Here is a 56,043-nt window from a genome sequence, read left to right as displayed (position 1 = left end):
AGATCTGAGCGGGACGGGACGGGTGGCCCATGACCCTCTTCCAAGTTGTGGGAATCGGCGTGACCGTGGTCGTCCTGCTGGGCGTGCTCCGCCACCAGCAGAGCGCGGTGGCCACGCTCCTCAGCCTGGGCGCGGGGATCCTCCTGCTCCTGGTGGTGCTCCCCTACCTGGGCCAGGTGGTGGGCCTGATCAGCGAGCTGGCCGCCCGCTCTCAGGTGAACCTGGCCTTCGTCGGCGTCCTGCTCCGGGTGATCGCCATCGCCTACCTGGTCCAGCTGACGGCGGACGTGGCGCGCGACGCCGGCGAGTCGGCCGTCGCCTCGCGCATCGAGCTGGCCGGCCAGATCCTGGTGCTGGTGCTGGCGGTGCCCATCCTCCGCTCCGTGGTCCAGGCCGTCCTCGGCCTCCTCGCCAGGATCTGACCTCGGCCCGTACCGTGCCGGGAGGTGAGCCCTTGTTCCAGCGGCCCCGACCGCGCTCCGCCCGACCCGGAGGCGGGTTCCGCTCCCCGGCTCGGCGCCGGCTCCTTGCCGTGCCCCTGGCGCTGGCGGCCCTGCTCTGGCTCGGCGCGCCGCTGCGGGCCTCCGCCCCCGGCGTGCCGGCGCCGCCCGCGCCGGCAGGCTCCGACCCCGCCCGCCAGGAGATCGGACGGCTGGTCCAGGAGCAGCAGCAGGCGCTGGACCTGACGCGCGTGGAACGGCTCCTGGCGGAGGCGGAACGGAGGGCGGGGCCGTCGGCGCCCCGCCTGGACGGCTCCGCCCTCCGCCAGGTGCTGAGCGGCGGCGGCCTTCCCTGGCAGCCGGCCGACGTGGCCCGCTGGCTCCTGAGCTCGCTGGGCCGGGAGGTGGTGACCGCGACCGGCCTCCTCCTGCAGCTCCTCCTCCTGGGGGCGCTGGCCGCCGTCCTCCAGCAGCTCCGGGTGGGGGGAGGGGAGGAGGTGGCGGACCTGGCGCAGCTCGCCGTCCACCTGGTCCTCTTCCTGATCGCCGCCGCCCAGCTCACCCTGCTCATGCAGACGGTCCGCTCCATGGTCCAGGACGTCCACGACTGGCTGCTGGCGCTCCTGCCGGTGCTGATGGCGCTCCTGGTGGGGACGGCCAACGTGGCCACGGCGACGCTGGCCCATCCGGCCCTCCTCTTCGTGGTCACCCTGCTGGCGGACGTCCTGGACCGGCTGGTCCTGCCGCTCCTCTTCCTCTCCGCGGTGGTGGGCATGGTGGGGCGGATGGGCGAGCGCTTCCAGCTGACCGGCTTCGCCGGCTTCCTGCGCGAGCTTGCGGTGCTGGCGCTGGGGCTGATCTTCGCGCTCTTCCTGGGCGTGGTCAGCGTCCAGGGGATCGGCGGCGCGGTCGCCGACGGCGCCGCGCTGCGGGCGGCCAAGTTCTCGGCCAAGGCCTTCATCCCGGTGGTGGGCGGCATGTTCTCCGACGCCGTCGAGCTGGTGCTCACCTCGGCGCTCCTGCTGCGGAACGGCCTGGGCCTCGTGGGCATGGCCGGCGTCTTCCTGGTGGCGGCGCTCCCCATCCTCAAGCTGGTCGCGGTCAGCCTCGCCCTCCGCTTCGGCCAGGCGGTGATCGAGCCCTGGGGGGCGGGCGCGCTGCCCGGCATCCTGGGCCACCTGGCCACCAGCGCCGTCTGGTTCGCCGTCGCCGCCGGCACCGCCGCGCTGGCCGCCATCCTCGGGCTCGGCATCCTCCTGGGGTCGGCCAATCTTTCGCTCCTCTTCCGGTGAGGTGGACCGATGGACGGCCTGGTGCAAGCGCTGACTTCGTGGGTCCAGCAGGTGGTGATGGCGTCGCTCCTGGCGCTGGTGGTCGACCTGGCGCTGCCGCGCGGCCGCTTCCGCCGCTACGGTCGCCTGGTGCTGGGCCTTCTCCTGCTGGCCGTGCTGATGAAGCCGGTGCTGGCGCTGGCCGGCTCCGGCCCCCAGGGGCTCTCGCGACTCCTGCAGCAGGCGGCCGGCGAGGCCCTCACCGCCGCGAGCCATCCCGGCGCCCTTCCCTCCGGTCCCGCCGCCTCGGACCAGGCCCGGCGGCTGGTCCGCCTCACCGGCCAGGAAGTGCTCACCCTCTACCTGGGCCGCCTGGAGGAAGTGGCCGCCTCCGCGGCCCGCTCCGTCCCCGGCGTCGCCGACGCCCGCGTCCGCCTCCGCGCCGTCTCCGACCCCGCCTCCCCCTCCTTCGGCCAGCTGGAGTCCGCGCGGGTGGTGGTCTTGCCCGCGGGGCGGACGAGTAGAAGTGGACAGGGCGGGCCCCCCGCCGCGGCCGGGCGGTGGGGGGGCGGCGCGAGCGCCGTCCGGGTCCAGCCTGTCGCGCCGGTCCGCGTGCCGACCATCCGGGTCGGCTCCTCGCCGGCCCCGGCGCCCTCCCCCGGGGAGGGCACCCCCGCCGGGCCGGCGCGCCCGCCGTCCGGCGCGGCGGAGCAGCGGCTGGCCGCGGCGGTCCGGCAGGCGGTCGCCCGGGCGCTGGGACTTGCGCCGGAGCGGGTGGAGGTGGCGATGGCGGCCGGGAGGGAGGAAGCCGATGCGGCGCCGTGACGGCGAGCGGCAGGCTCGGCAGGGGCTCTGGGAGAGGTGGCAGGCGGCACTGCGGGAGCGGTTCGGGCTCGGCGGCGAGAGCTACCGCTGGCTCCAGGCCGCGATCCTGGTGGTGGGCCTGGGCTTGATCCTGCTCATCATCGGCAACGGCCTGGGCGCCGGACCGTCCGGGGCGCCGGCGACGGGGAGGCCCGCGGCCGGCACCCCGGACGGGGGGACCGGGAGCGGCGGGGGCGGGGGTGGGCCGCTTCCTGCCGATCCCGAAGCCGCCGCCCAGGTGCTGGCCGACCGGCTGGGTGCCACGCTGGAGACGGTCCGCGGCGCGGGGCGCGTCCGCGTCCAGGTGACGCTGGAGAGCGGCCCCCGGAACCTCTACGTGATGGAGGAGCACTCGCAGACGTCGACCACCCAGGAGACCGACTCCAGCGGGGGGCGACGGCAGGAGAGCCAGACCGACCGGCAGCTGACGCTGCCCGCCTCCGCCGCGGGCGGCAGCGCGCCCGTCCAGGCCGTCGACGAGCCCCGGGTGCGGGGCGTGCTGGTGGTGGCCAGCGGTGCCGGCGACCCCGTCGTGCGCGACGAGCTGGCGCGGGCGGTCCAGACGCTCCTGGGCGTCCCGCTCTACCGCGTGGCGGTGGTGGCGGGCGACCCGTGAGCGAGCCGGCCGGCGGGGCCCGGGACGAAGTCCGGCAGGAGGTGGCAGAGGTGCACGTGCGGACCATCGACCGCGGGGCGGCCCTGCGCATGGCCGTCTTCCTTCTGATCGTGGCGGGGATCCTGGCCTACATCCAGTGGCAGTGGAGCCAGCCTCGCCAGGTGGGGCGGCTCGTCCAGTCGACCGCCGGAGAGCGCGCCGGCGCCAGCGAGCCGGCTCTCTCGCCGCGGGCGGCGCTGCCTCCCGCCGCCCGCGGGGCGGGCGGGCAGGGCGGAGCGGCCTCCTCCGGGGGCTCGCGGAGCGGTTCGCCGGGGTCGCCCGCCTCCTCCGCCCAGGAAGCGTTCTGGTCGGACGCCCGCCTCAGCCGCGACCGCGACCGCTCGCGGCAGATCGACCTCCTCCAGACGCTGGCCGACGACCCCAACGCCAGCGCCCAGGGGCGCGACCAGGCCCGGCAGGAGCTGGTGGCGCTCAGCCAGGCGGCGACGGAGGAGTCGGAGGCGGAGGCGCTGGTCAAGGCCAGGGGCTTCCGGGACGCCCTGGTCTACGTCTTCCCCCGGGCGGCGGAGGTGATCGTCGCCTCCGAGCGGCCGCTCACCCGCGCCCAGGCCGCCGCCATCGGCGATGTGGTGGCGCAGGTGACGGGCCTCGGCTACGACCGGATCCGGATCCTGACCTACCCGGCCCCGGGAGCCGGCTCCTGAGCCTCGGGCGCCGGCTCCCGGCGGGGCCGGGCCAGGCCGGGCGCGCCGGCCGGGGCGGCGCCTGGGCGTGCGGTATAATCAGCCTACCGCCGGCCCGCCGGGCGGGCTCTCCGCCGGCAGGGGCGGGCCAGGACGCTGGGCGAGAGGGTGGCAGCATGGCGGAAGGCCGGGAGGTTTCCCGCGAGACCATCGGCGAAGGGATCCACATCTCGGACGAAGTGGTCGGCATCATCGCGGGCATCGCCGCCTCCGAGGTGCCGGGGCTGGCCGGCATGAGCGGCGGCCTGGCCAGCGGGCTGAGCGAGGCGCTGCGCGGCCGCAGCTTCGGCAAGGGCGTCCGCGTCACCCTGCGCGACCGGCGCTGCGTGATCGACCTCTACGTCATCGTCCGCTACGGCGCCCGCATCCCCGACGTGGCGATGGCCGTCCAGCAGGCGGTCAAGCGGGCGGTGGAGGCGATGACCGGCCTGGAGGTGGAGCGCGTCAACGTCCACGTCCAGGGGATCGACTTCGGCTCCGACCGCGGCCCGCGCGCCGAGGCGCGGGCGCCGGAGGAGAAGGAGCCGAAGTGAACCGCCACCAGGGGCGCGAGCTGGCCGTCCAGGTGCTCTACCAGCGCGACGTCACCGGCATCCGGCAGCCGAACCTGCTCGACTACCTGGCCGAGGAGGCGGGCGCCGACGCGGAGACGGTGGCGTTCGCCCGGGCCCGGGTGGCGGGCGTCACCGAGCACTTGCGCGACATCGACCGGCTGATCGGCAGCCGCGCCCGCGGCTGGTCGCTCGACCGGCTGGCCGCCGTCGACCGGGCCATCCTCCGCCTGGCGGTCTTCGAGCTCCGCTTCGCCGGCGACGTCCCCGAGCCGGTGGCCATCGACGAGGCGGTGGAGCTGGCCAAGAGCTTCGGCGCTGACGAGAACTCCCCCCGCTTCGTCAACGGCATCCTGGGAAGCCTCGTCCCGGAGGAAGCCGCCCCGTCACCCCCATCCCCCGGCGCTCCGGCCCCCGACCGCGCCGGCGCCGCCGCCCCCGCTCCGCCAGGTTCATCCGGTTCGCCCGGCTCGGCCGGCTCGGCCGGCGGGCAGGGGGGCGGCTCCCGGTGAGCGCGCAACCGCTCGAGGGGAAGGGGCCGGCGGAGGGGCTCCTGGACCGGCTCCGCCAGCGGGTCCAGGCGCTGGCCGAGCGGCGCGGGCGAGCCCCCCGCGCCGTCGCCCTGGAGGTGGCGCCGGATGCGAGCACGCTGGCCTACGTCCGCCAGCAGAGACGGGTCGCCGCCCGGGCCGGCCTCCTCTGGGAGGAGCGCGTGCTGCCCGAACCCGACCCGGAGGCGCTCCGCCGGGAGCTGGACCGCCTCTCGGGCGACCCGGCGGTGGACGCCGTCCTCCTGGGGTGGCCGCTGCCGCCCGGCATCGATCCGCTGGAAGCGACGCTGGCGCTCGATCCGGCCAAGGACGCCGACGGGCTCCATCCGCTCCACCTGGGCCTCCTGGCGGCGCGCCGCCCGCGGGTCGTCCCCGCCACGGCCCGGGCCGTCCTCCACCTGGTCCGCGACGCCACCCCGGTCGCGGGGCGCGAGGCGCTGGTGATCGGCCGCTCGCGGACGGTGGGACTGCCGGTGGCGCTCCTTCTCCAGCAGGCCGACGCCACCGTGCGCATGGCGCATTCGCAGACGCGCGACCTGGCCCGGGCCGTGGCCGAGGCGGAGATCCTGGTGGCGGCCGCCGGCCGGCCGGGGCTGGTCAAGGCCGACTGGGTCCGGCCCGGCGCCGTGGTCATCGACGTGGGCACCACCTACGTGGAAGGCCGGGTGCGCGGCGACGTCGAGCCCGCCGCGGCCGAGCGGGCCTCGGCCATGACGCCCGTCCCCGGCGGCGTCGGCCCGCTGACCACGGCCATGCTGATGGAGAACGTGGTCGCCCTGGCCGAGGCGGCGGCGGGGGGAGGAAGCGCGTGAGCCTCGAGCAGATGGCGCTCTTCGAGGCCGCCGACCGCGACCTGAGCGTCGGCGAGCTGGCCCGGCGGCTCCGGCTCTTCGTCGAGGCGGAGCCCGAGCTCCAGGACCTGCGCGTCCTCGGGGAGATCTCCAACTGGAAGGACCACTCCTCCGGCCACGCCTACTTCACCCTGAAGGACGCGACGGCGCAGATCCGCTGCGTGATGTTCCGCGACCGGAGGAACCGCCTCGCCTTCCAGCCCGCGGACGGGATGCTGGTCCGCGCGCGCGGCGACGTCGGCTTCTACGAGCGCGGGGGCGACCTCCAGCTCTACGTCCGCTCGCTGGAGGAGGCGGGCGGCCCGGGCGAGCTCTTCCGCCAGCTGGAGGCGCTCAAGCGCCGCCTGGAGGCGGAGGGGCTCTTCGACCCCGCCAGGAAGCGCCCGCTGCCCGTCCTGCCCCGCCGCATCGGCGTCGTCACCTCGCCCACGGGGGCGGCCATCCGCGACATCGTCCGCGTCAGCCGCCAGCGCTTCCCCGGCATGGCGCTCCTCCTCTTCCCGACGCCCGTCCAGGGCGAGGAAGCCCCGCCCGCCATCGTCCACGCGATCGAACTCGCCAACCGCGTGGCGTTGACCGACGTGCTCATCGTCGGCCGCGGCGGCGGTTCGGCGGAGGAGCTCTGGGCCTTCAACGACGAGCGCGTCGTCCGCGCCATCGCCGCCTCGCGCATCCCGGTGGTCTCCGCGATCGGCCACGAGGTGGACTTCACCCTGGCCGACGCGGCCGCCGACCTGCGCGCGGCCACGCCGTCGGCGGCGGCGGAGCAGGTGGTCCCCTCCCGCGCCCAGCTCGAGGCGCACCTCGAGCAGCTTTCGCAACGGCTGGTCCGCGGCCTCCGCCGCCGCCTGGACGAGCGGCGGAAACGCCTCGACTTCCTCGGCCGGAGCCGGGTGCTGCGGTCGCCCCGCTACCTGCTGGTCGACCGGGCGCAGCGCCTGGATGAGCTGGGGGAACGGCTGGACCGGGCGCTGGCCGGTCTCCTCCGGCACCGCCGGGAGCGGGTCGTCTCCGCCGGCGCGCGGCTGGAGGCGCTCAACCCCCTGGCGGTGCTGGCCCGCGGCTACGCCATCGTGCGGCGGGAGCGCGACGGCGCCGTCCTGCGCGCCGCGGCGGGCGTCGAGGCCGGCGAGGCGGTGGAGGCCGTCCTCCACCGGGGTCGGCTGCACGCCCGGGTGGAGCGGGTCGAAGTCGAAAAGGAGGCCGAACAGGTTGACTGACGAGAACCGCGAGACGCCCGTCGCCCCCCCGGCGCCGGCGGGGCCCGGGACCGCAGCGGCGGCGCCCGGCGCCGACCCGCTCGAGCAGCTCGGCTTCGAGGAGGCGCTGGAGCGGCTGGAGGCGACGGTCCGCCGGCTGGAGGAAGGCGACCTCCGCCTGGAGGAGGCGATGCGCCTCTACGAGGAAGGGGTGCGGCTCCGCAGCCTCTGCGACCGGCGTCTGCGCGAGGCGGAGGGACGGATCGAGCAGCTGATCGAGACCGCCGGCGGCTATCGCATCGAGCCGTTCACGGAGGGCGGAGCGGCCGGCGGGGCGACCGGCGTCCCGGCATGAGCCACCGCGGCCGGTTGGACGTCGGCGAGGCGCTGGAGCTCGACCGGGTCTGGGTGGACGCCGCGCTCCAGCGGCGCCTGGCCGGGCTGGAGGCGGAGGGGACGCCCGGGCGGCTGGCCGAGGCCATCCGCTATGCGGTGCTCGGCCCGGGCAAGCGGATCCGGCCGATCCTGGCCGTCTGGGTGCGCGACCTCCTGCTGGAGGGCGGGAGCCAGTCGCCCGCCCCCGCCGGCCCGGGCCGCGGTGCCGGCGCTCCAGGCCGCCGCGACGCGGGCGACCCCCTGCTGGGGCCGGCCTGCGCCCTGGAGCTGGTCCACGCCTACTCGCTCGTCCACGACGACCTGCCGGCCATGGACGACGACGACCTCCGCCGCGGCCGGCCGACGCTCCATCGCGCCTTCGACGAGGCGACCGCCATCCTCGCCGGTGACGCGCTCCAGCCGCTGGCCTTCGCCTGGCTGGCCGAGGCCGCGTTCCCGCCGGCCACCCGGGTGGAGATGATGCGGGCGCTCGCCCGGGCCGCGGGTCCGGCCGGGCTGGTGGGCGGCCAGCAGCTCGACCTGGAGCCCGCGGGCCCGGGTTCGCTGGAGGCGCTGCTGGAGCTGGAGTCGATGAAGACCGGCGCCCTCTTCCTGGCGTGCGTCCAGGTGGGGGCGCTGGCGGCCGGGAGCCGGGCGGAGGCCGGAAGCGCGCTGGGCCGCTTCGCGCGCCAGCTCGGCCTTCTCTTCCAGGTGACGGACGACCTGCTGGATGCGGCCAAGGGCGAGCCCTCCAGCGTCGTCACCCTGGCCGGTGCCGAAGAGGCCCGCCGGCTGGCCGACCGGCTGGCCGGCGAGGCGCTGGGCGCCCTCCAGGCGTACCGGGGCGAGGCGGCGGAGCGCCTGCGCCGCCTGGTGGAACTGGTGCGGAATCGCCAGGGCTGAGGCCGGCAGCGGCGGCCGTCTCATGGTATACTGGGCTTTGCAGCCGGCATACTTGCGGGTTTTGCAGGTGGCGCAGTATCCTAGTCGGCTTCCTGTCCTTGAAGGCGGGCCTAAAAATCCGCCGTCGGGCACATCGATGAAGTTCCTGGTGGCGGCTTTCGACGCCCAGTCGGGGGTCGTCACTGGGAGTAAGGAGTTGGGGCTGCCCGCAACGGCATGCGGACCAGACCCTAGCTCCGCGGAGGCCCGGTCGCCGGCACGGCGCCGGGTAGAACCTACAGGTGGCTGAACCGCCTGTAGCGTAGCCTGCCTTGCGTGGGTAGCGGTGGAAGGCGGTCACCGGCCGATCGCCCAGGGCCCGGGCGGCGGCGCGGCACGCCGTCCGAAACCATGCCTGCAAAAGAGGCTAAGGGGATGCGGAAGCCGCCGGGGAAAACCCCTAGGCTGTTCGCACGAGGTGCGCCGGGGATTAGGGTGCGTGCTCAGTGGCAATCCAGCCTCACCGCGGGCGACCCGGTGACGCCGTCTTAATGGGAAACCCCCTCGCCGGCGACGGCGGGGGGACGGCGGGGAAATCCTACTGGACCTAAGCCGCAAGGTTTACCCGGTGCGCCGCCACCTGCTTCTTGTTTTTCCGTGTGAGTCCCGACTCGGGGCGTCGCCTGGCGCGGCGCCCGCCCCACCCCTGACGGGAGGCGTGGCCAACCCCTTGGGTCGACCCGGTCGAAGTTTCGGCAGCGACCTCAAACGCGGTCTGACGATCGGCTCGGTCAGCTTCCTCATCGCCTGGTTCGTCACCCTCCCGTCGCAGGAAGCCATGCGCGGCCTCCCCCTCTTCCTCTCCTTCGGCATCCTGCTCCTGATCGTGGTGGTGGGCGTCCTGGCCGACGCCGTGGGCTTGGCCACGGCCACGGCGGCCGAGGCGCCCTTCCACGCCATGGCCAGCAAGCGGATCCCCGGCGCCCGCCAGGCCATCCAGCTGATCCGGAACGCGGACAAGGTGACCAGCATCGCCAACGACGTGATGGGCGACCTGGCCGGCACCATCTCGGGCTCGGCCGCGACGGCGATCGCGATCCGGCTCTTCACCAGCGAGAGCTCGCTGGAGGCGGGCCTCCTGGTGGCGCTGGCCGCCTCGCTCACCGTCGGGGGGAAGGCGGGGATGAAGGGGGTGGCGCTGGGCCACGCCAACGAGATCGTCTTCCTCCTGGCCCGGGCGCTGGCCTGGGTGGAGCGGGTCTTCCACGTGACGCTCCTTCCCGACCGGAAGGGGCGCTGAGCTCCCGGCGACGGGCGCTGCGCCGGGCGGGAGCGCGGTGGGAGGCCGGTACCGATCCTGCTACACTTACCCTTACAAAGCGCACCGAGGGCAGTGCGCAGCCTGGGAGAGCGGGGGCGAGGATCGAAGATGGAACGGCTTCTCGAGCAGATCCGGGGTCCGGAAGATCTGAAGCGGATGGACCTGGATCAGCTCCGTCGCCTGGCGCGGGAGATCCGTGCCGAGATCGTGGAGACGGTGGCGCGGAACGGCGGTCACCTGGCCGCCAACCTGGGGACCGTGGAGCTGGCGGTCGCCCTTCACGCCGTCTTCTCCAGCCCGCGCGACAAGATCCTCTGGGACGTGGGCCACCAGGCTTACCCGCACAAGCTCCTCACCGGGCGGCTCGGCCAGTTCGCCACCCTGCGCAAGCCCGGCGGCATGAGCGGCTTCCTCAAGCGCTCGGAGAGCGTCCACGACGTCTGGGAGGCCGGCCACGCGGGCACCGCCCTCTCGGGTGCGCTGGGCTACGCCACCGCCCGCGACCTGAGGCACCAGCAGCACAAGGTGGTGGCGGTGGTCGGCGACGGCGCGCTGACCGCGGGGCTGGCGCTGGAGGCGCTCAACAACGCGGGCCAGAGCCGGAGCGATCTGATCATCGTCCTCAACGACAACTCCATGTCCATCTCGCCCAACGTGGGCGCGCTCAGCCGCTACCTGGCCGCCATCCGGACAGCCCCCGCCTACTCGCGGCGGAAGGAGGAGCTGACCGAGCTGCTCGAGTCCATCCCGGCGCTGGGGCCGCAGATGGCGCGGGCGGCGGAGCGGCTCAAGATGGGCGTCAAGTCGCTGCTCCTGCCGGGCATCTGGTTCGAGGAGCTGGGCATCAAGTACCTGGGCCCCATCGACGGGCACGACCTGGGCGAGCTGATCGAGGTGCTGCGGGACGCGCGACGGACGCGCGGACCGGTGCTGGTCCACGCCGTCACGGAGAAGGGGCATGGCTACGCGCCCGCCGAGCGGAACCCCGAGGGCTTCCACGGGCCGGGTCCCTTCGACCCGCGGACCGGCCGCCCGATCCCGAAACCGGCAGCTCCGCCCAGCTACACCAGCGTCTTCAGCAGGACGCTCACCCGGCTGGCGAGCGAGCGGCCGGAGGTGGTGGCGATCACGGCGGCCATGCCGGAGGGGACCGGCCTCGCCCGCTTCGCCGAGTCCTTCCCCGATCGCTTCTTCGACGTGGGCATCGCCGAGCAGCACGCCGTCACCTTTGCGGCCGGCCTCGCCCTGGGCGGGCTCCACCCGGTGGTGGCCATCTACTCGACCTTCCTCCAGCGGGCGGTGGACTCCATCATCCACGACGTCTGCCACCAGAAGCTGCCCGTGGTCTTCGCCATCGACCGGGCGGGCCTGGTGGGGGCCGACGGCGACACGCACCAGGGCGCCTTCGACCTCACCTTCCTGCGCATGGTGCCGGAGATGGCGATCCTGGTGCCGCGGGACGAGAACGCCCTGCAGCACGCCGTGGCCACGGCGCTGGAGTACCGCGAAGGCCCCATCGCCATCCGCTACCCGCGCGGGGAGGGCGTCGGCGTGCCGCTCGACCCCGAGCCGGAGGCGCTTCCCGTCGGCCGGGCGGAGTGGCTCCGCGAGGGCAGGGACGTGGCGCTGGTGGCCGTCGGTCCCGCCGTCCACCAGGCGCTGGCGGCGGCCGACCTGCTGAAGGGCGCCGGGGTGGAGGCCAGCGTCGTGGACGCCCGCTGGGTGAAGCCTCTGGACGGCGAGATGCTGGAACGGGTGGCGACGAGCCATCGCGCCCTGGTGACGGTGGAGCAGGGGACGGCGCTGGGCGGATTCGGCTCCGCGGTGCTCGAGTGGCTGAGCGCCCATGGCCACTGGGACCTGCGCACGCGGGTCCTGGGCCTGCCCGACCGGTTCATCGAACACGGCGATCCCGTCTTGCAGTACCATCAGTTCGGCCTGGATGCGGCCGGCATCGCCCGGGCGGCGGGCGAGCTGCTCGGTTTGAGCCGGGAGCTCCGGCCGAGCGGGATCGAGGGGGAGGTGTAGGAGGGACGGCCCGGGGCGCGCGCCTGGACCAGCTCCTGGTGGAGAGGAAGCTGGTCCCCTCGCGCCAGGCGGCCCAGGTCGCCATCCTGGAAGGGCGCGTCCGCGTGGACGGGCGGACGGCCCGGAAGGCGGGAGAGCGCCTGCCGCCCGGCGCGGTGCTGGAGGTGCTGCCCGGCGAGCGCTGGGTCAGCCGCGGCGGGAAGAAGCTGGCCGGGGCGCTGGCCGACTTCGGCCTGGAGGTCGGGGGCACCGTCTGCGCCGACGTCGGCGCCTCCACCGGCGGTTTCACGGACGTCCTCCTCCAGGGCGGCGCCGCCAGGGTCTACGCCGTGGACGTGGGGCACGGCCAGCTGGCCTGGCGCCTGCGGAACGACCCGCGGGTGGTGGTCCGGGAGGGCGTCAACGCGCGCTATCTGGGCAGGGAGGAGATCCCGGAGCCGCTCGACCTGGCCGTGGTGGACGTCTCCTTCATCTCGCTGGCCAAGATCCTGCCCGCGCTGGTGCCTCTCCTCGGCACCGAGGGCTCGGTCGTGGCATTGGTGAAGCCGCAGTTCGAGGCGGGGCCCGACCAGGTGGGGAAGGGCGGCGTGGTGCGCGACCCGGCGGTCCACCGGCGGGTGCTCGCCCAGGTGGACGAGGCCGCTGCCGCGCTGGGGCTCGGGGCGGAGGGCCTGACCTTCTCGCCCGTCACCGGCCCCAGCGGCAACATCGAGTTCTTCGTCCTCTGGCGGCGCGGGGCCGCGGGACGGCTCGGCCCGGAGCGGATCGCCGGCGTGGTGGCGGAGGCGCACCGGCGCCTCGGTCGCCGCCGTGGGGGAGGCGACGCGGATGGAGCGGGGGACGCTTCCTCGCGGGATCTGGATCCCCGTGCTGACGCCGACTGAGGGCGGGGAACCGGCCTTCGACCTCCTGGAGGAGAACCTGGCCATGGCGGCGGGCGCGGAACCCGCCGGTTTTGTCGTGCTCGGCGCCTGGTCGGAACCGGAGGCCCTGGGCCCGGAGGGGCGGCGGGAGCTGTACCGGAGGACGCTGGCGGCCAGCGAGCGGCCGGTGGTCCTCGACCTCCGCACCGTCAGCCCCGGGGAGGCGCGGGAGCTGGTCCGCCTGGCGCGGCCGGCCGGCTTCCTGGCGGAGGGTCCGCCTCCCGAGGAACTCCTGGCGGTCGGGCTGCCCTGGGCGCGCGCGCTGCCGCCGGCGGGCACGAAGAACGGTGCCGGTCGGGCCGGCGCGGGCCCGGCGCGGGCGGACGGCCCCGGAGGCGCGGCGGGCGCCGTCCCGCTCTGGGCCGAGAGCCTCGAGTCGATCCGGCCTTCCCCGGGCGGCGGCGGGCGGCTGCCGGAGGGCCTCCTCACCCCCGTCGCCGCCGTCGCCCCCTGGCAGGCGGCCGACCTCTGGCGGGCCGTCCGGGCGGCGGCCGACGCGGGCGCCCCGCTGCCGGCGCACCTCTGGGAGCGCCTGGCGGCGCTGGAGCGACGGCTGGCGGGCCGGGTCGAGCGGGTGAAGCTCGCCATGGAGCTGGAGGGGTACTTCGGCGGGGCGCCGGTGGGTGCGCCGGGGGAGGCCGGCGCGGAGGAACGCGGGGCGATGTACGCCCTGCTCTTGGACCTGGGGATGCTTCGCGGCGGCTGAGCGCCGGCAGCGCACGGGAGGCGGGGTCGGGACCCGGGGCCGCGGGGCGGGGCAGACCCGAGCATCAAGAAGCCGACCGACCCGTCCGGGAAGGCCGGCACGGGAGGCAGAGTCGATGCCGCAAGAGTCGCAGGAGTCGCGGGAGGAGATCGTCCAGGTCGTCGACGGCAGGATGGTGGCGCCGGATCATCCGGTCATCCCCTTCATCGAGGGCGACGGGACGGGGCCCGACATCTGGCGGGCCGCGCGCCACGTCTTCGACGCGGCCGTGGCCAAGGCCTACGGCGGCAGGCGCGCCGTCCGCTGGCTGGAGGTGTACGCGGGCGAGAAGGCCTACCGGCTGACCGGCTCCTGGCTGCCGGAGGAGACGCTGGAGACCATCAAGCGCTATCGCGTCGCGATCAAGGGGCCCCTGACCACGCCGGTGGGCGGCGGGATCCGCAGCCTCAACGTCGCCCTGCGCCAGGATCTCGACCTCTACGCCTGCATCCGGCCGGTCCGCTGGTACCGCGGCGTGCCGAGCCCGGTCCGTCACCCCGAACTCGTCGACATGGTCATCTTCCGGGAGAACACCGAGGACGTCTACGCGGGCATCGAGTGGCCGGCCGGGAGCCCGGAGGCCGAGCGGATCCTCCAGTTCGCCCGCGACAGCGGCCACCCGGTCCATCCCGGCTCGGGGGTGGGCGTCAAACCCATCAGCGCCTTCGGGAGCAAGCGGCTGGTGCGCAGGGCGATCACCTGGGCGCTGGAGCACGGGCGGAAGTCGGTCACCCTGGTGCACAAGGGGAACATCATGAAGTACACCGAGGGCGCCTTCCGGGACTGGGGCTACGAGCTGGCCGAGGAGGAGTTCGGCGACCGGGTGGTCCGCGAGGACCAACTGGCTTCCGCCGCCGCGAGCGACGGCCGCCTGGTGATCAAGGACCGGATCGCGGACAACATGTTCCAGCAGGTGCTCCTCCGCCCGTCGGAGTACGACGTGGTGGCCACGCCCAACCTGAACGGCGACTACCTCTCGGACGCCGTCGCGGCGCAGGTGGGCGGCATCGGCATGGCGCCGGGGGCGAACGTGGGCGACGAATATGCCGTCTTCGAGGCGACCCACGGCACGGCCCCCAAGTATGCCAACCAGGACAAGGTCAACCCGGGGTCCGTCATCCTCTCGGGCTGCATGATGTTCGAGCAGATCGGCTGGCCCGAGGTGAGCCGCCTGATCCAGGAGGCGCTGGAGCGGACCATCTCCGAGGGCGTCGTCACCTACGACCTGGCCCGGAACCTGGAGCACGCGCGCGAGGTGCGCACCTCCGAGTTCGCGCAGGCCGTGGTCGACCGGCTCTAGGCCACGGGGGAGCGAGCGGATGCGGCTCGGCGTCATCCTCAACCCGGCCAAGCCCATGGCGCTGCAGGCGGCGGTGGCGCTGGCGGCGGCCGCCGCCCGGCGGGGCTGGCAGGTCGCCCAGATCAGCGCGGAGGCGCCGGAGCCGCTCTCCGGCTTCGACCGGCTGATCCTCCTGGGGGGTGACGGCACCGTCCTGCAGTGGGCGGAGCGGATGGCCCAGGCGGGGGTACCGGTCCTGCCCGTCAACCTGGGGCACCTGGGCTTCCTCGCCTCCGTCTCGCTCCATCAGGAAGAGGAGCCGGACTGGGACCGCTTCCTCGAGACGGAGGGCTGGGTGGAGGACCGGCGCCGCCTCCTGGAGGTGCGCGTGGGCGACGGGCAGGAAGCGCCGCCCCTCGTGCTGAACGACGCGTTGATCGCGCGGCAGCGTTCCGGGCGGACGCTGGAGGTGGAGCTGCGGGTCGAAGGCCGTCTCCTCTACCGCTACCGGGGCGACGGCCTGCTGGTGGCGACGCCCACCGGCTCCACCGCCTACGCCTACGCGGTGGGGGGACCGGTGGTGGACCCGGCGCTGCCCGCCCTCCTCGCCTGCCCCGTGGCGCCCCACGCGGCGCTTCCCCGGGCGGTGGTGTTGGCGCCGGGGCGGGAGGTGGAGGTCGCGGCGCCGCGCGCCGACGACGTGGTGGTGGTGCTGGACGGCCAGAGGCAGCGCGAGGTGCCTCCCGGCCGGCCGGTGCGTGTCCGGCTCTCCACCCGGGAGGTCCGCTTCCTGCGCCCGGCCAGCTACCACCCCGTCGACGCGCTGCGGGAGGGCCTGCGCCGCATGGAGGGCCTGGAACCGGCGGGGGAGAGGCCCCCCGATCGCTTCCGCGCTCCAGGGGAGGGGTCCGGTTGACCAGCAAGGCGGAGCGCCAGCGAAGGATCCTGGAGATGGTGCAGAGCCGCGTGATCGCCACCCAGGAAGAGTTGGCCGAACTGCTCGGCAAGGAAGGTTTCCCGGTCACGCAGGCGACCGTCTCCCGCGACATCCGCGAGCTCCAGCTGGTCAAGCTCGCCACGGGGGACGGCCGCTACCGTTACGCGCCGCCGCAGGAGGCACCCAGCCCGGCCCGCATCGACCAGTTGAAGCGGATCTGCCGGGAGTCCATCCTGGGATATGATTCCAGTTGCAACATGGTCGTGATCCAGACGCTACCGGCGACGGCGGCCAGCGTGGCCGAGGCCATCGACGTCCTGCACTTCGAAGAGGTGCTGGGAACGCTGGCCGGGGAGCGGACGGTCTTCGTGGTGGTCAAGCCGCCCGAGGCTGCAGACCGCTTCCTGGCCCGCCTGGCCGACCTGATCGCAGGCTCCTGAGCGCGGGGAGGCATCGAGGTGCTGCGCGCGTTGGAGATTCGCGACCTCGCCCTGATCGAGGCCGAGGAGCTGGAGTTCGACCGCGGCTTCCACGTGCTGACCGGGGAGACCGGCGCGGGGAAGTCCATGGTGGTCGACGCGCTCGGCCTGCTCCTGGGCGCCCGGGCCAGCCCCGACCTGGTCCGCCGCGGGGCCGAGCGCGCCCGCGTGGCCGCCTGGATCCGCCCGCAGCAGGCGGGCGAGGCGGAGGAAGATCGCCTGCTGGTCCGCGAGGTGAGCGCCGGCGGCCGCTCCACCGCCCGCGTCGACGACCGGCCCGTCACCCTGGCGACGCTCCGCGAGACCGCGTCGCGCTGGCTGGCGGTCCACGGCCAGCGGGAGACCTCCGACCTGCTCTCGGCCGCCCGCCAGCGCGAGCTGCTGGACCGGTTCGGCGGCCCCGCGCTCCTGGAGGCCCGGGACCGCTTTCGCGACCTGGCCGCCCGGCTCCAGGAAGTCCGCCGCCAGCTGGGCGAGGCGGAGAGCCTGGAGCGCGACCGCCTGACGCGCATGGACCTGCTCCGCTTCCAGGTCCAGGAGATCGAGGCGGCCCACCTGGAGCCCGGCGAGGAGAAGGAGCTGGAGCGGCGCCTCGAGCGTCTCCGTCACGCCGGGCGCCTGCACGAGGCGGCCGAGCGGTGGCTCCAGGCGCTGCGCGAGCAGGAGGAGCCCCCGGCCGCGCTCACCCAGCTGGGGGCGGCCTCCCGCGACCTCTCGGAAGCGGCCCGTTGGGACCCCGAGCTCCAGCCCGTCGCCTCCCTCCTGGACGAGGCGGCCGCCTTGGTGGGCGACGCCGCCACCCGGCTCCGCCACTATCTGGAAGGCCTGGAGTTCGAACCGGGCGCGCTGGAGGCGGTGGAGGAGCGGCTCCTGCTCCTGCACCAGCTGGAGCGGAAATACGGCCACGGCAGCTCCGCCATCCTGGAGCACGCCGAACGTGCGCGACAGGAGCTGGAGAAGCTGGAGCGGGCGAGCTTCGACGCCGAGCAGCTCCGCCGCCGGGCCGAGGAGCTGGAGCAGGAGGCGGCCCGGGTGGCGCTCCAACTCTCCCGGCTCCGCCAGGAAGCGGCCCGGCGCCTGGAGGAGCGGGTGCCGGACGAGCTGGCCGCGCTGGGCATGCCCTACGCCCGCTTCCAGGTGGCCTTCCGCCGCCGTGCCGACCCCGCCGGCCTGCCGCTGGAGGGGGAGCGCTGGGCCTTCCACCGCGACGGCATCGACGAGGTGGAGTTCGTCCTCGGCGTCAACCCGGGCGAGAAACCCGGGCCGCTGGCGGACGTGGCCTCCGGCGGCGAGCTCTCCCGCATCCTGCTGGCGCTGGAGACGGTGCTGGCCGAGGCGGACGACTGCGAGACGCTCGTCTTCGACGAGGTGGACGCCGGCGTCGGCGGCGAGGCCGGCCGGGCGGTGGGCGAGAGGCTGGCACGGTTGGGCCGGCACCGCCAGGTGATCTGCGTCACCCACCTGGCGACGGTGGCGATGCTGGCCGACGTTCATTTTCACGTCGAGAAACGCATCGAGGCGCAGGGCGACGGCGCCGCCGCGCCCGAGGAGGCCGACGAGGCGCTGCGCACGCGGACCCGGGTCCGCCGCCTCGAAGGCGAAGAGCGGGTGCGCGAGATCGCGCGGATGCTGGCCGGCGACCCCAGCCGCCCCACCTCGCTGGAACACGCCCGCACCCTCCTGGAGCAGGCCGAGCGCTGGAAGGGGCGGGCGGTCAGCGCCTGAATGGCGCTCGTTTCCATGGGTGGACACCGTCCGCCCAGACGAAGACTTCTACCGCGCGAAAGAACCGCCACATAAGCCCGTGACGCGGCCGGACAGTCTAACCCGCGACGGCGCGGCCGGTCTCTTCCGAGACGGTCGCCTCGTCAGCGGGGAGCGTGAGCGCCATGAGACGACCCGCGACGCGGGCGCTCTACGCCGTCTTCCTCGCCGCTCTGGTCCTGGGGGCGGGCGCCTTGTCGCCGCAGCTCTGGCGGTGGGCCCGTTTTCCCTCCGCCATCTGGACCGGCGAGGGCGGTCACCTCGCCCTCCTGACGCCGCTGGAAGGTCGCCTCGATGCCGGGGTGCCGGGGCGGTACACCGTGCGGCTGCCGCTTCTTCCCGGGCTGCAGGCGGCGAGCCGGCCGGTGACGGTTCACGTGATGCCGCCGGTGGAGGTGATCCCCGGCGGCGAGTCGGTGGGCGTCATGCTCCGGGCCAAGGGCGCCGTCGTCCAGTCGCTGGCCTCCTTCCCGGAGTCGCCGGCGCGGGCGGCCGGGATCCGGCCGGGCGACGTGATCCTGGCGGTGGACGGGCGGCGCCTCGACGGGATCGGCGACCTGATGCGGGCGGTGGAGGGGGCGGGCCGGGCGGGCCGGCCGCTCCGGCTCCAGATCCAGCGGGGCGCGGCCGTCCTCACCCTGGAGGCTCGCCCCAGGAAGATCGACGGCCAGTACCGCCTCGGCCTCTGGGTGCGGGACACGGCGGCCGGCGTGGGGACGGTCACCTTCTACGATGCGCAGAGCCGGACGGTGGTGGCCCTGGGTCACCGCGTCAGCGACGAGCAGGGCGACCCGTACCCGATGCGGGACGGGAAGTTCGTCACCGCGCTGGTCTCGGGGGTGAGGCCGAGCCGGCAGGGGGAGCCGGGGGAGAAGCTGGGCGTCTTCCTCCACGTCCAGCAGCCGCTGGCCACCATCCGGGCGAACACGGCCTACGGCCTCTTCGGCCGGCTGTCGGGCCGGCCCCCGGCGAAGCGGCCGGTGCCGGTCGCCTGGGAGGATCAGGTCCGCCCGGGGCCGGCGGAGATGGTGACGGTGGTCCAGGGGCTGCGGCCGGAGGCGTTCCGGGTGGAGATCGAGCGGGTGATCCACTCCGACCAGCCCAGCGCCCGCTCGTTCGTCCTGCGCGTCACCGACCCGAGGCTGCTGCAGGCGACGGGGGGGATCGTGCAGGGCATGAGCGGCTCGCCGGTCCTGCAGGACGGGCGGCTGGTGGGTGCGGTCACCCACGTCTTCGTCCACGACCCGACGCGGGGGTACGGCGTCTTCGCCCAGTGGATGCTGGAGCAGGGCGGCCTGCTGCACGGGAAGGAAGACGGGAAGGAGCTGTCCATGGTCTCCTGAGGAGGCGGGGCGGACCCCGGGACAGGGACCCACCGGTACGGGGTACCGCCCCCGCTTCCCCTTTTCTACCGCGATCCTGGCGAAGCTTGACGAGAATTGCGATCAATCCCCCCTCCGGGGAGGAAGGGCTCCGCGGAATGGACGCGCATTCCTTAGAGGAGCGCGCGGCGATTCCGATCGATGAGGGGGTACCGACGGGTGGCAGCACTCTCCCACCTTCCTTCTTCTGCGACCACGATCTGCATCGCGGACGACAACGCCGACTTCTGCGACCTGCTGGCGGAGTTCATCGAGTCGCAGCCGGATTTCCGCCTCTGCGGCGTGGCCAACAACGGCGAGGAGATCCTGGAGCTGATCGAGCGGGAGGAGCCGGACGTGGTCATCCTGGACGTGATCATGCCCCGGCTCGACGGGATCGGCGTCCTGGAGGCGCTCAACGCCCGGCCGGCGGGGAGCCGCCGGCCGAAGGTGGTCCTGCTCACCGCCTTCGGCCAGGAGAGCATCTCCCAGAGGGCGGTGGCGCTGGGCGCCGACTATCTCATCCTGAAGCCCTTCACGCTGGACATCCTGGCCAAGCGGGTCCGCCAGCTGGTCCGCGACGAGATCGCGCCGGCCTCGCCGGCGCCCAGCGACCGCCATCTCGACATCGAGGTCTCCAACCTCCTGCACGAGATGGGCATCCCCGCGCACATCAAGGGCTACCACTACCTGCGCGAAGCGATTCTGATGATCGTCGACCACGTGGAGATGCTGGGCGGCGTGACCAAGGAGCTCTACCCCGCCATCGCCAAGCGCTTCGACACCACGCCCAGCCGCGTGGAGCGAGCCATCCGGCACGCCATCGAGGTGGCCTGGACGCGGGGGAACATGGAGGCGGCCCAGCGGATCTTCGGGTACACCATCCGCTCCGAACGGGGCAAGCCCACCAACTCGGAGTTCATCGCCATGCTCGCAGACCGTCTCCGTCTGGAGAGCCGGGTCGGCTGAGCGACCCGGCAGCGCTCCCCCGGGCGGCCGAGCCGGCGTGGAAGGCGCGTCCACCCGCGGCGCGGGGCGCGCGGAAGTGTGCCCTTCTTCACGTAGCCTATAATGTGGACGGCGTGGAGCGGGGTGACAGGACCGACATGCGCGTCACGGGCAGGATCCGGGTCGACCGGAGGACGAAGAACCTGGCCCGCAGGCTCCGCAAGTCCGAGATCGCGGTCATCGACCACTGCGACCTGGACGAGGTCGCGGCCAGGAGCCTTCTGGAGCGGGGCGTCCGCGCCGTGCTCAACGCCAGCCCCTGCTTCTCGGGCGGCTACCCCGCCCGCGGCACCCCGCTGCTGGTGGAGCAGGGGGTCCCGGTGGTCGACTCGCTGGGTTCGGAGCTGATGGACCGGCTCCGCGAGGGCGACCGCGTCGAGGTGGTCGACGGCCGGGTCTATCTGGGCGGACAGGAGCTGGCCGAGGGACGGGTGGTCGACCAGGAGGTGGTCGCCCGGGAGCTGGAGCGCTCCTACCGGCACCTGCGGGACGAGTGGGACGCCTTCCTGGAGAACACGCTCAGCTACGCGCAGAGGGAGAAGGAGCTGATCCTGGAGCCCTTCCCGGTGCCTCCGCTGCGGACCCGCCTGCGGGGCCGGCCCGCGCTGGTGGTCACCCGCGGCCCCCACTACAAGGAAGACCTGGAGGCCTGCCTGGCCTACATCCGGCACGAGAAGCCCGTCCTGATCGGCGTCGACGGGGGCGCCGACGCCCTGCGGGAGTTCGGGTTGATGCCCGACCTGGTGGTGGGCGACATGGACAGCGTGGAGGACGAGACGCTCCGCCGGGTGCCGGAGAGGGTGGTCCACGCCTACCCGGACGGGTGCTCGCCGGGCCTGGAGCGCGTCCGTCGCATGGGGCTGGAGGCCCACGTGATCCCCGCGCACGGGACCAGCGAGGACGTGGCCCTGCTGATGACCTACGAGGCGGGAGCCTCGTTGATCGTGGCGGTGGGGACGCACACCGGCATGATCGACTTCCTGGAAAAGGGAAGGAGGGGGATGGCGAGCACCTTTCTCGCGCGCCTCAAGGCGGCGGACCGGCTGGTCGACGCCAAGGGGCTGAGCCAGGTCTACCGGCCGCCCAGGCAGTTCGCCGGCCTCTGGCAGCTGGTGCTGGCCGGGCTCCTCCCGCTCGCCATCATCTTCAGCATCTCTCCGCCGCTCCGGTCTCTCCTGACCCTGTGGTGGCTGAACCTGCGCGTGGCCGCAGGACTCTAGGCGCACGGATCTTGCCGCCGGCGCCGCTGGGGGCTCCGGTTTGATCGATCTCCGCACCCACATCGTCTCTCTGGTCGCCGTCTTCCTGGCCCTGGGCATCGGACTCCTCCTCGGCCTGGCGCTGGCCGACCACCAGCCGGTCTCCCGAACGCAGCAGGAGCTGGTCGCCCGCCTGGAGAGCCAGTACGAGCGGCTCCACAACGACAACGAGAAGCTGGCCAGCCGGGTGCAGCAGCTCAGCCGGACGGCGGCGCTCGCCCGTCGGGACAACGGCGACCTGATCGAGATGCTGGTGGGCACCCGCCTGAAGGGCATCCGCGTGGCCATCTTCGACCTCGGCGCGCCCGACCAGGAGGCGGCGATCCGCCCGGTCCTCCAGACGGCCGGCGCCGAGGTGACGCTGATCGCCACCTTCCCCGGCCCCTTCGAGCCGGCCGACAGCCAGGGCTGGCAGGCCTGGTCGCAGGCGCTGGGCGTGCCGGTCAGCGACCCCCAAGGCCTGAAGCAGGCGGCACTCCAGACCCTGGTCCAGCAGCTGGGAACCCCTGCCGCCGCCGGTCCGGCGGGGACCCGGATCGACGGCCCGCTCTTCTCCCGGCTGGCCCTCTCCCAGGGCCTGGTCCGGGTCAGCGTCCTCCGGCCGGGTCCCTACGACGCCGCGCTGATCCTGGTCGGCCCCGACGGCTTCAGCCCCCGCCAGGCCTCCGAGCTGGCCGGGGCCCTGGCGGACCTCCTCCACCAGAAGGGGGTCCGCGTGGTGGCGGCCGAGCCGTCGACGCTCCAACCCTCCGTGGTGACGGCGCTGGCGCAGGCCGGGGACCTCTCCACCGTCGACGACGTGGATCGGGTCCAGGGGCAGGTGAGCACCGTCTACCTGCTGGCCTCGCTGGCCTCGGGTTCCTACGGGATCAAGCCGGGAGCCCAGGCGGCCTTCCCGCCGGGCATCAGCACGCCGGCGCCGGCGCCGCAGAGCCGGTCGTCGGGGGTGAGCGGGGGGTGACCTCCCGCCTGACCGAGACCGCCGCCGTCATCATCCCCGCCTACCAGGAAGCCGACCGGATCGGCGAGACCCTCCGCGCCCTCCGGGCGGCCGGCTTCCGCGAGATCTGGGTGGTGGACGACGGCTCCACCGACGCCACCGCCCGCCGTGCCCGCGAGGCCGGGGCGAGGCTCCTGCGCTTCGCCCGCAACCGGGGCAAGGGCGCCGCGCTGACCGCCGGGCTCAACTCCAGCAGCGGCGACCCGATCCTCTTCCTGGATGCGGACCTGGGAGAGAGCGCGGCCGAGGCGGTCGCCCTGCTGGCGCCGCTGGAGGCGGACGAGGCGGACATGGCCGTCGCCGCCTTCCCCGGGCCGGCGCGCGGGGCGGGCCTCGGCTTCGTGGTCGGCCTGGCCCGCTGGGGAATCCGGCGGTTGACCGGCTGGAACCCGCGTTTTCCCGTCTCGGGCCAGCGGGCGCTTCGCCGTTCGCTGGCCCGAGCCATCGCCCCCTTCGCCCCCGGTTTCGGCGTGGAGGTGGCCATGACCGTGCGGGCACTCTGGCGCGGCGCCCGCATCCGGGAAGTGCCGGTGGCCTTCCGCCACCGCCGCACCGGCCGCGACCTGGCCGGCTGGCTCCACCGCGGGCGGCAGCTGCGGGACGTGGCGTGGACGCTCCTCGGGCTCGCGCTGGAACGGAAGCGGCCTGCGGCAGGGCGACCGCGCCGCCGGGAGGCCGGAAGCTGAATGGGCGGCGTGCTCGGAGCCTGGACGCTCCCGGGCGCGGTGCTCGGCGCGGCGGCGCTGGAGGCGCTTCTCGCCTGGGGCCTCGCGCGGGCCCTGGAGCGCCGGGGGCACGTGCGCGCCAACTACCGGGGGCGGGTGGTGCCCACCAGCGTGGGGGTCAGCTTCCTCGCGGCGACGGGGCTGGCGGCGCTCCTCCTGCGCGACCCGGCGGTGGAGCGGGCTTGGCTGGCGGCCTGCCTCATGGGGCTGGTGGGCTTCTACGACGACGTCCACTCGGCGGAGCAGGCGCGGGGGCTGGGGGGGCACCTGCGGGAGCTGCTGCGGGGCCACCCCACCAGCGGCCTGCTCAAGGCGGTGGCAGGTCTGGCCGCAGGGGGCTGGATCGCCGGGTCGGCGGGGGGCGGCTGGCTGGCGGTGGCCGGACGGGCGCTGGAGGTGGCGCTGGCGGCCAACGTGGTCAACGTCCTCGACCTGCGGCCGGGGCGCGCGGCCAAGGCGCTGCTGGTGGTGCTCGCGCTCCTGCCCTGGGTGGGGGTGACGCCGGCGGTGGCGGCGGCCGCCTGGATCACGCTCGGCGCGGTGGCCGCCTGGCTCGGCTTCGACCTCCGGGAGCGGGCCATGCTGGGCGACGCGGGGGCCAACGCCCTGGGCATCTGGGCGGGCAGCCTGCTGGCGCTGGGCGGCGGCCCGGAGGCCGTCTGGATCGGGCTCGCGCTGGTGGTGGCGCTCCAGGTCGCGGCGGAGCTGACCTCGCTCTCCTCCTGGATCGAGCGGAGCCGCTTCCTCGACTTTCTCGATCGGCTGGGCAGGCGAATGTGAAATCCTGGCGAAAATGGGCGCCGAGTGGTGGCTCTGGCTTCTAAAGGGGGAGACGGGATGGAAAAGGAGCGCGCCCCGGTCAGTGCAGAGGAGATCACCGCCCTGGTCAAGCAGCTTCCTTCCGTCATCGGCGCGCGTGTGGTGGTCAACGAGTGGGGTGGCATCGAAGAGATCCACGTCCTGGCCACCGACGAGCGCTCCCCCAAGGCGCTGGTCCGCGACGTCCAGAGCGCCCTGGCGGCGCGCTGGGGCCTGATGGTCGACTACCGGAAGGTGAGCATCGCCCAGCAGGCGGTCCCCAGGGCGCCGTCCCACATCCGCCTGGCGGTGGCCTCGCTCCAGGCAACCACCGATCTCCTCAAGGACGTGATCCGGGTGGAGGTCAGCCTGGAAGAGCAGGCGCCGGCAGCCACCCTCTGGCCGCTGGACCCGCCCGGCAAGCTGGCCGGCCCTTTCCGCGGGGTCGCCGAAGGCGTCCACTCCGGGCGCGGCATGCTCCGGGTGGGGGCGGAGGCTGTGCTGGCCGCCCTCAACCAGGCGGTCGACCCGCAGGTCCGATTCTTCCTGGAGGAGGCCGGCGAAGGAGGCATCGCCGGCCGCCGGCTGATTCTGGTCTCGGTCCTCCTGCGCACCAGCCGCGTGGAGGAGCCGCTGGTGGGGGCGTCGCTCCTCGCCGGCGACCCGGTCCGGGCGGCGGTCAACGCGGCGCTGGACGCCTGCAACCGGCGGCTGGGCCGGGTCTACGCCGGTCGCTACCGCTCGCCCAACGCGCCGCACTACACGCCGGCGGAGGCGATGGTGGAGCTCTCCCGGCGCCAGCTGCGCGAGGCGGCGGCCGCCCGCCTCGCCGCCGAGGAAGCCCGCCCCGGCGCCGCGACCTCGCCCGCGACCCCGCCTTCCTCCTCGCGCTCGGGTGGAGAGGCTTCCGGCGCCGAGAAGGGAAAGAGGGGCGGAGGCGGGGGTGGCCGGTGAACGGGCAGGGCTCGTTCGGCGCCTGGATCCGGCGCGGCCGCGTCACCGCGGTGCTGCGCGAGCGCCCCGGGTTCCAGGAGCTGGCGGTGACCGTGGAGGTCGCGGACGGAGACGGGGTCGGGGGGGAAGGCCGGGCCTGGGCCTTCCCCCCCTTGCTGGGCGGCCGCCTGGAGCCCGGCCAGGCCGTCTGGCTCAACGTGACCGCCGTCCGCCTGGGGCTGGGCAGCGGCGGCCGCCACCTGGTCGTCTCCACCGACCCGCCCCGGCTCCAGCAAGGCCCCCCGGCCGGCCACATCGTCAAGCTTCGCTACACCCCCTGGCAGCAGGCGGTCCTGGCCTGCGAGGAGGAGGCGGGTCCGGCCCACCACCTCCTCCGGGACCCCGCCGCCACCCTGGCGGGCATGCCGGTGGTGGCGGGGGAACTCCACAGCCAGCTTCTGCCCGTGCTCCTGGGCGCCCGGCGGGCCGGCGCGCGGCGGATCGCCTACGTGATGACCGACGGGGGCGCGCTTCCGGCCGCCCTGAGCGAGACGGCCGCCGAGCTGCGGCGCATGGGCTGGCTGGAGGCGGTGATCACCGCCGGCCACGCCTTCGGAGGGGACCTGGAGGCGGTGGCGCTCCCCTCGGCGCTCCTGGCGGCGCGCTGGGCGGTGGGCGCCGAGCTGGCCGTGGTCCTGATGGGACCCGGCATCGTCGGTACCGGCACCGCCTTCGGCTTCACCGGCGTCGAGCAGGCCTGGGCGCTGCAGGTGGCGGCGGCGCTGGGAGGCGTCCCGGTCGCCGCGCTCCGGGTGGGCCAGGGGGACCCGCGGCCCCGTCACCGGGGTCTCAGCCACCACTCGCGGACGGTGCTGGGCCGCCTCGTGCCCGGTCCGGTCTGGGTGGCCCTGCCCCGGCCCTCGCCGCTGGAGCCGCCGCCGGAGCTGCTCCGCCGCCACGCCTGGGTGGAGGTGGGGGTGGCGGAGCTGGACGCCGCCCTGGAGGCGAGCCCGCTTCCTCTGCGGAGCATGGGGAGGGGAGTGGACCAGGAGCGGCCGCTCTTCCGCTTCGCCGCCGCCGCCGGCTTCCTCGGCGGCTGGCTGGCCGCGTTCTCCGGAGCGGCCTAGGTGCATAGGGGTGGGACGAGGTGGTCGCCCTTGCGAGCCTTCCGCCCGTTCCGCCGGAGCCTCCGGGCGCTCCCCGCCCTGGGCCCGGCGCTCCTGCTGAGCAGCGCCGTCTTCCTTCTGGCGGTGGCCGGCGGGGCCCTCGCCATCCACGCGCTGGCCCCGGCCCAGGCCGAGGAGGTGGCGGCGATGGTCGACCGCTTCCAGCAGTTCCTGGGCAGCGGGCGGAGCCCCGCAGCCTTGCCGCTCTTCACGCGCAGCCTCCTCGGCGAGATCCGCCTGCTGCTCATCCTCTGCGCGCTCGGCTTCACCGCTTACGGCGGCCCGCTGGTCCTCCTGCTGGTGGCGCTGCGCGGCGCCGACATCGGCTTCACGGTGGCCGCGCTGGTGGCCCGGGCGGGATGGCCGGGCCTCCTGATGGCGGGGACGGCGGTGCTGCCGCAGAACCTGCTGGCGGTCCCCACCTGGCTCCTGGTCTCCGCGGCGGCCGTCCACTCCTCCACGGTCCTGGCGCGCCAGGTTCTCGACCGGCGGGCGCGCCACCTGCGCCGCCCGGAACCGGTGCCGCTGCCGCTCCTCACGGTCCTGGGGGCCGCGGGGCTGGCCGCGGTGAGCGCCGTCCAGGTCTTCGTGGCGCTCCCCTTCGCCCGGGCGGCGCTCTCCCTCCTCTGAGCAGGCTTGGCATGGAAGCGGGCGCCGCGCCCGGGCGGCAGGCGGGCTCGCCGCGGGCGCCGGCCTCTTCCCCGCCGGACAGACTCCCGAGGGCGGGTGCTATACTGCAGTCGGTCTGGAAGGGCTCGGCAGCCAGGCAGAACCCGAAGGGAGTGTCAAGCGGTGAGGATCGGCGTCCCACGCGAGATCAAAGAGGACGAGGCACGCGTCGCGCTCACCCCCGCCGGTGCGGCCGCACTGGTGCACGAGGGGCACCAGGTGCTGGTGGAGAGCGGGGCGGGGCTGGGGAGCGGATTCGACGACGAATCCTACGCGCAACAGGGGGCGACCGTCGTCCCGCAGGCGGCCGACGCCTGGACCCAGGTGGATCTGGTGCTCAAGGTGAAGGAGCCGCTGCCGCAGGAGTTCGCCTACTTCCGGCCCGGGCTGATTCTCTTCACCTACCTCCACCTGGCGGCCGCCCGCGAGCTGACGCTGGCACTCCTGGAGGGGGGCGTCACCGCCATCGCGTATGAGACCGTCCAGCTTCCCGACCGCTCGCTCCCGCTCCTCACCCCCATGAGCGAGGTGGCCGGGCGCATGGCGGTCCAGATCGGCGCCCACTTCCTGGAGGCGCCCCAGGGCGGGAGGGGCGTCCTCCTGGGCGGCGTCCCCGGCGTCCCCCGCGGCGACGTGGTCATCCTGGGCGGGGGGACGGTCGGCGTCAACGCCGCCAAGATCGCGCTGGGCCTGGGGGCGCACGTCACCGTGCTGGACATCGACGCCGACCGGCTGCGCTACCTCGACGACATCTTCGGCGGCCGCATCACCACCCTGGCCTCCAACCGCGGCAACATCGCCGAGGCGGTCCACCGCGCCGACATCCTGGTGGGCGCCGTCCTCGTCCCGGGCGCACGCGCGCCGCACCTGGTCAGCGAGGAGATGGTCCGGACGATGAAGCCGGGCTCGGTCATCGTCGACGTGGCCATCGACCAGGGCGGCTCGGTGGAGACGTGCGACCACGTCACCACCCACAGCAACCCCACCTACGTCCGCCACGGCGTCGTCCACTACGCGGTGGCCAACATGCCGGGCGCGGTGCCGCGCACCTCCACCTTCGCGCTGACCAACGCCACCCTGCCGTACGCCGCGAAGCTGGCGGGGCTGGGATGGCGGGAGGCGCTCCGGCGCGACCCCAGCCTGGCCCGCGGCCTGCAGACCCACGACGGCCGCGTCACCTACCAGGCCGTGGCCGAGGCCCATGGACTCGCCTTCACGCCGGCCGAGACGCTCCTCGACTGAGAGGGCAGGGACGCCCGCGACGCCGGGCGGGGAGGGCGACCCGCGCATGGCCGCCTTCCTCGCCTACCTGGGCGTGGAACGGGCACTCTCGCGGCATACCGTGGCCGCCTACCGGCGGGACCTGGAGGACTTCGCCGCCTACCTGCGGCTGCGCGGCGGGCGCCCGGAGTCGGCGGACTCCGAGGCCATCGCGGCCTACCTCGTCGTCCTCACCGGGAGGAAGCTCGCCCCCACCACCATCGCCCGCCGCGTCGCCGCCCTGCGCGCCTTCTACCGCTTCCTCCAGCGCGAGGGCGTGCGCCGCGACAACCCCGCCCGCGAGGTGGGCCGGCCCGCGCTGCCGCGGCGGCTGCCCCACGTCCTGACGGTGGAGGAAGTGGACCGGCTCCTGGAGACGCCGCCCGCGGCGACGCCGCGGGGCTGCCGCGACCGTGCCATGCTGGAGCTGATGTACGCCAGCGGCCTCCGGGTCTCCGAGCTGGTCCAGCTCAACCTGAACGACCTGGATCTGGAGGAGGAGGTCGTCCGCTGCTGGGGCAAGGGCGCGCGCGAACGGATCGTGCCGGTGGGCAGCCGCGCGCTGGCCGCGCTCCGCCTCTACCTGGAGTGGGCGCGGCCCCGGCTGGCGGGCGGGCGCCGGCAGGAGGCGCTCTTCGTCAACGCCCGCGGCGGCCGGCTGACGCGCCAGGGGTTCTGGAAGCTGCTGCGCGCCTACGCCCGCCGCGCCGGTATCCGGCAGGCGATCACGCCGCACACGCTGCGCCATTCCTTCGCCACCCACCTCCTGGAGAACGGCGCGGACCTGCGTTCGGTCCAGGAGCTGCTGGGCCATGCGGACATCGCCACCACCCAGATCTACACCCACCTGACGAAGGGGTTCATCGATGAGGTCTACCGGCGATCCCACCCCCGGGCCTGAGGCGCGTCTGCGCGACCTCCCGGCCATGCACCAGCTCCTCGCCCATCCCGCCGTCCGCGCCTGGGCCGAAGGCGAGCCGCCCTCGCTGGTCAAGCGCGCCCTCGACCTGGAGCTGGAGGAGGCACGGCGGCGGATCCGCGCCGGCGAGGAGGCGGCGCTCTCGCCCGAGGCGCTGGCGGAGCGCGCCCGGCGGCGCTTCCTGGCGCTCAGCCGGCCCGTCCTCCGCCCGGTGATCAACGCCACCGGCGTCATCCTCCACACCAACCTCGGCCGCGCCCCCCTCTCGGAGGCCGCCCTGGCGGCGGTGGCCGAGGTGGCCCGGGGCTACTCCAACCTGGAGTTCGACCTGGAGTCCGGCCGCCGCGGCAGCCGCCACACCCTGGTGAGCGACCTGCTGCGCGAGCTGACCGGGGCCGAGGACGGCTTCGCCGTCAACAACAACGCGGCGGCGGTGCTCCTGGCGCTGAGCGCCCTGGCCGGAGGGCGCGAGGTGCTGGTCTCGCGCGGGGAGCTGATCGAGATCGGCGGCTCCTTCCGCATCCCCGACGTGATGGAGCAGAGCGGCGCGCGCCTGGTGGAGGTGGGCACCACCAACCGGACGCGGCTGGGCGACTTCCTGCGCGCCACCGGTCCCGAGACGGCCGCCTACCTGAAGGTCCACCCCTCCAACTATCGCATCGTGGGCTTCACCCAGTCGGTCCCGCTGGAAGAGCTGGCGGCGGCCGCCCACGAGCGCGGCCTCCTGGCGCTGGTGGACCTGGGGAGCGGCTCGCTGGTCGACCTCGGCCGCCTCGGCCTGGCCCACGAGCCGACCGTCCAGGAGGCGGTGGCGGCCGGCGCCGACCTGGTCACCTTCAGCGGCGACAAGCTGCTGGGCGGACCCCAGGCGGGCATCCTGGTGGGGCGGCGCGAGCTGATCGAGCGCTGCCGGCGGCATCCCCTGGCCCGCGCCGTGCGCATCGACAAGATGACGGTGGCGGCGCTGGAGGCGACGCTGGCCGCCTACCGGCGGCCGGAGGAGGTCTGGCGGGAGCTGCCGGCGCTGGCCATGCTGGCCCGCCCCGAAGAGGAGCTCCGCCGGCGGGCCGAGCGCCTGGCCCGGGCGCTGGAGCCCCACCTGGGCCGCGAGCGCGTCCAGCTCCTGCGCGGCGAGTCGCGGGCGGGCGGGGGGTCGCTGCCCGAGGAGCCGCTTCCCACCTGGCTGGTGGCCATCCGGGTGGAGGAGCCGCAGGCGGCCGCGGCCCGCCTGCGCGCCGGCGATCCGCCGGTGATCGTCCGCCTGCAGGAAGGGCGGCTCCTGGTCGATCTGCGCACGGTTCGCGAGGCCGAGGAGCCGGTTCTGGAGGCGGCGCTGGCGGGAATCCCGGCCCCCTGAGGAGGGCAGCCTAAGCGCCCGAGGAGGGAAGGAACGTGCCTCGGGCCGGTCGGTTGAAGCGAGGGGGCCTGGTACTCCTGACGCTGGCCTGGACCGCCGGGACCGCGCTGGTGCCGGTCGGGCGGGTCGCGGCGGCGCAGGTGCCGGTTCCGCCCAGGATCGAGGCGCCGTCGGCGGTCCTGATGGACGCCGCCTCCGGCGTCTTTCTCTACGAGAAGAACGCCCACCAGCGCCGCGCGCCCGCCAGCGTCACCAAGCTGATGACGCTGGACCTGGTGATGGACGCCCTCCGGTCGGGCCAGATCCATCCCCGCGAGATGGTCACCGCCAGCGCCTACGCGGCCAGCTGGGGCGGCTCCAACCTGTACATGTACGAAGGCGAGCAGCTGCCGGTGGACGAGCTGCTCTACGCGGTGGCGGTCGCCTCGGCCAACGACGCCGCCGTCGCCCTGGCGGAGAAGGTGGGCGGCACCTACGAGCACTTCATCCACATGATGAACCAGCGGGCGCGCCAGCTCGGCATGCGGGACACCCGCTACGCCAACGTCCACGGGCTCCCCACGAAGGAGCCGCACTACACCTCGGCCTACGACCAGGCGCTCCTGGCCCGCCACATCCTCCTGACCCACCCGTCGGTCACCCGTTACACGCGGACGTGGGAGTACTGGGTGCGGAAGGGGAGGAAGAACCAGATCTGGCTGACCAACACCAACCGGGGCGTGATCGAGTACCCCGGGATGGACGGGCTGAAGACCGGCTGGACCCACGAGGCCGGCTTCTGCCTGGTGGCCACCGCGGAACGGAACGGGCAGCGCCTGATCGCGGTGGTGATGGGCGCGCCCACGGCCGAGGAGCGGAACAAGGAGATCTACAGGCTCCTGGACTACGGCTTCAACAGCTTCCGGACGGTGGCCCTGGCGCGCCAGGGCGAGCGGCTGGCCCGGGTTGCCGTCGATCGCGGCACCCGGGCGTCGGTCGCCGCGGTCAGCGCCCGCGACGCGGTGCTGACCCTGCCCCGGACGGAGCGGGAGCCGGTCCGCCACGAGCTCCGCCTGCTCCCGCGCCTGCGCGCGCCCGTGCGGAAGGGCCAGGAAGTGGGGCGGCTGGAGGTCTTCCTGGGGCGCCGCCGCGTCGAGACCGTCCCGCTCGTGGCCGGCGAGGGCGTGCCCGCCCTGGGGGCCTGGCAGAGCTTCGTCGCCAGCTGGCAGCGCCTCTGGCCGTGAGCCCGCCCGCCGCCGTGCCCGTGGGGGCGGAGGGCGGAAGCGGGCGAACCCCGTCGAAGAACGGCCCTCTCCGCCGGCGGCCCGCGCGGTCGCCGCGCCAGGAGAGGGCCGCTCCCGTGACGAATGGGTGGCGGACGAGAGGGGGCGTTCGTCACTCGCATGGAGATCCGCGAAAGCTTCGACGGCCGCCGGGTGATCCTCCACCTGGAGGGCGAGATGGACCTGCACACGGCGCCGCTCTTCCGGGAGCGCCTGGAGGAGGCGGTGGAGCGCTACGGAGTCTGCGACGTGGTGGCCGACCTCTCGGCCGTCACCTTCATCGACTCCAGCGGCCTGGGCGCCCTGCTCGGCCGGCACCGGGCGCTCAGGGAGCGCGGCGGCGCGCTCCACCTCCTGGCCCCGGGCGAGCGGCTCCGCTCCATCCTCGACCTGGCGGGTCTGACGCGGGCGCTGGACGTCTGGGAGGAGCTCCCCCGCCCGGCGGAGCGCCGCGAGGTGCGCGCCGATGGCCGGTGAGACCAACCGCTTCGTCCTGGACATGCCCGCCCTCCCGGAGAACGTGGGCCTGGCCCGCCTGGTGGTGGCCGGCCTCGCCGCCCAGCTCCCCTTCACGGTGAGCGACGTGGAGGAGCTGAAGGTGGCGGTCTCCGAGGCGGTGACCAACGTGGTCCTGCACGCCTACGCGGGCACCGACGTGGCCCCGGAGGAACGGCTGCTCCAGGTGCGCGGGCTTCTCTTCCCCGATCGGATCGAGGTGGAGGTGGCCGACTGGGGGCGTGGCATCGAGGACCTGGACCGCGCCCGCGAGCCCGCCTTCACCACGGCGCCCGAGCGGATGGGGCTGGGTTTCGCCTTCATGGAATCCTTCGCCGACGGGGTGGAGGTGGAGTCCCGGCCCGGCGAAGGGACCCGGGTCCGGCTGGTCAAGCGCCTCCAGGCGGAGGGCGCGGGCGCCGCAGGCGTGGCGGGCTCGGGCACGGGCTCGGCCGGCGCCGGGTGAACCGACGTGGCCCCCGCCGAGACGGCGCGTCCCTCCGGGGACGCGCCCGGACGCTCAGGCCCCGGCGGTGAGGGGGACGCGGCCGAGCTCTTCCGTCGCTGGCGCCGGGGGGACCGCGCCGCCCGCGACCGCCTGGTGGAGCTGAACCTGCCCCTGGTCCGCCACCTGGTGGAACGGCTTCCTGCAGGTCGTGGGGAGCGGGAGGACCTCCTCCAGGCGGGCGTGGTCGGCCTGCTCAAGGCGATCGACGGCTATGACCCCGGGCGCGGCACCCGCTTCTCCACCTACGCGGTGCCGACCATCCTGGGCGAGCTGCGCGCCTACCTGCGCACCGCCTCCTCGCCGATCCACGTCTCCCGCGACCTGCGCGAGCTGGCGGAACGGGCCCGCCGCCTGGAGGCGGAGCTGACCCAGGCCCGGGGGCGGAGCCCGAACGTGACCGAGCTGGCCGAGCGACTGGGCGTCGAGCGCGACCGGCTCCTGGAGGCGCTGGCCGCCCGGGAGGGCGTCCGCTCCCTGGACGCTCCCCTGGAGGAAGGGGAACCCGAAGGAAGCACGCTCGCCTCCCTGGTGGGCGGCGACCCGCCCGAGTCCGAGTGGCTCCAGTCGGTCCAGCTCCGCCAGGCGATGGAGCGCCTCGAACCGCGCGAACGCATCCTCCTCCAGCTTCGCTTCTTCCAGGACATGACCCAGCAGCAGGTGGCCGAGCGTCTCGGCCTCAGCCAGGTGCACGTCTCGCGCCTGGAGCGGCGCGCCCTGGAGCGTCTGCGGCGCCTGCTGGCCTCTTGACCCGGGTCGGGCCAGGCCGGGCGGCCGTGCAAGAGCGCGCGGGGCGCCGGCCATACTAGCGCCTGGGTGAAACGGGTGCGGGTGCGGAGGGTGAACCGGGCCGGCCCCCGGGGCCGGGGCCTGCTTCTCGCGACCCTGCTGGCGACGGCGGTGCTCGCCGCGCTGGCTTGGCACGCCCTGCTCCCCGCGCGCACCCGGCCCGACCACGCGGGCGCCGTCCTGGTCCGGACGGAGCCCGCGCTCTCAGGGGAGGTGAGGGCCATGGCCGTCGTCAAGATCATCGAGCTGGTCGGCGAGTCTCCCAACAGCTGGCAGGAAGCGGTGCAGAACGCGGTCACCGAAGCCGCCAAGACCGTCGACCACATCACCGGCGTCGAGGTGCTCAACGCCACCGCCAACGTCCAGAACAACCGGCTGACCGAGTTCAAGGCCAACGTCAAGGTGGCCTTCCTGGTCGACCCCAACCGGCGCGGAGGCGCCTGAGCCATGGAGGCGACCAAGATCGACCGCCTGCGCTTCGAGGAGGCGCACCGGCGCCACACCCCGCCGCGGCCGGTCCTGGCCAACGTCGGCCGCGCCTTTGTGGTGGGGGGGCTGATCTGCCTGCTGGGCGAGGGCGTCCGCCAGGGGATGATCGCCTGGCTGAGGCTCTCGCCCGAGACGGCGGCCACGCCGGCCACGGCGGTGATGATCGCCCTGGGGGCGGTGCTCACCGGTCTCGGTCTCTGGGATCGGGTGGCCCGCTTCGGCGGGATGGGGGCGAGCCTGCCGGTCACCGGCTTCGCCAACGCCATGGTGGCGCCGGCCATGGAGTTCAAGCGGGACGGGTGGGTCTTCGGCGTGGGCGGCCGTCTCTTCCAGCTGGCGGGCCCGGTCCTCCTCTACGGGCTCCTCACGTCGGTCCTCGCCGGGGTCTACTACTACGTCCTCTACGCGCCGCGCTGAGCCGCGGCCGCCGGACGTCGGGAGGGAGAGCGTCGTGCAGGCGGCGGAGCGGAGGGTGGGAACCTTCACCATGGCCTTTCGCACGCCGGTGGCCGTCGAGGCCACCGCCTCGGTGGCGGGTCCCGTCGAGGGGAAGGGACCGCTCGCTGGGTACTTCGACCGCGTGGTGGAGGACAAGCTGTTCGGGCACCCCACCTGGGAGAGCGCCGAGGCGGCCTTCCTCCGCCAGGCGGTGGACCTCATGCTCCAGAAGCGGGGCCTGAAGGGCCAGGACCTGGACTACCTGGTGGCGGGCGACCTGATCAACCAGCTGGGCGCCTCCTCCTTCGCGGCGAGGGCCGTGGACCGGCCCTTCCTGGGGCTCTTCGGGGCCTGCGCCACCTGGGCGGAGGCGCTGACCGTGGGGGCGCTCCTGGTGGACGGAGGGTACGCGCGCCGGGTGGGCGTGGCGGTCTCCAGCCACCACGAGGCAGCCGAACGCCAGTTCCGCTACCCGGTGGAGTTCGGCTACCAGCGCCCGGCCACCGCCACCTGGACGGCGACGGGGGCGGCGGCGGCGCTCCTGGTGGCGGAGGGGGAGGGGCCGCGCATCACGCTGGCCACCGTCGGCCGGGTGATCGACATGGGGGTGAAGGACCCCTTCGACCTGGGCGGCGCGATGGCCGCGGCCGCGGCCGACACGGTCGTCCACCACCTGCGCGACTCGGGACGGAGCCCGGACGACTACGACCTGATCGCCACCGGCGACCTGGGGAGCTACGGGCTGCCCCTCACCGCCGACCTCGTCCGCGACCAGGGCTACAACCTGGGCGAGAGGGCGGTCGACTGCGGCGTCCTCCTCTACGACCGGGCCCAGGGTGTGGGGGCGGGCGCCTCGGGCACCGCCTGCTCGGGGATGGTGACCAGCGGCTACCTCTATCGCGAGATGCTGGCGGGCAACCTGCGCAGCGTCCTGCTGGTCTCCACCGGGGCGCTCTTCAGCCCGACCAGCTACCACCAGGGCGAGAGCATCCCCTGCGTGGCGCACGCGGTCTCCATCGAGTGGGGAGTGGGTGGGCAGTGACCTTCCTCTGGGCTTTCCTGGTGGGCGGCGCCCTGTCGGCCCTGGCGCAGCTGGTGGTGGACGTGGGCCGGATGACGCCGGCGCAGACGCTGGTGGGCTTCGTGGTGCTGGGCGGCGTGGCCAGCGTCCTCGGCCTGTACGCGCCGCTGGTGCGTCTGGCGGGGGCGGGCGCGACGGTGCCGCTGACCGGCTTCGGCCATGTCCTGGTGCAGGGCACCATCGCCGACATCGCGCGCCACGGGTGGATGGGCATCTTCAGCGGCGGGCTGGAGGCCGCGGCGGTGGGCGTCACCGTCGCCATCGCCTTCAGCTATCTGGTGGCGCTCCTGGCCCAGCCCAAGGCGTGAGACGGCCGGAGGCCGCGCGCGAGGGGTCGCGGAGGGCGGATTCCGGGGCGACGCCATGCCGCAGGCGATGACGGCAGGGTGCGTCACTGCCCCATGCGGCGATCGGGGGAGGTGACCGAGACGGGTCAAGGGGCCCCGAGGGGCCATTCCGGGAGCACCGAGACGGCGGGCCGGGGGAAGGACTGGGCCCTGGAGAAGGTGCCGGCCTCCCTGGCCACGGTCCGCCGCACCCTCGACCGGGAGCTGGGGAGCAGCTTCGACATCATCAAGGAAGAGCTGGAGGTGGCGGGGCGGCAGGCGCTGATCGTGGGCATCGACGGCCTGGTCGACCAGCCGACGCTCCAGCAGGCGGTGCGCAAGCTCCTCCAGGCCAAGCCTCCCGAGGGCGGGAAGCTGGATGCGGACCGGTTGATCCGGGAGGACATCCCCTTCATGGAGGCGCAGGCCGAGTCGAGCTGGGCGCAGGTGATGATGGAGATCCTCTCGGGCGGCGCCGTCCTCTTCGTCGACGGCCTGGAGCAGGCGATCCTGATCGATGTCCGCGGGTACCCGGCGCGCCAGCCCTCCGAGCCGGACCTGGAGAAGGTCCTGCGCGGGCCCAAGGACGGTTTCGTCGAGACCATCATCAAGAACACGGCGCTGGTCCGGCGACGGCTCAGGGACAAGAACCTGCGCATCGAGACCTTCTTCCTGGGGCGCCGTTCGCAGACGCAGGTGGCCATGCTCTACATCAAGGACATCACCCAGCCCGACCTGGTCGACCAGGTGCGCCGGCGCTTGAACGGCGTCCGCATCGACGCGCTGCCCATGGCCGAGCGGAGCGTGGAGGAGTTCCTGGAGGCCCGGGAGCAGGCCTGGTTCCCCTTTCCCCTCGTCCGCCACACCGAGCGCCCCGACGTGGTCGCCGCCCAGCTCCTGGAGGGGCAGATCGCCATCCTGGTGGACACCTCCCCGGTGGCCATGCTCCTCCCGGCCACGCTGCCGCAGCTGATGCAGCACCCGGAGGAGTTCCACGAGACCTCGGTGCCGGGCATGGCCGTCCGTTTCGCCCGCTACCTGGGACTCCTCGTGGCCTGGAGCCTGGTCCCCGTCTGGATCCTGCTGGCCACCCACGTCCACGACCTGCCCGGCTGGCTGCACTGGATCGGCCCGAAGAAGCCGGGGTCGCTGCCGCTGGCGGCGCAGTTCCTGATCGCCGAGACGGGCCTGGAGTTCATCCGCCTGGCGCTCATCCACACGCCCAACGCCCTCTCCACCTCGCTGGGCGTCATCGGCGCCGTCCTGGTCGGCCAGTTGGCCGTCTCCGTGGGGCTCTTCACCGCGGAGGTGATCCTCTACGCCACGGTGGCGGCGGTGGGCACCTTCACCATCCCCAGTCCCGAGCTGGGCAACTCCGTCCGGCTGATGCGCATCTTCCTGATCCTCCTGGTCTGGATCGGCGACTGGTACGGCCTGGCGGTCGGCGCGCTGGCGGAGTTCGCATGGGTCCTCAGGGGCCGCAGCTTCGGCGTCCCCTACCTCTGGCCCTACCTGCCGCCGGACTGGGCCTCCCTCCGGAACGTGGCGCTCCGCCTGCCGGCCCCGCGGACCCGCCAGCGCCCCGCCCGTCTCCAGCCGGTCGATCCGGACCGCCAGCCGGCGATGCAGCCGGCGGGGCGCCGTCTGCCCCAGATCCGGCTCCGGCGGCGGCTTCCCGGGCAGCGAAATTGACCGTCCCCGGCACCCGTGTTAGCATGGCGCCGTCTACCCACGGTCGTGCGAGACGGGAGTGACCCGAACCTCATGGCGCGTCTGCCCTTTCCGGCCGACTGGGGCGACCTGGACGTCGGCGCCGACGGCCACCTCCTGATCGAGGGCCGGGACGCCGTCGATCTCGCCCGCCGGTACGGGACCCCGCTCTATGTCTTCCAGGAGAGCACCTTCCGCCGCCGCTGCCGCGCCTTCCGGGCCGCCTGGGCGCCCTTTCGCGGCGAGGTGGCGTACGCGGCCAAAGCCTTTCTCTCGGTCGGCCTGGTCCACATCCTGCAGCAGGAAGGGCTGGCGCTGGACGTGGTCTCCTCCGGCGAGCTGCGCACCGCCCTGGCGGGCGGCTTCGACGCTGCGCGCATCTACTTCCACGGCAACAACAAGTCCGACCGCGAGCTGGCCCTGGCGCTGGAGACCGGCGTCGGCCACGTGGTGGTGGACAACGCCTGGGAGCTGGACCGGCTGGCCGCCCTGGCGCGCCAGAAGGGGCGCCGCGCCACCATCCTCCTCCGGGTCGCCCCCGGCATCGAGGCGCACACGCACAGCTACGTCCGCACCGGCCAGCAGGACTCCAAGTTCGGCTTCGACCTGGCCAGCGGGCAGGCGTTGGAGGCGGCGCTCCAGGCGGCCTCCGACCCCTGGCTCGAGCTGGAGGGCTTCCACGCCCACATCGGCTCGCAGATCCTGGAGATCCAACCCTACCTGGAAGAGACGGACCTGCTCCTGGACCTCGCCCTGGAACTCCAGCGGCGGAGCGGCTTCCGGATCCGGCGGCTGGACGTGGGCGGCGGCTTCGGCGTCGCCTACCTGCCCGGGCAGGGCGCGCCGCCCGTGCCCGAGACCCTGGCCCGGATCGGCGCCCACGCGGTGGAGGGTGCGGCCCGGCGGGGGCTCGGCCGGATCGCGCTCACCTGCGAGCCCGGGCGAAGCCTGGCGGCGCCCAGCATGGTCGCCCTCTACCGGGTGGGGAGCATCAAGCGCGTCCCCGGCCTGCCCGCCTACGTCGCGGTGGACGGCGGCATGGGCGACAACCCGCGGCCGGCCCTCTACGGCGCCGGCTACGCGGTGGTGGCGGCGGGCGCCGCCGACCGGGAGGGCGGCGAGCGGGTCCGGGTGGTGGGGAAGTACTGCGAGAGCGGCGACTTCCTGGTCCAGGAGGCGCGCCTGCCCGGGCTCGAGCCGGGAGACGTCCTCGCCTTGCCCGCCTCGGGCGCCTACCAGGTGAGCATGGCCTCCAACTACAACCGCTTCCCCCGCCCCGGCGTGCTGGCGCTGGGGCCGGACGGTCACGCGGACTGGCTGCTCCGCCCGGAGACCGAGGAAGAGCTCTGGGCGCGGGACGCCGTGCCCGGCTGGATCGAGGGACGGGTGACCGACGACGGTGACCGGGCCGCTACTGCGTCTTGACCAGTTCGAGGGGCCGCTCGACCTGCTCCTCCGCCTTCTGGAGAGCCGCCAGCTGGAGATCACGGAGGTCTCGCTGGCGGCGGTGACCGACCAGTTCCTGGCCTACCTCGAGGCGGAGCCGCAGCCCGATCCCGACCAGGCGGCGGACTTCGCCGTCATCGCCTCGCGGCTCCTGGAGCTGAAGGCACGGGCGCTCCTGCCCGACGCCCCCGCCGCCGAGCCGGAGGCGCCCGAGGAAGCGGAGCCCGAGGTGGAGGAGCCGCCCGCCGACCTGGTGGAACAGGTCGCCCGCTACCGGAGCTTTCGCGACGCCGCCGAGCGGTTGCGCGCCTGGGCCGAGGAGCGCCGGGACCTGGTCGCCCGGGCGGCACCGGAGCGGCTGGCTCCGCCCGATCCCGGCCAGCTGCTCGACGGCCTCACCCTCGACCGCCTCCTGGAAGCCTTCCGGACCGTCTGGCAGGAGGCGAGCCGGACGCGCGCCGCCGCGGCGCCGGTCCATCTCGAGCCGCTCCGCCTCACCGTGCGCGAGGAGGCGAGGCGGCTGCTGGAGCTGGCACGCCGGCTCGCCTCCTTCCCGTTCTCGGCCTGCTTCCGGAGCCGCGAGCGCCGCCAGGTGGTGGTCACCTTCCTGGCGCTGCTGGAGCTGGTCCAGCGCCGCCAGCTGGAGGCGGTCCAGGAGGCGCCGGGGGAGGAGATCCTGATCCGCTACCGCCCGGCCGGGGAAGCGGATCAGGCGTCGGAGGCATGAACCCGCTGGCGCAGGCGCTGGAGGCGGCGCTCTTCGCGGCGGCGCGCTCGGTCAGCCTGGAGGAGCTGGCGCGGGCGACCGGGGTCGGCGCCGCCGCCGTGGAGGCGGCGCTGCAGGAGCTGGAGGAGGCGCTGGCGGGGCACGGCATCCAGCTGGAGCGCGTGGCCGGCGGCTGGCGCCTGGTCACGCGCCCGGCCCTGGCCGGCCCGGTCCGGGCGGTGCTCGACGCCGACCCGCCCAGCCTCTCGCGCTCGGCCCTGGAGACGCTGGCCATCGTCGCCTTCCGCCAGCCGGTCACCCGCGCCCAGGTGGAGGAGCTGCGCGGCGTCCACTCCGAGCACGCCCTCCGCACCCTCCTCGACGCCGGACTGATCGAGGAGGTGGGGCGGAAGGAGGCACCCGGGCGCCCCATCCTCTACGGCACCACGCGGCGCTTCCTGGAGCACTTCGGGCTGGAGCGCCCGGAGGACCTGCGGGCCGCGCTGGAGGGGGACGGCGCGGCCGGGCGCCGGCAGCTGGAGCTGCCCGCCGCCCGCGCCGGCACCCGGGGCGACGGTGGACCGCTCCCGGCCGCGAATGGCGAGGCGGCCGGGTAGGCCAAGCTGTGCCCGGGCGGGCGAGGAGGGCGCCGGCCCGCCCGGGTGAGCGACGTGCGCAGCATCTGGAAGGGGACCCTCGCCTTCGGCCTGGTCAACATCCCCGTCCGCCTCTACGCGGCGGTGGAGGAGCGGTCGATCCGCTTCCGCCAGCTCCACCGGCCCTGTTCGACCCCCGTCCGTTACAGGAAGACCTGCCCCACCTGCGGCGTCGAGGTGCCGCCCGAGGAGCTGGCCCGCGCCTACGAGGTGGCGCCCGGCCGGTTCGTCGAGGTGACCGACGAGGACCTGGAGGGACTGCCGCTGCCGACGCGCCACACCGTCGAGCTCCTGGACTTCGTGGAGGCGGGCGCGGTCGACCCCGTCGCCTTCCTCCGCGGCTACTACCTGGAGCCCGACGGCGGCGCCAAGGCGTACGCGCTCCTGCGCGAGGCGCTCCGCCGGAGCGGGCGGGCGGGCGTGGCGCGCCTCGGCCTCCGGGAGAAGGAGCGCCTGGCGCTCCTGCGGGTGGCGGCGGACGGGCGGACGCTGGCTCTCCAGACGCTCCTCTACCCCGACGAGGTCCGCTCGCCCGCCGAGCTGGCCATCCCCGGCGAGGTGGAGGTGGATCCCCGGGAGCGGGAGATGGCGCTCCGCCTGGTGGAGATGCTCTCCGCCCCCTTCGACCCGGGCCGCTACCACGACCGGAGCCGCGAGGCGCTGGAGGCGCTGATCGCCCGGAAGGCGCAGGGCGAGCCGCTCCGGGCGCCCGCGCCGGAGCGGCCCACGGGCGTGGAGGAGCTGACCCGGGCGCTGGAGGAGAGCCTGCGCGCGGCCGAGAGCCGGCGGGACGGTCGGGCGGCCGAGCCGGCCGGCGTGCGCTGATGGAGGCCACGGCCGGCGGCGTGGAGCGGGACGGGTGGTGGGCGCCGCCGGGCTTCCTTCCCATGGAGCCGGTCCTGGTCCCGGAGCTCGCCCCCCGGCCGGGCTGGGTGGCCGAGGCGAAGTGGGACGGCATCCGCCTTCTGGCCTGGTGCAGCCGGGGGCGCTGCCACTTCCGGAGCCGGCATCTGCGGCCGCTCGCCGGCGGCTGGCCCGAGCTGGCCGCGCTGGGGGAGCTCTCGGACCGGGGGGAGCTCCTCCTGGACGGCGAGCTGGTGGCGCTCCGCCAGGGGCGCCCCTCCTTCCCCGCCGTCCTCAGGCGGCTGGGTCGCCGGGGGCTGCCGGCGCCCGACCAGGCCGGCGAGCTGGTCTACGCCGTCTTCGACCTGATCTACGCCGGCGGCCGGGACCTGCGCCCCCTCCCCTGGGAGCTCCGCCGCGGCGAGCTGGAGCGGCGCCTGGCGGGCCGGGTCTGGTTTCCCGAGGCGGGGGAGGAGCTCTCCCCGGGGTTCGCCCCCGAGGCGAGGCGGTGGCCGGCCGGCCTCCACGTGCTCCTGGCGCCGGCGCACCGGCGGGTGGAGGCGCTATGGCGCGCGGTGGAGAGGGCGGGGTGGGAGGGCGTGGTGCTGAAGCGGCCCGACGCCCCCTACCGCGGCGGCAAGGCGCGCGGCGCCTGGGAGAAGGTGAAGCGGCGGCGGGTGACCGAGGCGGTGGTGGGCGGCTACCGCGCCGCGGCGGGGGAGCTCCGCTCCCTCCTCCTGGGCGCCCTGGACGAGGAGGGCGCCCTCCGTTTCGTCGGCTCGGTCGGCTCGGGCATCGACCGGCGCGTCTCCGAACGCCTCCTCCCCTGGCTCGAGTCCCGCCGGCGGCCCGAGCCGCCCTTCCGCGACCCGCCGCGCTGCCCGGACTGCCGCTGGACCGAGCCGGAGCTGGTGGTCCGCGTCCGCTTCGCCGAGTGGACGCCGGAGCTCCACCTCCGGGCACCCGTCCTGGCAGGCTTCAGCACGCGGCCGCCGGAGAGCTGCCGGCTGGCCTAGCGGCGGCCCGGGAGGAGAGGACGATGCGCCCCACCGAGACCGGGGACGGGAGAAGGAGCGGGCAGGGGAGACGGAAGGGGGTATGGCGCGCTCCGCCCCCTCCGCCGGGCCGCTCCTGCTCGACGCCGGAGGAAGGGAGCTCCGCGTCACCCATCCCGACCGCCTCCTCTGGCGCCAGCCGCCCGTCAGCAAGCGCGCCTACCTGGCCTACCTGGCCCGGGTGGGGCCGCTCATGCTCCCCTGGCTTCGCGGCCGCCCGCTGGTGGTCACCCGCTACCCCGACGGCGTCGAGGCGCCCGGCTTCTACCAGAAGGACCGGCCGGAGGGGACGCCGCCCTGGGTGCGGACCGTGACGCTGACCGGGCGGCGGTCCATCCGCTACGTGGTCTGCGACGACCTGCCCACGCTCCTCTGGCTGGGCAGCCAGGCGGCCATCGAGTTCCACCCCTGGAACGCCCCCGTCGATCACCCCCATCGCCCCGACTGGGCGGTGATCGACCTGGATCCGCAGCCGCCGCTGGCACTCCGGGAGGCGCTGGAGCTGGCGCTCGACCTGCGCCCGCTCCTCGGGGCGCTCGGGCTGCCCGCCTTTCCCAAGCTCTCCGGCGGGCGCGGCCTCCACCTCTTCGTCCCCCTCGAGCCGCGCCACGACGAGCGCGAGGTGCAGCGCTTCGTCCGCTCCCTGGGCGAGCTGGCGCTCCGCCGCTGGCCGGGACGGGTCACCCTGGAGCGCGCGGTGGCGCGGCGCGGTCCGCGCATCTACGTCGACTTCCTCCAGAACGGCCCGGGAAGGACCATGGCGGCGGTCTTCTCGCCCCGGCCCCGCCCCGGCGCCCCGGTCTCCTTCCCCCTCACCTGGGAGGAAGTCGCCCGCCTCGCGGCGCAGACCTCCCCGGATACCACGCGCTACACGCTGCCTACCGTCCCCTCCCTGGTGGAGGCCGGCGGGGGCCGCGCCTGGACCGGCTTCTGGCAGGCCCGGGTGCCGCTCCCCCTGGCGCCGGGGGATGGCCCAGCGTGATCCAGCCAAGCGGGAAAGGGGCCCTTTCGTGTCCGACGATCTGCACCTCTCGCCGCAGGAGAAGGAAGCGATCCTCCGCAGCATCGACCACACCTTCCTCCGGCCGGAAGGCGGACCGGCCGAGATCGACCGGCTCTGCGACGAGGCGCTGGCGCACCGCTTCGGCGCCGTCTGCGTCCAGCCGCTCTGGGTGGCCCGCGCCGCGCGGCGCCTGCGCGGCACGGGCGTCCGCGTCGCCTCGGTGGTCGGCTTTCCCCACGGCGCCCAGACCGCCGAGGTGAAGGCGGCCGAGGCCCGCCGCGCCGTGGCCGACGGGGCGGACGAGCTGGACATGGTGATCGCCTTCGGCGCGCTGCGCGCCGGCCTGGACGACCTGGTGGAGGAGGAGATCCGCGCCGTGGTGGCGGCGGGCGTCCCCGTCAAGTGCATCCTGGAGACGGGCGCGCTGAGCGACGAGGAAGTGGACCGCGGCTGCGACCTGGCCGCCCGCGCCGGCGCCCGCTTTGTCAAGACCTCCACCGGCTTCGGCCCGGGCGGCGCCACGCCCGAGGCCGTCCGGCGCATGCGCGCCCGGGTGGGCGGCCGGCTGGGTGTCAAGGCGGCCGGCGGCATCCGCACGCTGGCCGACCTGCTCCTCCTGCGCGAGGCCGGCGCCGACCGCTTCGGCACCAGCCACGGCGTGGCCATCGCCCGGGAGCTGGAGGAGGCCGCCCGCTGACCGCCCCAGCCGGCCGGCCGAGTCGACCCGCCAGGCCGGCCGCCCCGGCCCCCGCCCCGGTCTAGGAAGCCCCGCCGGCGACATAGACGTCGGGACGGGGGGCGGCGACCGTGCTCAACCTCGTCTGGCTTCTGCTGATCGTCTCCGGCGTGGCGGTGGCGGCGCTCCGGGGCCAGGTGGACGTGGTCACCGACGCGGCCATGACCTCCGCCTCCGGCGCGGTCGAGACCGCCATCGCCCTGGCGGGGGTGATGGTCCTCTGGCTCGGCCTCTCCCGCATCGCCGAGCGTTCGGGGCTGATCGAGGCGCTGGCCCGGGCGATGCGCCCGCTGCTCCGCCCGCTCTTCCCCGGCGTGCCCCCCGACCACCCGGCCATGGGCGCCATGATGATGAACATCGGCGCCAACCTGCTCGGCCTCGGTTCGGCCGCCACCCCCTTCGGCCTGCGCGCCATGAAGGAGCTGGACACGCTCAACCCCGAGAAGGGCACCGCCACCGACGCCATGATCACCTTCCTGGTGCTCAACACCGGCGGCCTCTCGCTGGTCCCGGCGATGATGATCGGGCTCCGCGCCCAGGCCGGCTCCAAGAATCCGGCGGAGATCGTCGGCGCCACCCTGATCGTCTCCCTGGCCGCCACCCTGGCCGGGCTGGCCGCCGACGCCCTGCTCCGCTCGGCCGACCGGCGGCGGGTGCTCCCCCGGCCATGAACGCCCTCGACCTGCTGGCGCGCTGGACGGTGCCGCTGCTCCTGGCCGCCATCCCGCTCCACGGCTACCTGCGCGGCGTCGACATCTACAACGCCTTCATCGACGGCGCGCGGGAGGGCCTCAGCCTGGCCATCCGCGTCCTGCCCTACATCGTCTCGATCTTCGTCGCCATCGGCATCTTCCGCGCCTCCGGCGCGCTCGAGCTGACCACCCACTACCTCCAGCCCGTTCTCCGCCCGCTGGGCATCCCGCCCGAGATCCTGCCGCTGATGATCATCCGGCCGCTCTCCGGCAACGGCGCCCTCGCCCTGACCACGGAGCTCCTCCACCGCTGGGGCCCGGACTCCTTCGTCGGCCGCCTCGCCTCGGTCATCACCGGCAGCACGGACACGACCTTCTACATCCTCAGCCTCTACTTCGGCTCGGTGGGCGTCACCCGCAGCCGCCACGCGCTGGCCGCGGGGCTGATCGCCGACGGGGTCGGCTTCCTGGCGGCGGCGCTGACCGTCAAGTGGCTTTTCGGCGGGGCCTGAGCCGGCCGCCTCGCCCCCGCTCCGCGTCCGGGGCCCGCGCGCGGACGGGCTGTTTCCGCCGCGCGGAATACCGCCGGCACCTTCAAGGCGGGGCCGGACCGTCAAGCCTCTGCGTTGCGCGGATCGCTTTCCGCCGACCCGAATCGGAGCCTCGAAGCCCGCCATCGCAGCATCATCCGCGATGGCATCGGCTCCGATCGACGCTTTCCGTGCACCTCTGCAAGCTACCCGGCGAGGCATGGGATCCGCCTCACCGCATCGTGAAAACCGGGGCGCATCCTGACACCGCCGGCCCCCGCCGCCGCGGCCCACCACGGCATGCTAGAATGCCCCTGATCTTCCAGAGCGCGTGTTGAAAGCGAGGTGGAGACGTGGCCTGGACCGAGAGGCTGAGGGAGCTGGGCCTCGAGCTTCCCCCGGTCCCCAAGCCCGTGGCCGCCTACGTCCCGGCCGTCCGGTCGGGGGCGTGGGTCTGGACCAGCGGGCAGCTGCCCATGGTGGAGGGCGAGCTCCGCTACCGCGGCAAGCTAGGCGCTGAGCTCTCCGTCGAGGAAGGTTACGAGGCCGCCCGCGTGGCGGCGCTCAACGCCCTGGCCGCGGCCGCGCAGGCGGCGGGCGGCGCCGAGGCCGTCCGCCGCGTCGTCCGCGTCACCGGGTACGTCAACAGCGCCCCGGGCTTCCACGACCAGCCCCGGGTGGTCAACGGCGCCTCCGAGCTGCTGGGCCGGCTCTTCGGGGAGGCGGGGGCGCACGCGCGGACGGCCGTGGGGGTGAGCGACCTGCCCCTGGACGCGGCGGTGGAGATCGAGCTGCTGGTGGAGGTCACCGGGTAGACCTTGGCCTACGAGCGCTTGCAGAAGGTGCTCTCGCGCGCCTCCGTCACCTCCCGGCGGAAGGCCGAACGGCTGATCGCCGGCGGGAGGGTGACGGTCAACGGCCTCGTCGCCGCCATCGGCCAGAAGGTCGATCCCGCACGGGACGAGATCCGCGTGGACGGGCAGCCTCTCAGGCCGGTCCGGCTCTACTACTACGCCTTCCACAAGCCCGAGGGCGTCCTGACCACCCTGTACGACCCGCAGGGGCGGCCGTGCGTCGGTGACCTCCTGCGCGGTCTGCCCGCCCGGCTCTACCCGGTGGGCCGCCTCGACCTCGACTCGAGCGGGCTCCTGATCCTGACCAACGACGGCGCGTTGGCCCACCGCATGATGCACCCGCGCTTCGGCGTCCGGAAGCGCTACCACGCCGAGGTCGCCGGCCGACCCGGCCCGGAGGCGCTCGCCCGCCTCCGCCGGGGCGTCCGTCTCTCCGACGGCCCGGCCCGCGCCCTCGCCGTCCGCCTCCTGCGCGAGGAAGCGGACCGCTCGCTGATCGAGATCGAGGTGGGGGAGGGACGGAAGCGCGAGGTCCGGCGGATGCTCGCCGCCGTCGGTCACCCGGTCCTCCGGCTGGTCCGCGTCGCGGAGGGCCCGGTCCGGCTTGGCGATCTGCCGCCCGGCCGGTGGCGACCCCTGACAGCGCGCGAGCTGAACGAGCTCGGCGTCCCGGAGCGCCGAGAGGAGGAGATCCATGAACGAGGCTAACCCAGCCAGGCTGCGCACTCTGGGGGATGTCGAACGCCTGGCGCCGGGCGAGGCGAGGCTCTACTCGGCCGAGCACGCCGAGATCGTGGCCGGCGCCACCTCCGACGTCTATTTCGTCAAGACCCAGATGATCCTGGAATCGCTCGGCCGCGCCGACACCCCCGTGGCCGCCGAGATCTTCGCCAACCGCGCCGGCGTCCTGGCCGGCGTGGAGGAGGCGCTCCAGCTCCTGCGCCAGGTGCCCGGCCTCCGCGTCGAGGCGGCGCCCGAGGGCGAGGAGGTGGCCGCCAGGGAGGTGGTGATGCGCATCCGCGGTCCTTACAGCGCCTTCGGCATCTACGAGACCGCGCTTCTCGGCATCCTCGCCTCCTCCAGCGGCTGGGCGACGGCCGCCCGCCGCATCAAGGAAGCGGCCGGCTCGAAGCCCGTCATCTGCTTCGGTGCCCGCCACGTCCACCCCGCCGTGGCGCCCGTCATGGAGCGGGCCGCTCTGGTCGGCGGCGCCGACGGCGTCAGCTGCATCCTGGCCGCCCGCCTGGCGGGCCGGCAGCCGATGGGCACCATCCCGCACGCCGCCGTCCTGATCGCCGGCGACACGCTCCGCGTCGCCGAGGCCTACGACCTGCTGATGCCGGCCGGCGAAGCGCGCACCATCCTGGTCGACACCTTCCACGACGAGACCGAGGAAGCGCTCCGCGTCGCCCGCGCCCTGGGCGAGCGGCTGCACGCGGTGCGGCTGGACACCCCCGCGGAGCGGGGCAGCGTGACGCCCGACCTGGTCCGCGAGCTCCGCGCCCGCCTCGACCAGGAGGGCTTCCGGCACGTGGGCATCTTCGTCTCCGGCGGCCTGACCGAGGAGCGCGTCCGCGCCCTGGCCGAGGCCGGCGCCGACGGCTTCGGGGTCGGCGCCTTCATCGCCGGCGCACCCCCCCTGGACATGACCATGGACATCAAGGAGGTGGACGGCAAACCGGTGGCGAAGCGCGGTCGCATCCCGGGCGTCACACCCAACCCGCGGCTGGTGCGCCGCATCTGACGTGACGACCCGCCCCGAGCGGGCCCGACCCGGTCGCGCTGCTCGGCCAGGCTAGGGCGGAGCGAGGTGATTCGCCCATCCGGGCTACGGTCCGGAGGATGTTGTCATCCGGTCTCCAGATGACGACGCGCTTCAACGGGTTTAGACTGAGCACAGTATCAGAATTCTGCTCGTCTTGCGAGCGAGAAAGTGAAGGGATTCACATGCACGCCGTGGTCTGCATCAAGCAGGTTCCCGACACGACCGAGGTCCGCATCGACCCCAAGACGGGGACGCTCGACCGGCGAGGTGTGCCCAACATCGTCAACCCCGAGGACCTCCACGCCCTCGAAGCGGCGCTGGAGTTCCGCGACCGCTTCGGCGGCCGCGTCACGGTGCTGACCATGGGGCCGAACTTCGCCGCCTCGGCGCTGCGCGAGTGCCTGGCGCTGGGCGCCGACGAGGGCGTGCTCCTCACCGACCGCCGCTTCGCCGCCGCCGACACCTTCGCCACCACCTACGCGCTCTGGTCGGCCATCCAGAAGATCGAGAAGGAGCGCGGCCCCGTCGACGTGGTCCTGACGGGGCGCTACGCCCTGGACGGCGACACCGGCCAGGTGGGGCCCGGCCTGGCCCGCCGCCTCCGGGTCCCGCTCCTCAGCTACGTCACCGCCATCGAGGAGGTCGACTTCGAGGCGAAGCGGATCGTGGTCCAGCGGCACATCGAGGGCGCCGTCGTCACCCTGGAGTCGCGCCTGCCGGCGGTCCTCACCTGCTCGGCCGACCTGAACCAGGTCCGCTACGCCTCGCTGCCCGCGCTCCTGGCCGCCCAGCAGGCGCAGGTGACCGCCTGGTCGGTGGACGACGTCGGCGCCGACCCGGAGCAGTGCGGCCTCAAGGGGTCGCCGACCATCGTCTCCAAGAGCTTCGTGCCCGAGCCGCGCACCGACACGTGCCGGCTCTTCGAGGGCGAGCCGGCGGAGGCGGCCGCCTCCCTGGTCGACTTCCTGATCGCAGAGCACCGCATCCCGGGCTTCGAGCCGGTCGGCGCGAAGGAGGCGTGAGGCGATGCCCAAGAACGTCAACATCGACGAGTGGCGGGGCATCTGGGTTTACGCCGAGCAGCGGCGCGGCCAGGTGAGTCCCGTCACCTGGGAGCTGATCGGGGCGGCGCGCCGCCTGGCCGACGCCATCGACACCTACGTCGCGGCCGTCCTGATCGGCGACGGGGTGGGGCGGTATGCGGACGAGGCGGTCGCCTGCGGCGCCGACAGGGTCTTCGTCGCCGAGCACCCGGAGCTGGCCGAGTTCCGCACCGAGGTCTACGGGCGCCTGGTGGTCCAGCTGGTCCTGGAGAGGAAGCCGGAGATCTTCCTCCTCCCCGCCACCACGCAGGGGAGGGACCTGGCCAGCACCGTCGCCACCGACCTGGCCTGCGGGTTGACCGCCGACACCACGCAGCTGGAGATGGACGTCCAGAAGCGGATGCTCCTGGCCACCCGCCCCACCTTCGGCGGGCAGCAGCTGGCGACCATCACCAGCGCGAACTGGCGGCCGCAGATGGCAACCGTTCGGCCGAAGGTGATGCCGCGCCCGGAGCCCGACCCCAGCCGGCACGGTGAGGTGATCCGCCTGGAGGTGGGCGACGTGGCGGCCGACGCGCCCACCCGGGTGCTGAAGGTGGTGGAGGAGAGCAACGAGAGCCGGATCCTGGACGAGGCCGACGTGATCGTCGCCGCCGGCCGCGGGATCGGCTCCAAGGCCAACCTCTACCTGGTGGAGGAGCTGGCCGAGGCGCTGGGCGGCGAGGTGGCGGGCTCGCGCCCCATCTGCGACGCGGGCTGGCTTCCCAAGGCTCGCCAGGTCGGGCAGACCGGCATCACCGTGCGGCCCAAGCTCTACGTCGCGGTGGGCATCTCGGGGGCGGTCCAGCACGTCGTCGGCATGATGCAGTCCGGCACCATCGTGGCGATCAACTCCGATCCCCACGCCCCCATCTTCCAGGTGGCGCACGTGGGCATCGTGGGCGACCTCTTCAAGGTGGTCCCTGCGCTCACGCAGGCGGTGCGGCAGCGCGGACGCCGGGCGGTACTCGAGACCGTAGGAGGGTAATCGATGGCGATTCGTTTCGACGCCGTGATCGTGGGTGGCGGACCCGCCGGCCTCTCGGCCGCCCTGGTGCTGGCGCAGGCCGGGGTGAAGGTGGCGGTGATCGAGCGCGGCGACTACGCCGGCGCCAAGAACATGTTCGGCGGCGTCATCTACCACGAGCCGACCGACTGGGTGGTCCCCGGCTTCGCCTCCGAGGCCCCGCTCGAGCGGCGCATCGGTCACCACGAGTACTGGTTCCTGGACGAGCGATCCGCGCTCAAGATCGCCTACGAGGACGCCGCCTGGCGGGAGAAGCCGAACGCCTGGTCGGTGATGCGGGCCAAGTTCGACGCCTGGTTCGCGGGCAAGGTGGAGAAGGCGGGGGCGCAGGTGATCACGCAGACCACGGTGGTCGACCTGCTGCGCGACGGGCGGACCATCCGCGGCGTCGTCACCTCCCGGCCGGAGGGCGAGGTGGAGGCGCCGCTGGTGCTGATCGCCCAGGGTGTCAACGCGCTCCTGGTGGAGAAGGCCGGCCTGGGCCGCGACTGGCGCGCGGACGAGGTGGTCCTGGGCGTCAAGGAAGTGATCCAGCTCCCCAAGGGCGCCATCGAGGAGCGCTTCGGCCTGACCGAGGGGGAGGGGACCGCGGTCGAGATGCTGGGCGGGGAGGCGACGGCCGGCCTGATGGGCTCCGCCTTCCTGTACACCAACAGCGACACGGTCTCCATCGGCACCGCCGTCCTGCTCTCCCACCTGCGGGAGCAGGGCGAGAACCCCAACCGCCTTCTGGAGCGGATCAAGGCGCACCCCTCGGTCGCTCCGCTCCTCAAGGGCGGAGAGATGCGCGAATACAGCGCGCACCTGATCCCGGAGGGCGGCTACCGCGCCATGCCCAGGCTCTACGGAAACGGCGTCCTGGTGGCGGGCGACTCGGCCGCCATGGTCAACGCGGTCACCATGGAGGGGACCGACCTGGCCATGGTCTCGGGGAAGCTGGCCGGGGAGACGATGCTGGAGGCGCTCGAGAAGGGCGACTTCACGGAGAGGACGCTCTCCCGTTACCGGGACCGCCTGGAGGACTCCTTCGTCTTCCGCGACCTGAAGCAGTTCAGCCGGGTCGGCACCTTCTTCGCGGACAACCGGCAGTACTTCGACTTCTATCCCCGCCTGGCCAACGGCGTGGCGCGGCAGCTCTTCACCGTCGACCTGCGGCCCAAGGCGGAGCACGTGCGCGGGCTTCTCGACCAGATCCGCGGCCGGCGGTCGCTCTGGCGGATCGGCATGGACCTGGTGCGTGGATGGAGGGCTCTGGCATGACCAAGGAAGAGCTGGTGGCGACCCGCTCGGACATCGAGGCCAAGCTCTACCGGACCCGGTTCCGGGCGGACAACGACTCGCACCTGATCATCAAGGACCAGGAGGTCTGCCGCAGCTGCGAGGAGAAGCCGTGCATGGTCTTCTGCCCGGCGGCGGTATACGACTGGGATGACGAACGGAAGATGACCCTGGTCGCCTTCGAGGGCTGCCTGGAGTGCGGCGCCTGCCGGATCGGCTGCCCCTACGGCAACATCGAGTGGCTCTACCCCCGCGGCGGCTTCGGCGTCCAGTTCCGGATGGGCTGAGCGCTTGGCCGACGCCCGGGGAAAGAGGGCGGACAGGAGCAGGGAGGGTCGGTTGTGCCCCTGGTGACGAGCGGTGAGCTTCTGCAGGCGGCGGATGCGGGCGGCTACGCGGTAGGCGCGTTCAACTGCAACAACCTCGAGATCCTCCAGGCGATCCTGGCGGCCGCCGAGGCCGAGAGGGCGCCGGTGATCGTGCAGACCAGCCAGGGCGCGCTCCAGTACGCGGGGCTCTCCCTCCTGGCCGCCATGATCCGGACGGCGGCGGAGGAAGCCTCGGTGCCGGTGGCGCTCCACCTCGACCACGGCACCGACTTCGCGGTGGAGATCTCCTGCCTGCGGGCGGGATACACCAGCCTCATGTACGACGGCTCCAAGCACCCCTACGCCGAGAACGTGGCCGGCACGCGGCGGATCGTGGAGATCGCCCACGCGGTCGGCGTCTCGGTGGAGGGCGAGCTGGGCACCATCTCGGGGACCGAGGACCTGGTCTCCGTCTCGGAGCAGGAGGCGTTCTACACCGATCCCGCGCAGGCCGCCGCCTTCGTGGAAGAGACCGGCGTCGACGCCCTGGCGGTGGCGGTGGGCACGGCCCACGGCGTCTACCGCCAGGCGCCCCATCTGGATTTCCAGCGCCTGGCCGCCATCGACCGGCAGGTGAAGGTGCCGCTGGTGCTCCACGGCTCGTCCGGGGTCCCCGACGACCAGATCCGGGAGGCGGTCCGCCTGGGGGTCCGGAAGATCAACATCGACACCGAGCTCCGGCAGTCCTTCAGCTCCACGCTCCGGAGCTGGCTGCCGGAACACGCCGGCGAGATCGATCCGCGGAAGATCCTCGGCCCCGCCAGGGCGGCCATGCAGGCCAAGGTCCAGGAGAAGATCCGCCTCTTCGGTTCGGCGGGCCGCGCCTGAGCGGCGCCACCGGCTCGGCCGGAACCGCGGCCGGGGGGCTACGGGCGGGGGGGCGGCGCATACCGTGCTAGGGGCGATGCGATGCGGCAGACGCGTGGCAGCCCCGGCCGGGGCGCCGTCCTCCGCGTGGTCCTGGTGGCGCTGGCGCTGGCGGCGGCGATCCAGAGCATCCGCTACGACGCCGAGGGGAACCTCTGGGCGCTCTTCAACCAGGGTCTGGACGCGGGCGTCTGGCCCGCGGTGACGGGACCCGCCCAGCCGGCGCTGGCCCCGCTTCCTCCGGAACGGGGAAGGGCGGGGCGGATCGCCTGGGCCGAGCTCCTCCTGCTGGATGCGCCGAAGGCGCAGGAGCTCTCCGTGCGGGTGGGAGGGCGGTCCCTGGGCACCTTCGAGCGACCCACCCTGCTGGCGGAGGTTCGCGCCGGCGAGTCCATCGAGCTCCGGCTCTCGCCGCGCGCCGCGAGGGCGCTCCGGCTGGTGGTGGTGCGGACGTCGCCGGACCTTCTGCGTCCGGCGGCGGGGACCGTGATCCGCCTGGAGCCCGGCGAGCGGAGGCTTCTGAAGGCGGTTGTCGAGGACCCGGCCCGGTGATAGACTGCGTGAGGACCGCGGCCGGGGGTGCGCCTCCACCGGCCCGCGGGGCGGAGCGGCGCAGTGATGGCAGGTGGAGCTGGCGCGTGTCGACCTGGGAGAGAGGAAAAGCGGAGGATGAGGCGAAGCACCCCTCGAGCCGTGAGGGGTCTTTTTCATTTCCTGCCCCTGCGGCGCCCGCGGGTCTCGAGCGGAGCGGCGGCCGACGGCCCGGGGCCTCGTCCGCGGCTCCTCGCCGCCCGCGCCGGGTGATCGCCATCGACGGTCCGGCCGGCGCGGGGAAGAGCACCGTCGCCCGAGCCGTCGCCGCGGCGCTGGGCTACACGTACATTGACACCGGTGCCATGTACCGCGCCGTGGCCGTCGCCGCCCTGGAGAACGGGGTCTCGGCCGATGACGCGGCCGCCGTCTCCGGGCTGGCCCGTCAGATCGACGTCCGCCTCCGGGGCGGCGGGCGACCCCGCCTTCTTCTGGCCGGCCGCGACGTGACCGACCGGCTGCGGACGCCGGAGGTGGAGGTGATCGTCTCCACCGTGGCCGCCCATCCCGCCGTGCGCGAGCGGCTGGTGGCGCTCCAGCGGAAGCTGGCCGCCCGGGGAGGCGTGGTCCTGGACGGCCGCGACACGGGAACCCACGTGGTGCCCGACGCCGACTGCAAGGTCTTCCTGACCGCTTCGGTCGAGGAGCGGGCGCGACGACGCCTGCGCCAACTGGAGCGGGAAGGCTACCGCTTGAACGTGGAGGAGGTGGAGGAGGAGATCCGGAGGCGGGATGCCATGGACAGCGGCCGGGAGGTGGCGCCGTTACGCCCGGCGCCGGACGCGCTGGTGGTTGACACGACGGGAATGACGGTGAGCGGCGTGGTTCAGCTGATTTTGGACCGCTGTCGTCAACTGGGCGCGCGACGGCGCGTTCGTTCAGCCGCGGCGAGGTCCAACCCTGACGACGCGGCCCCCGGGGATTTGGACGATCAAGGGTAGTCCGCCCGCGAGAGGCCGGCCGGCGCGCCGGCTGCGGGCGGCGATCCGAGGAGGTTTCTGGCGAGGATGGCTTGGGACGAAGAAGAGTTCGAGCATCAGGAAGTCGACGACGGAGCGCGCGAGGTGAGCGCGGCCGTCGACACCCCGGCGCCGGAGACGGCGAAGGAGGAGAGGCAGGCGACGGGCGAGGCCTCCGCGGAGGCGTCCACCCCCTCCCAGGAAGAGGTGGAACGGGCGGAGCTGGAGTATGCGGGCAAGCCGCTCCGGCCGGGCGAGGTGCGGGAGGCCGTCATCGAACGGGTGAGCGACGATGGGCTCTGGGTCGATGTTCAGGCCAAGTCCTCCGGCTTCATTCCTCTCCATGAGATCTGGCTGCCCGGCGGCGCCTCCCTCCAGGAGACCTTCCACGAGGGCGACAGGATCCTGGCCTACGTGCTCAACGTGGACGAGAGCAACCCGGTCCTCTCGCAGAAGCGGGCCCGGGCCCGGCAGGCCTGGAAGAAGCTCCAGGAAGAGTACGAGAGCGGCACGGTGATCGAGGCCAAGGTGACCGAGCAGGTGAAGGGCGGGCTGGTGCTGGACGTGGGCGTGCGGGCGTTCATGCCCGCCTCCCACGTGGAGCGCGGCTACGTCAACGACCTCTCCCCCTATGTCGGCCAGACGCTCCGCGCCAAGGTGATCGAGCTCGACCGGAACAAGAACCGGGTGATCCTCTCCCGCAAGGTGGTGCTGGAGGAGGAGTACCAGCGCGCGCGGGAGGAGACCTGGTCGAGGCTGGAGGAGGGCCAGGTCGTCCGCGGCGTGGTCAAGGGGCTGACCGACTTCGGCGCCTTCATCGACCTGGGCGGTGTGGACGGCCTGCTCCACATCTCGGAGATGGGATGGGGCCGCGTCAAGCACGCCTCCGACGTCCTCTCCGTGGGCGACGAGGTGGACGTCAAGGTGCTCCGCCTCGACCGGGAGCGCGAGCGGATCTCGCTGGGCCTGAAGGAGCTGCTGCCGGATCCGTGGGCGAACGTGGAGCTGAAGTACCCCATCGGCAGCGTCGTCGACGGGACGGTGGTGCGCATCGCTTCCTTCGGCGCCTTCGTGGAGCTGGAGCCCGGGGTGGAGGGGTTGGTCCACATCTCCCAGCTGGCCGACCATCACGTCAACGACCCGCGCGAGGTCGTCGCGGAAGGCGAGCAGGTGAAGGTGAAGGTGCTCCGGGTGCAGCCCGACGAGCGCCGGATCAGCCTGAGCATCCGCGAGGCGATGGAGCCGGAGGAGTGGGAGCGCCCGGAGCGACCGGCCCCCAGCCGGCGCGAGCGGCCGGAGCGGGGCGAGCGCGGCCGGCACCGCGGCGAGGCGCACGGCGACTTCAGCAGCGGCAACCAGGGGGTCACCATCGGCGACATGTTCGGCGACCTGCTGACGCGGACCAAGCACGACCTGGAGAACGAGGAGCGGAGGAACGGCGGGCAGGGCCGGGGCGAGCCCGCCTAGGCGGAGCGCGCAGGCGCAGGTTCCGGCCCGCCGGCCAGGCGGCAGGGCAGGGCGGACCCGGACGAGCGGAGGGGGGCCGGCAGCGCCGGTCCCCCTCCGCATACCCGCGCGGGCCGGGGTGGGAGGCTACCCCCGTGACGTCCGTGGGCAGTCTCGGTCCGTATCTGCCGCCGATCCTGATCGGCTGGATCTTCGGCGTGGCCGCGCGGCTCCTGGTGATGCAGGTGGACTACCGCGCCTACCCGAGCTACCCGGCCGGGTACACGGTCCACCTCGGCCTTGGCGTGATCGCCGCGCTGGTCGGCGCCGTCGCCATCCCGGCGCTGGCCGACAAGCAGTTCACCGCCGTCACCTTCCTGCTGCTGGTGGCGACCGAGTTCCGCCAGGTGCGGGACATGGAGCGGAAGACGCTCCAGGGTGTGGACGCGACGGAGCTGATCCCGCGCGGCGAGGCGTACATCGAGGGGATCGCGCGCACCTTCGAGGCGCGTTACTTCCTGGTGATCGGCGTCTCGGCGCTGGTCTCCACGGTGACGCTGGTCGCCGGGAAGGGATGGGGCGTGGTGGCGGGGGCGCTCGCGCTGGGCGGTACGCTCCTCCTCCGCCAGGGGCGCAGGCTGGGCGACTACTGCGACGTACGGGAGAGCCGGATCACCTGGGACGAGCTGGGCGGCCTCCACGTGGCGGGGATCTACATGCTGAGCGTCGGCCTGGAACAGGTGCGGGGGGAGATCGACCGCTGGGCGGTG

Annotated in this window: 62 protein-coding genes (2 of these 62 only partly in view); all 62 read left to right on the top strand. The window is 74.1% G+C overall.

The genetic code is table 11. From position 1 onward, the window contains the following. A protein-coding gene (spoIIIAC, locus tag QJR14_07525) for a stage III sporulation protein AC (protein ID MDI3317449.1) crosses the window boundary here: on the top strand, positions 1-8 show its final stretch. Its footprint begins 193 nt before the window's first position; the window shows 8 of its 201 coding nt (coding positions 194-201); its start codon lies beyond the left edge, outside the window; the stop codon is at positions 6-8. 21 nt (positions 9-29) lie between these two features. Then, positions 30-422, top strand: a complete 393-nt coding sequence (gene spoIIIAD, locus QJR14_07520; GenBank protein MDI3317448.1) for a stage III sporulation protein AD — start codon at positions 30-32, stop codon at positions 420-422. Positions 423-454: 32 nt separating this feature from the next. Continuing rightward, entirely contained in the window at positions 455-1,732 is a 1,278-nt protein-coding gene (locus QJR14_07515) for a stage III sporulation protein AE (protein ID MDI3317447.1), read from the top strand. 9 nt (positions 1,733-1,741) lie between these two features. Continuing rightward, positions 1,742-2,536: a stage III sporulation protein AF gene (locus QJR14_07510; protein MDI3317446.1), complete on the top strand. Its 795-nt coding sequence runs from the start codon at positions 1,742-1,744 to the stop codon at positions 2,534-2,536. Beyond that, on the top strand, positions 2,523-3,191 hold the full coding sequence (locus QJR14_07505; protein MDI3317445.1) for a stage III sporulation protein AG: 669 nt from the start codon (positions 2,523-2,525) through the stop codon (positions 3,189-3,191). The genes QJR14_07510 and QJR14_07505 overlap by 14 nt, the downstream gene beginning before the upstream one ends. 41 nt (positions 3,192-3,232) lie before the next feature. Further along, on the top strand, positions 3,233-3,895 hold the full coding sequence (locus tag QJR14_07500; protein MDI3317444.1) for a SpoIIIAH-like family protein: 663 nt from the start codon (positions 3,233-3,235) through the stop codon (positions 3,893-3,895). Positions 3,896-4,050: 155 nt separating this feature from the next. Next, positions 4,051-4,467, top strand: coding sequence for an Asp23/Gls24 family envelope stress response protein (locus QJR14_07495; protein ID MDI3317443.1), 417 nt, complete (start codon positions 4,051-4,053; stop codon positions 4,465-4,467). Then, positions 4,464-4,997, top strand: coding sequence for a transcription antitermination factor NusB (nusB, locus tag QJR14_07490; GenBank protein ID MDI3317442.1), 534 nt, complete (start codon positions 4,464-4,466; stop codon positions 4,995-4,997). Before QJR14_07495 ends, nusB begins: the two co-directional genes overlap by 4 nt. Beyond that, positions 4,994-5,848, top strand: a complete 855-nt coding sequence (locus tag QJR14_07485) for a bifunctional 5,10-methylenetetrahydrofolate dehydrogenase/5,10-methenyltetrahydrofolate cyclohydrolase (protein ID MDI3317441.1) — start codon at positions 4,994-4,996, stop codon at positions 5,846-5,848. The genes nusB and QJR14_07485 overlap by 4 nt, the downstream gene beginning before the upstream one ends. Beyond that, positions 5,845-7,107, top strand: a complete 1,263-nt coding sequence (gene xseA / locus QJR14_07480) for an exodeoxyribonuclease VII large subunit (protein MDI3317440.1) — start codon at positions 5,845-5,847, stop codon at positions 7,105-7,107. The genes QJR14_07485 and xseA overlap by 4 nt, the downstream gene beginning before the upstream one ends. Continuing rightward, positions 7,100-7,441 (top strand): exodeoxyribonuclease VII small subunit, encoded by a 342-nt coding sequence (xseB, locus tag QJR14_07475; protein MDI3317439.1) that lies wholly within the window; start codon positions 7,100-7,102, stop codon positions 7,439-7,441. The genes xseA and xseB overlap by 8 nt, the downstream gene beginning before the upstream one ends. Continuing rightward, positions 7,438-8,364: a polyprenyl synthetase family protein gene (locus QJR14_07470; GenBank protein ID MDI3317438.1), complete on the top strand. Its 927-nt coding sequence runs from the start codon at positions 7,438-7,440 to the stop codon at positions 8,362-8,364. The genes xseB and QJR14_07470 overlap by 4 nt, the downstream gene beginning before the upstream one ends. 709 nt (positions 8,365-9,073) lie before the next feature. Next, a complete protein-coding gene (locus QJR14_07465) occupies positions 9,074-9,643 on the top strand; it encodes a hypothetical protein (protein ID MDI3317437.1) in 570 nt (189 codons plus the stop codon). A gap of 129 nt (positions 9,644-9,772) precedes the next feature. After that, positions 9,773-11,692 (top strand): 1-deoxy-D-xylulose-5-phosphate synthase, encoded by a 1,920-nt coding sequence (dxs, locus tag QJR14_07460; protein ID MDI3317436.1) that lies wholly within the window; start codon positions 9,773-9,775, stop codon positions 11,690-11,692. Between the two features lie 23 nt (positions 11,693-11,715). Next, entirely contained in the window at positions 11,716-12,576 is an 861-nt protein-coding gene (locus QJR14_07455) for a TlyA family RNA methyltransferase (GenBank protein MDI3317435.1), read from the top strand. Continuing rightward, positions 12,521-13,321 (top strand): hypothetical protein, encoded by an 801-nt coding sequence (locus QJR14_07450; GenBank protein MDI3317434.1) that lies wholly within the window; start codon positions 12,521-12,523, stop codon positions 13,319-13,321. The genes QJR14_07455 and QJR14_07450 overlap by 56 nt, the downstream gene beginning before the upstream one ends. Before the next feature lie 115 nt (positions 13,322-13,436). Beyond that, a complete protein-coding gene (gene icd / locus QJR14_07445) occupies positions 13,437-14,660 on the top strand; it encodes an isocitrate dehydrogenase (NADP(+)) (protein ID MDI3317433.1) in 1,224 nt (407 codons plus the stop codon). A 19-nt stretch (positions 14,661-14,679) separates the two neighbouring features. Beyond that, a complete protein-coding gene (locus QJR14_07440; protein ID MDI3317432.1) occupies positions 14,680-15,555 on the top strand; it encodes an NAD(+)/NADH kinase in 876 nt (291 codons plus the stop codon). Continuing rightward, positions 15,552-16,016: an arginine repressor gene (argR, locus tag QJR14_07435; GenBank protein MDI3317431.1), complete on the top strand. Its 465-nt coding sequence runs from the start codon at positions 15,552-15,554 to the stop codon at positions 16,014-16,016. Before QJR14_07440 ends, argR begins: the two co-directional genes overlap by 4 nt. Positions 16,017-16,046: 30 nt before the next feature. Continuing rightward, entirely contained in the window at positions 16,047-17,780 is a 1,734-nt protein-coding gene (gene recN / locus QJR14_07430) for a DNA repair protein RecN (protein ID MDI3317430.1), read from the top strand. Positions 17,781-17,944: 164 nt separating this feature from the next. Then, positions 17,945-19,162, top strand: coding sequence for a SpoIVB peptidase (gene spoIVB, locus QJR14_07425; GenBank protein MDI3317429.1), 1,218 nt, complete (start codon positions 17,945-17,947; stop codon positions 19,160-19,162). 198 nt (positions 19,163-19,360) lie between these two features. Further along, the gene (gene spo0A, locus QJR14_07420) at positions 19,361-20,149 is read left to right on the top strand and encodes a sporulation transcription factor Spo0A (GenBank protein ID MDI3317428.1); all 789 of its coding nucleotides are present in this window, start codon (positions 19,361-19,363) and stop codon (positions 20,147-20,149) included. A 137-nt stretch (positions 20,150-20,286) separates the two neighbouring features. Further along, positions 20,287-21,408, top strand: a complete 1,122-nt coding sequence (gene steA / locus QJR14_07415) for a putative cytokinetic ring protein SteA (protein MDI3317427.1) — start codon at positions 20,287-20,289, stop codon at positions 21,406-21,408. A gap of 40 nt (positions 21,409-21,448) precedes the next feature. Continuing rightward, positions 21,449-22,408, top strand: a complete 960-nt coding sequence (locus tag QJR14_07410; protein MDI3317426.1) for a copper transporter — start codon at positions 21,449-21,451, stop codon at positions 22,406-22,408. After that, complete coding sequence (locus tag QJR14_07405; GenBank protein MDI3317425.1) at positions 22,405-23,133, top strand: glycosyltransferase family 2 protein; 729 nt, start codon at positions 22,405-22,407, stop codon at positions 23,131-23,133. Before QJR14_07410 ends, QJR14_07405 begins: the two co-directional genes overlap by 4 nt. After that, positions 23,134-23,952: a hypothetical protein gene (locus QJR14_07400; protein MDI3317424.1), complete on the top strand. Its 819-nt coding sequence runs from the start codon at positions 23,134-23,136 to the stop codon at positions 23,950-23,952. A 57-nt stretch (positions 23,953-24,009) separates the two neighbouring features. After that, positions 24,010-24,924 (top strand): hypothetical protein, encoded by a 915-nt coding sequence (locus QJR14_07395; GenBank protein MDI3317423.1) that lies wholly within the window; start codon positions 24,010-24,012, stop codon positions 24,922-24,924. Next, positions 24,921-26,030: a DUF3866 family protein gene (locus QJR14_07390; GenBank protein ID MDI3317422.1), complete on the top strand. Its 1,110-nt coding sequence runs from the start codon at positions 24,921-24,923 to the stop codon at positions 26,028-26,030. Before QJR14_07395 ends, QJR14_07390 begins: the two co-directional genes overlap by 4 nt. 30 nt (positions 26,031-26,060) lie before the next feature. Continuing rightward, positions 26,061-26,699: a stage II sporulation protein M gene (gene spoIIM / locus QJR14_07385; GenBank protein ID MDI3317421.1), complete on the top strand. Its 639-nt coding sequence runs from the start codon at positions 26,061-26,063 to the stop codon at positions 26,697-26,699. Positions 26,700-26,861: 162 nt separating this feature from the next. Continuing rightward, positions 26,862-27,980, top strand: a complete 1,119-nt coding sequence (gene ald, locus QJR14_07380; GenBank protein ID MDI3317420.1) for an alanine dehydrogenase — start codon at positions 26,862-26,864, stop codon at positions 27,978-27,980. A gap of 46 nt (positions 27,981-28,026) precedes the next feature. Next, on the top strand, positions 28,027-28,899 hold the full coding sequence (xerD, locus tag QJR14_07375) for a site-specific tyrosine recombinase XerD (GenBank protein MDI3317419.1): 873 nt from the start codon (positions 28,027-28,029) through the stop codon (positions 28,897-28,899). Then, positions 28,865-30,274, top strand: a complete 1,410-nt coding sequence (gene selA / locus QJR14_07370) for an L-seryl-tRNA(Sec) selenium transferase (GenBank protein MDI3317418.1) — start codon at positions 28,865-28,867, stop codon at positions 30,272-30,274. The genes xerD and selA overlap by 35 nt, the downstream gene beginning before the upstream one ends. Before the next feature lie 35 nt (positions 30,275-30,309). Further along, a complete protein-coding gene (locus QJR14_07365; protein ID MDI3317417.1) occupies positions 30,310-31,497 on the top strand; it encodes a D-alanyl-D-alanine carboxypeptidase family protein in 1,188 nt (395 codons plus the stop codon). 159 nt (positions 31,498-31,656) lie between these two features. Continuing rightward, positions 31,657-32,013 carry an STAS domain-containing protein gene (locus tag QJR14_07360; GenBank protein ID MDI3317416.1) on the top strand — a complete coding sequence of 119 codons (357 nt, stop codon included), beginning with the start codon at positions 31,657-31,659 and terminating at the stop codon, positions 32,011-32,013. Beyond that, positions 32,003-32,497: an anti-sigma F factor gene (gene spoIIAB / locus QJR14_07355; GenBank protein ID MDI3317415.1), complete on the top strand. Its 495-nt coding sequence runs from the start codon at positions 32,003-32,005 to the stop codon at positions 32,495-32,497. The genes QJR14_07360 and spoIIAB overlap by 11 nt, the downstream gene beginning before the upstream one ends. 6 nt (positions 32,498-32,503) lie before the next feature. After that, positions 32,504-33,286: a sigma-70 family RNA polymerase sigma factor gene (locus QJR14_07350; protein ID MDI3317414.1), complete on the top strand. Its 783-nt coding sequence runs from the start codon at positions 32,504-32,506 to the stop codon at positions 33,284-33,286. 261 nt (positions 33,287-33,547) lie between these two features. Continuing rightward, on the top strand, positions 33,548-33,769 hold the full coding sequence (locus QJR14_07345) for a dodecin family protein (protein MDI3317413.1): 222 nt from the start codon (positions 33,548-33,550) through the stop codon (positions 33,767-33,769). A gap of 3 nt (positions 33,770-33,772) precedes the next feature. Further along, on the top strand, positions 33,773-34,231 hold the full coding sequence (locus QJR14_07340) for a SpoVA/SpoVAEb family sporulation membrane protein (GenBank protein MDI3317412.1): 459 nt from the start codon (positions 33,773-33,775) through the stop codon (positions 34,229-34,231). Positions 34,232-34,265: 34 nt separating this feature from the next. Continuing rightward, positions 34,266-35,294 carry a stage V sporulation protein AD gene (spoVAD, locus tag QJR14_07335; GenBank protein ID MDI3317411.1) on the top strand — a complete coding sequence of 343 codons (1,029 nt, stop codon included), beginning with the start codon at positions 34,266-34,268 and terminating at the stop codon, positions 35,292-35,294. Further along, a complete protein-coding gene (locus tag QJR14_07330) occupies positions 35,291-35,641 on the top strand; it encodes a SpoVA/SpoVAEb family sporulation membrane protein (GenBank protein MDI3317410.1) in 351 nt (116 codons plus the stop codon). The genes spoVAD and QJR14_07330 overlap by 4 nt, the downstream gene beginning before the upstream one ends. 111 nt (positions 35,642-35,752) lie before the next feature. Then, the gene (locus tag QJR14_07325; protein ID MDI3317409.1) at positions 35,753-37,351 is read left to right on the top strand and encodes a spore germination protein; all 1,599 of its coding nucleotides are present in this window, start codon (positions 35,753-35,755) and stop codon (positions 37,349-37,351) included. Positions 37,352-37,423: 72 nt separating this feature from the next. Next, positions 37,424-38,794, top strand: coding sequence for a diaminopimelate decarboxylase (gene lysA / locus QJR14_07320; GenBank protein ID MDI3317408.1), 1,371 nt, complete (start codon positions 37,424-37,426; stop codon positions 38,792-38,794). Beyond that, positions 38,769-39,542, top strand: a complete 774-nt coding sequence (locus tag QJR14_07315; protein ID MDI3317407.1) for a ScpA family protein — start codon at positions 38,769-38,771, stop codon at positions 39,540-39,542. The genes lysA and QJR14_07315 overlap by 26 nt, the downstream gene beginning before the upstream one ends. Further along, positions 39,539-40,138 carry an SMC-Scp complex subunit ScpB gene (gene scpB / locus QJR14_07310; protein MDI3317406.1) on the top strand — a complete coding sequence of 200 codons (600 nt, stop codon included), beginning with the start codon at positions 39,539-39,541 and terminating at the stop codon, positions 40,136-40,138. The genes QJR14_07315 and scpB overlap by 4 nt, the downstream gene beginning before the upstream one ends. Before the next feature lie 45 nt (positions 40,139-40,183). Continuing rightward, on the top strand, positions 40,184-41,002 hold the full coding sequence (locus QJR14_07305) for a Ku protein (GenBank protein ID MDI3317405.1): 819 nt from the start codon (positions 40,184-40,186) through the stop codon (positions 41,000-41,002). Next, positions 41,002-42,036, top strand: a complete 1,035-nt coding sequence (locus QJR14_07300; GenBank protein ID MDI3317404.1) for a hypothetical protein — start codon at positions 41,002-41,004, stop codon at positions 42,034-42,036. The genes QJR14_07305 and QJR14_07300 overlap by 1 nt, the downstream gene beginning before the upstream one ends. 82 nt (positions 42,037-42,118) lie before the next feature. Beyond that, positions 42,119-43,057 carry a non-homologous end-joining DNA ligase gene (gene ligD / locus QJR14_07295; protein ID MDI3317403.1) on the top strand — a complete coding sequence of 313 codons (939 nt, stop codon included), beginning with the start codon at positions 42,119-42,121 and terminating at the stop codon, positions 43,055-43,057. Between the two features lie 28 nt (positions 43,058-43,085). Continuing rightward, positions 43,086-43,775, top strand: a complete 690-nt coding sequence (gene deoC / locus QJR14_07290) for a deoxyribose-phosphate aldolase (protein ID MDI3317402.1) — start codon at positions 43,086-43,088, stop codon at positions 43,773-43,775. Between the two features lie 110 nt (positions 43,776-43,885). Next, a complete protein-coding gene (locus tag QJR14_07285; protein MDI3317401.1) occupies positions 43,886-44,485 on the top strand; it encodes a nucleoside recognition domain-containing protein in 600 nt (199 codons plus the stop codon). Further along, the gene (locus QJR14_07280) at positions 44,482-45,018 is read left to right on the top strand and encodes a nucleoside recognition domain-containing protein (protein MDI3317400.1); all 537 of its coding nucleotides are present in this window, start codon (positions 44,482-44,484) and stop codon (positions 45,016-45,018) included. The genes QJR14_07285 and QJR14_07280 overlap by 4 nt, the downstream gene beginning before the upstream one ends. Positions 45,019-45,389: 371 nt before the next feature. Beyond that, positions 45,390-45,851, top strand: coding sequence for a RidA family protein (locus QJR14_07275; protein ID MDI3317399.1), 462 nt, complete (start codon positions 45,390-45,392; stop codon positions 45,849-45,851). Positions 45,852-45,854: 3 nt separating this feature from the next. Next, entirely contained in the window at positions 45,855-46,598 is a 744-nt protein-coding gene (locus tag QJR14_07270; protein MDI3317398.1) for a pseudouridine synthase, read from the top strand. Then, entirely contained in the window at positions 46,585-47,634 is a 1,050-nt protein-coding gene (locus QJR14_07265; GenBank protein ID MDI3317397.1) for a nicotinate phosphoribosyltransferase, read from the top strand. The genes QJR14_07270 and QJR14_07265 overlap by 14 nt, the downstream gene beginning before the upstream one ends. Before the next feature lie 203 nt (positions 47,635-47,837). After that, positions 47,838-48,677, top strand: a complete 840-nt coding sequence (locus QJR14_07260) for an electron transfer flavoprotein subunit beta/FixA family protein (protein MDI3317396.1) — start codon at positions 47,838-47,840, stop codon at positions 48,675-48,677. A gap of 4 nt (positions 48,678-48,681) precedes the next feature. Beyond that, positions 48,682-49,725, top strand: a complete 1,044-nt coding sequence (locus QJR14_07255; GenBank protein ID MDI3317395.1) for an electron transfer flavoprotein subunit alpha/FixB family protein — start codon at positions 48,682-48,684, stop codon at positions 49,723-49,725. A 3-nt stretch (positions 49,726-49,728) separates the two neighbouring features. Then, positions 49,729-51,024 carry an FAD-dependent oxidoreductase gene (locus tag QJR14_07250; protein MDI3317394.1) on the top strand — a complete coding sequence of 432 codons (1,296 nt, stop codon included), beginning with the start codon at positions 49,729-49,731 and terminating at the stop codon, positions 51,022-51,024. Further along, positions 51,021-51,329: a 4Fe-4S dicluster domain-containing protein gene (locus tag QJR14_07245; GenBank protein MDI3317393.1), complete on the top strand. Its 309-nt coding sequence runs from the start codon at positions 51,021-51,023 to the stop codon at positions 51,327-51,329. The genes QJR14_07250 and QJR14_07245 overlap by 4 nt, the downstream gene beginning before the upstream one ends. 54 nt (positions 51,330-51,383) lie before the next feature. Beyond that, positions 51,384-52,238 carry a class II fructose-1,6-bisphosphate aldolase gene (locus QJR14_07240; protein ID MDI3317392.1) on the top strand — a complete coding sequence of 285 codons (855 nt, stop codon included), beginning with the start codon at positions 51,384-51,386 and terminating at the stop codon, positions 52,236-52,238. Positions 52,239-52,319: 81 nt separating this feature from the next. Then, the gene (locus QJR14_07235; protein MDI3317391.1) at positions 52,320-52,829 is read left to right on the top strand and encodes a hypothetical protein; all 510 of its coding nucleotides are present in this window, start codon (positions 52,320-52,322) and stop codon (positions 52,827-52,829) included. Between the two features lie 248 nt (positions 52,830-53,077). Next, positions 53,078-53,809 (top strand): (d)CMP kinase, encoded by a 732-nt coding sequence (cmk, locus tag QJR14_07230; protein MDI3317390.1) that lies wholly within the window; start codon positions 53,078-53,080, stop codon positions 53,807-53,809. A 66-nt stretch (positions 53,810-53,875) separates the two neighbouring features. Beyond that, positions 53,876-55,294: a 30S ribosomal protein S1 gene (rpsA, locus tag QJR14_07225; GenBank protein MDI3317389.1), complete on the top strand. Its 1,419-nt coding sequence runs from the start codon at positions 53,876-53,878 to the stop codon at positions 55,292-55,294. A 134-nt stretch (positions 55,295-55,428) separates the two neighbouring features. Further along, positions 55,429-56,043: the 5' portion of a YIEGIA domain-containing protein gene (locus QJR14_07220; protein ID MDI3317388.1), read on the top strand. It continues 294 nt past the right edge of the window; 615 of the gene's 909 nt are visible here — the first part of the coding sequence; it begins with the start codon at positions 55,429-55,431; the stop codon falls past the right edge of the window.

The organism is Bacillota bacterium (assembly GCA_029961055.1).
Taxonomy (GTDB): Bacteria; Bacillota; Sulfobacillia; order JAIMAT01; family JAIMAT01; genus JAIMAT01.
This window is presented reverse-complemented; position numbering and strand designations above follow the sequence as displayed.

Bases quoted from the DNA above. Each gene is read 5' to 3' on its own strand.
- spoIIIAD (MDI3317448.1), top strand. From the start codon at position 30: ATGACCCTCTTCCAAGTTGTGGGAATCGGCGTGACCGTGGTCGTCCTG.
- spoIIAB (MDI3317415.1), top strand. From the start codon at position 32,003: ATGGCCGGTGAGACCAACCGCTTCGTCCTGGACATGCCCGCCCTCCCG.
- QJR14_07265 (MDI3317397.1), top strand. From the start codon at position 46,585: ATGAACGAGGCTAACCCAGCCAGGCTGCGCACTCTGGGGGATGTCGAA.
- QJR14_07300 (MDI3317404.1), top strand. From the start codon at position 41,002: ATGGAGGCCACGGCCGGCGGCGTGGAGCGGGACGGGTGGTGGGCGCCG.
- spoIVB (MDI3317429.1), top strand. From the start codon at position 17,945: ATGAGACGACCCGCGACGCGGGCGCTCTACGCCGTCTTCCTCGCCGCT.
- selA (MDI3317418.1), top strand. From the start codon at position 28,865: ATGAGGTCTACCGGCGATCCCACCCCCGGGCCTGAGGCGCGTCTGCGC.
- dxs (MDI3317436.1), top strand. From the start codon at position 9,773: ATGGAACGGCTTCTCGAGCAGATCCGGGGTCCGGAAGATCTGAAGCGG.
- QJR14_07450 (MDI3317434.1), top strand. From the start codon at position 12,521: ATGGAGCGGGGGACGCTTCCTCGCGGGATCTGGATCCCCGTGCTGACG.
- QJR14_07505 (MDI3317445.1), top strand. From the start codon at position 2,523: ATGCGGCGCCGTGACGGCGAGCGGCAGGCTCGGCAGGGGCTCTGGGAG.
- QJR14_07235 (MDI3317391.1), top strand. From the start codon at position 52,320: ATGCGGCAGACGCGTGGCAGCCCCGGCCGGGGCGCCGTCCTCCGCGTG.
- QJR14_07340 (MDI3317412.1), top strand. From the start codon at position 33,773: ATGGAGGCGACCAAGATCGACCGCCTGCGCTTCGAGGAGGCGCACCGG.
- lysA (MDI3317408.1), top strand. From the start codon at position 37,424: ATGGCGCGTCTGCCCTTTCCGGCCGACTGGGGCGACCTGGACGTCGGC.
- QJR14_07280 (MDI3317400.1), top strand. From the start codon at position 44,482: ATGAACGCCCTCGACCTGCTGGCGCGCTGGACGGTGCCGCTGCTCCTG.
- QJR14_07345 (MDI3317413.1), top strand. From the start codon at position 33,548: ATGGCCGTCGTCAAGATCATCGAGCTGGTCGGCGAGTCTCCCAACAGC.
- QJR14_07495 (MDI3317443.1), top strand. From the start codon at position 4,051: ATGGCGGAAGGCCGGGAGGTTTCCCGCGAGACCATCGGCGAAGGGATC.
- QJR14_07250 (MDI3317394.1), top strand. From the start codon at position 49,729: ATGGCGATTCGTTTCGACGCCGTGATCGTGGGTGGCGGACCCGCCGGC.
- scpB (MDI3317406.1), top strand. From the start codon at position 39,539: ATGAACCCGCTGGCGCAGGCGCTGGAGGCGGCGCTCTTCGCGGCGGCG.
- QJR14_07510 (MDI3317446.1), top strand. From the start codon at position 1,742: ATGGACGGCCTGGTGCAAGCGCTGACTTCGTGGGTCCAGCAGGTGGTG.
- QJR14_07245 (MDI3317393.1), top strand. From the start codon at position 51,021: ATGACCAAGGAAGAGCTGGTGGCGACCCGCTCGGACATCGAGGCCAAG.
- rpsA (MDI3317389.1), top strand. From the start codon at position 53,876: ATGGCTTGGGACGAAGAAGAGTTCGAGCATCAGGAAGTCGACGACGGA.
- QJR14_07395 (MDI3317423.1), top strand. From the start codon at position 24,010: ATGGAAAAGGAGCGCGCCCCGGTCAGTGCAGAGGAGATCACCGCCCTG.
- QJR14_07470 (MDI3317438.1), top strand. From the start codon at position 7,438: ATGAGCCACCGCGGCCGGTTGGACGTCGGCGAGGCGCTGGAGCTCGAC.
- xerD (MDI3317419.1), top strand. From the start codon at position 28,027: ATGGCCGCCTTCCTCGCCTACCTGGGCGTGGAACGGGCACTCTCGCGG.
- QJR14_07360 (MDI3317416.1), top strand. From the start codon at position 31,657: ATGGAGATCCGCGAAAGCTTCGACGGCCGCCGGGTGATCCTCCACCTG.
- QJR14_07255 (MDI3317395.1), top strand. From the start codon at position 48,682: ATGCCCAAGAACGTCAACATCGACGAGTGGCGGGGCATCTGGGTTTAC.
- icd (MDI3317433.1), top strand. From the start codon at position 13,437: ATGCCGCAAGAGTCGCAGGAGTCGCGGGAGGAGATCGTCCAGGTCGTC.
- QJR14_07400 (MDI3317424.1), top strand. From the start codon at position 23,134: ATGGGCGGCGTGCTCGGAGCCTGGACGCTCCCGGGCGCGGTGCTCGGC.
- QJR14_07440 (MDI3317432.1), top strand. From the start codon at position 14,680: ATGCGGCTCGGCGTCATCCTCAACCCGGCCAAGCCCATGGCGCTGCAG.
- QJR14_07260 (MDI3317396.1), top strand. From the start codon at position 47,838: ATGCACGCCGTGGTCTGCATCAAGCAGGTTCCCGACACGACCGAGGTC.
- ligD (MDI3317403.1), top strand. From the start codon at position 42,119: ATGGCGCGCTCCGCCCCCTCCGCCGGGCCGCTCCTGCTCGACGCCGGA.
- steA (MDI3317427.1), top strand. From the start codon at position 20,287: ATGCGCGTCACGGGCAGGATCCGGGTCGACCGGAGGACGAAGAACCTG.